Below are 57,671 nucleotides of genomic sequence, written 5' to 3'. Positions count from 1 at the left end.
GTCTCCTCCATTGCCTTGCACCACAGCAAACTTACCCGTAATATTATGGGTGATTTTCGAACCTCCACCAAAGACTTCATTATCAACAGTTGAAAAATAATAGTGATTGTTTATCCACTGGGTTACGACCATAGGCCCTTGCATGATGGCTTCTAGTGCTTTCCCACTTTTATCTGTTTCCCAATTATATGAATGTAAAAAGCATCGCCCGCCTAGATTGTTATTTTTTGTTAATTCTCGAGGCCCAACAATAAACCCTGCATTTTTAGCTAATCCCCACTCAGGTCTGGTTTCTCCCCAGTTATTCGCTTTTTTATTAGCCGAAGCAACACTGTTATTGGCAACAGCCAGCCTTTCTTGAGTTGCCGTTTGTTGCGTTTTTAGCAAATTTAATTTCAATTTTTGCAATTGGTTTTTGTGAGAGTGTGGAATCTCTGAGTCGAAAAGCAGTATCTCATCTGTAGTGGTATTGTGCTCCCCTCCAATAAAAATGGTGCTAGCTGGGATTTCAATATTGTGATTCTCTTTTAAGGCTTGTCGCACCTCAGGAATATTTGCTATTTTAGCTAGCATCCTTGCATTATGCCTGCCAGGACTTGCAGCACATGCTCCACAATCTAAACTGGAGCCAAAAGGGTTGTTTGCAGAGTGACTTCCATGACCTATAAAAAGAACTAATGGGGCAAATTTTTTCCATCCCATTAAATCAAAAGCGCCTTTTACAATCGCTACCTTTTCCGTCAGTGGAATATCAAAATGTGCCTGTTCAGTGGTACACGTATTCATAATCTGCGGTTCAAAAACAGCTTCATAATCAGCTCTATTCTTATTATTAAGTTTATATAAATAACCTGGCATGAGTGTTCTTGCTATTAAAGACATCCCATAAAAGAATCCCGCACCTTCAACATATCCAAAGGCAGAAGGAAGCATGTTCTTCATTCTTTTTAGAAAATATTCCTTAAAGTTTAAAACATCATTTTTTTGCTTGTATGCTTGTGCTTTTTCAGTACGACTCTGTTGCGGAACTTCTGAAACATGGTAGGCAGAGTTTAAAATAGGAGGACATGATTTGCGTATTAAACCATCATTTAAACTTTCATAATCCATCGCAATTCCAAAAAAACCAGCATATCCAAAAGTTTCATAATGCCCTTTATCCTCTACATGCCTTCGTATTAACTCTGATCGGGTATCTATACAAAACACCATTTGAGCATCCGGAACTTGTTCTTCTTTTTTGGCAGTTGAAGTACTTATCTGTTTATTGTCTAATACTTTTACAAGTTCTTTTTGCCAGCTTTTTTCCCATGCTTTTAACCAAATGTATTGCAAACTAGATATGGATGAAGTTGTTAAAGTATCATTGTCTTCCGGATAAATTTCAGCATCTATTTTTTTGGCAACCCATAGCCTAACTGCTAGATAATCTTCTAAAGTAATAGGATATTCTTGTTGCCATTCTGAATGATACGTAGTTCGATGATTTATGTATCCTGTCCAGCCTGGCAATGCCGCTAAGTGCCATGTAAATATTTTAGTAAAATCGGTTGAGGAATAACCATCCATCATTGCAGCTAGTGCCTCAGTTTTTGTTTTTGGGATTTCGCCAATAGTCATTTTCGGCATATCAGTATCATATACCGCCAGTTTGCGCCAAGCGCTATAAAACCCTTCACTTTTATTAGGCATTTCCCATTCTGCCAAACCTTCATCCATAAAGGCGGCGAGCCATTTAGCCATGATTCTATCTAAATCATGATGGCCATTTTTAGCATCGCTTTTTTTGTGAGATGCCATTTGATGTAAGTAATACTCAGGAGATTCTAGCAGTTTGTTTTCTTCAAGCAATTCTAAAAGCAGCTCTTCATCAATTTCACCTTTTTCCCATGCTTGACGGAATAGCGAGGTTTCTGGAAATACATTAGCATTAAGAAATTTTCGCGCCTGATTTACTGCTTTTTCAAAAGGCATTCCCTCATACCCTGATAACGGGTTCGAAGTTACAAAAGAATACAAAGGCCAAGTCTTTCCTACGACTTGAGATGCTTCTTCTATACTTTTTTGAATGATTGGATTGATCATAATGATTTCGATTTATACATTAAAACAGTTTTTTTATAGGGTTGAGATATATTTAACAATTTCGCATAGAGCCATGGATAGTTGCGGTAGATGCCTAACTTCATTATAAAAAAGCCCACTAGGAAAAGGATACCAAACACTATTTCGATTACGGATAACGATAATGGCACAACCACCATTGGCATATCGTTCATTAATACCGTTACACCCTTATATATTAAGGCGTAGGTTACCATACCACAGACAAACAAAAGAGGTGATGCAACTGATTTTTGGAGGAAATTTAGACTTTGTTCTTTAACAATATTATAAGTAGCCTGACCAACAGTAATAGCAACAATAAGTGTTAGAAAAATACTGCTATTTAACTCCGTGCCTTTTCCTGTTAAATAGGCAAATAGAAAAGCGCCTAGAATACCAAAACAAAGCACAATTATAGCTTGCAGTGGTTTGATTTTGATTGGTGTTGGTTTTTGCGGTTTCGAATGCCCTATTTCCTCTCCTGCAGATAGAAATAAGTAGGCTTTATAGAATCCATGAAGTAGTAAATGAACAACGGCCGCATTGAAAAACCCCAAACCGCACTGCATAATCATAAAACCCATTTGGGCAATGGTGGAACAAGCTAATTTTTGCTTCACATTAACCTGAAGAAGTTTAGTGAATTGGGCAATAACTGCGGTCAAACCTCCAATAATAAAGAGTATAATTAAAGTATTCGAAGCAAATAATACAGTTGAAAATAAGGCCAATAAAATTCCAGAACCGTTTACAAAACCTGCATGCATCAATGCCGAGGCCGGAGTTGGTGCTGTCATAGCGGAAAGTAACCAACGATGGAAAGGATATATTGCCGATTGAATTATAGCAGCAGTAATGATGCACAAACCCGATACGAGAGTAATATATTGCGGCAAACTACCTAAATTGGAAATAATCCCACTAAGGGTAAAAGCCTCCGTTTGAAAAGCCAATAATAACACTCCAGCACTTAAAAACACACTCCCAGCTACAAAATATTTAAGGGCAAATTTTGATGCTTCTCTTGCTTCAGCCCATCGAGAATCTACTCCTATTAGCTGAGACATAAAAACCCCCATTAATAGCCACATCGTTAATAAAAGTGACACATGATTAGACATTACAAAAACCATGATGGAAAACGTAAACCCTAAGCACAACAGTGAAAATTTAGAGTGATATTCAAATCCTTTTAAATAATTTTTTCCATAGCTGCTAATAATCGCACTAAAGAAAGTTACAAGTGTCCAAATAAGTATAGTAAAGCCATTAATTTTTAAAACATTCCCATAGTACCATTCTGGAATAGTTGGAAAGTTGTATATTAAATAAGTCAGATTACCTATAAACAATAACCATAATAAATAGTTGGTTGTCTTGTTAACAAATAGGGATGGATGATCTTTTAATATCATTTTTTTTTAGTTTTTATTATTGATTATCGACGATTGTGATTTCAAGAATCCCATTTATATTTAAATTGCTTTTTAAATTTCTGGCGCTAGCAATAAACTCTTTAACAGCTTGCTTTTCTTTTTCGAGCTCGTTGATCCGGTCATCTATATCATCTGAATTAGATTTGTGATTTTGCTCCCATTTTTGAAGCCTTTGTTTTTGATGAAAATTAATTTTTTCATCAATCAAAGACATCATTACATCTGAAGCCTCAGAAGGAGTAAAATCTCCTTTTACCAATTGAAATTTTTGCTTAATTTTTTCCGGTTTTGTTAATCCATTTGTTTCCATAGTCGCTGTGTTAATGATTAGACTTTTAATTCTGGGGCAAATATTATACATTAAATTCATAAATTTTTATTTATATTTATTATACAATACATAAATAAAATTTATGTATTAGATTTTGAATTAGCCCTTATTTTGAACAAAAACATTAAACTTAAAAAGCTTGAATTTATCAAGAACAATGATCCGTAAACAGAAATCATTCCATCCAATAAGTTCCAGCATAAAAAAATTGAACCTACTCCTACCGAAGCTTTAAAAAAGGTGATCTCGAGGTTTGGAAGTTCTCTTATGCTCTAAATTGACGTAAAGAATGAAGTAAAAAACACTAATTATCAATTCATACATATCTAGGAGCTTCCTACTGCCACAACCTAGAATTTGACATACCTCAAATCTAAAAAACTGTCTCTTTTTAATTATTTGGATGTCGTAATATTTTACCAAAATTAAAGCTTATGAATGCAGTAAAAAGAAGAGCTTTTATTCGGTAAAAAAGGAATCTAAAAACGCAACTCTCATAATGAAAAAGAAACAATCACTTCGAAATACTCACTTAAAATCATTTTTTTGTAAATTATTTTCAACAATACTTGTTGCTTATGGTTAAAACATGACATATCCACAATTTACCAAAACAACAGCTTCTTACATCAAAACCAAATCCTTACAAACTTAAAATAAAATTAAAACCCGTTTCCAAAATGACATCTCGACAAAAAGCAACTCTAAGACTCAATAAAACAAGTTTGGGTATCGTATATAGTGAGTAATCCAAATTGACGCCCTTAATTCTTTTTTTAAATTTGCTCTCATTATTACAATTATGGAGCATTAAACGATCCATAAATGAAAAAATACACTTAAAAAATATTTAAAATGAGTACTACATTATTTGACAAAGTATGGGATTCGCACGTGGTGCGTAAAATTGAGGATGGACCAGACGTGTTTTTTATTGACCGCCATTTCATTCATGAAGTGACTAGTCCTGTTGCTTTTTTAGGTTTGAAAGAAAGAGGAATTACAGTTTTATATCCAGAGCGTACTTTTGCTACTGCAGATCACAATACACCTACAATTAATCAACATTTACCAGTTGAAGATGCTTTATCAGCAAATCAATTGAAAGCCTTAGAAGACAATGCTGCTGAATACGGTATTTCGCACTGGGGATTAGGACACGCAAAAAACGGAATCGTTCACGTAGTAGGTCCTGAAAACGGAATCACTTTACCTGGCGCTACTATTGTTTGTGGAGATTCACACACATCAACTCATGGTGCTTTTGGAGCGATTGCTTTTGGTATCGGAACTTCTGAGGTAGAGATGGTACTTTCTACGCAATGTATCATGCAACCAAAACCAAAGAAAATGCGTATTAACGTAAACGGAACTTTGAGTAAAGGTGTGGGACCAAAAGATGTTGCGCTTTATATCATTGCTCAATTGACAACTTCTGGTGGAACGGGTTATTTTGCTGAATATGCAGGAAACGTTTTCGAAGAAATGTCTATGGAAGGTCGAATGACGGTTTGTAACCTTTCTATCGAAATGGGTGCCCGTGGTGGTATGATTGCTCCAGACCAAAAAACATTCGATTTCCTTGAAGGAAGATTGTATGCTCCAAAAGGAGAAGCTTGGACAAAAGCAGTTGAATACTGGAAAACATTAAAAACAGATACTGACGCAATATTTGATACCGAATTAAATATCAAAGCAGAAGACATCGAGCCTATGATTACTTATGGAACCAATCCTGGAATGGGAATTGGTATTTCTAAAAGTATTCCAACGGCCAACCAAGTTCAAGGTGGAGCCGAAACTTACAAAAAATCTTTAGCCTATATGGGTTTTGAAGAAGATGATGTAATGATAGGAAAACCGATTGATTTTGTTTTCTTAGGAAGTTGTACCAATGGTAGAATTGAAGACTTTAGAGCCTTTACAGAAATTGTGAAAGGACGTAAGAAAGCTGATAATGTAACCGCTTGGCTAGTACCTGGTTCACATGTAGTAGAAGCACAAATTAAAGAAGAAGGATTGTTAGACATTCTTACCGAAGCTGGTTTTGTATTACGCCAACCAGGATGTTCTGCTTGTTTAGCAATGAATGATGATAAAGTACCTGCTGGAAAATATTCAGTTAGTACCTCAAACAGAAACTTTGAAGGACGTCAAGGCCCTGGTTCAAGAACACTGTTAGCTTCCCCTATTATGGCAGCAGCAGCAGCAGTTACTGGAAAATTGACTGATCCAAGAGATTTATTCTAGTCGAAAGTCAATTGTAACTGCAACAACAATATCAAAAATTAATAAAATGTTTTAGTTTTAATATTCTGTTTTCTTCATGAGAAACTTGAAACTTAAAACTTGAAACTCGAAACCTAAAAAACATGGCATACGATAAATTTAATGTCCTTACCAGTAGCGCAGTGCCGTTACCAATAGAAAACGTAGATACAGATCAAATCATCCCTGCTCGTTTCCTAAAAGCAACAGAACGTGTTGGTTTTGGAGACAACCTTTTCCGTGACTGGAGATACAACGGAGATGATACTCCTAAGGCTGATTTCGTTTTGAACAACCCAACTTACTCAGGGAAAATCCTAGTGGGAGGGAAAAACTTCGGTTCAGGTTCTTCTCGTGAGCATGCTGCTTGGGCAGTATACGATTACGGATTTCGTGCTGTTGTTTCGTCTTTCTTTGCTGACATCTTCAAAGGAAATTGCTTAAACATTGGTGTTTTACCAGTGCAAGTAAGCCCAGAATTTGCAGCTGCTATTTTCAAAGCTATAGAAGCTGATCCAAAAACAGAATTAGAAATTAACCTAGAAGCTCAAACAATTACGTTGTTAGCTACAGGCGAAAAAGAATCTTTTGATATCAACGGATACAAAAAGAACAATATGTTGAATGGTTTTGATGATATCGATTATTTGCAAAACATCAAAGAAGACATTGTAACTTTTGCAGACAAACTTCCTTACTAAGTACAATCAACTTTATGCAGTTACGGAAGCATCCTTTTGAGGATAAGCTGAAGTAACTGCTTTTATTATTTTATAAAATATAATTGTACGATTGGTAATCCTTAAACTCAAAATCGTATTAGCATCAAATTTAGAAATGGAAAAAAGAAAAATTGAAATAATGGACACGACGCTCCGTGATGGTGAACAAACCTCAGGAGTATCCTTTTCTGCCGCAGAAAAGCTAACCATTGCACAATTGTTGTTGGAAGAATTAAATATTGATCGAATCGAAATCGCTTCGGCACGAGTAAGTGAAGGAGAGTTTCAAGGAGTAAAAGGAATTATGACTTGGGCTTCGGACAAAGGATATGATGACAAAATCGAAGTTTTAACTTTTGTAGACGGAGGTCTTTCTATCGAATGGATGAAAAAAGCAGGTGCTAAAGTTCAAAACCTACTGACAAAAGGGTCACTGAATCATTTAACGCATCAATTAAAAAAAACTCCTGAACAACATTTCTCCGAAATTGCTCATACTATTGCATTAGCAAAAGAAAGCGGTATTGAAACCAATGTATATCTGGAAGACTGGAGCAATGGAATGCGCAATTCTCCTGATTATGTTTTCCAATATTTGGACTTTCTAACAAAACAACCAGTTAAAAGAGTCTTATTACCAGACACTTTAGGAGTTTTGATTCCTTCTGAGACGTTTGAGTTTATTTCGAAAATTATAAAGAGATATCCAAATACTCATTTTGACTTTCACGCACACAATGACTATGATTTGAGTGTTGCTAATGTTATGGAAGCTATAAAAGCAGGTATCCAAGGATTGCATGTTACCGTTAATGGAATGGGAGAGCGTGCTGGAAACGCACCTCTTGAAAGTACGGTCGCCGTAATCAATGATTTCATGCCTGAAATAGCAATCAATGTAAAAGAGTCTTCATTATACACTGTAAGTAAATTAGTAGAGACCTTTACTGGTTATAGAATCCCTGCAAATAAACCTATCGTAGGAGACAATGTTTTTACTCAAACTGCTGGTATTCACGCTGACGGAGATAATAAAAACAACTTGTATTTCAACGATTTACTTCCCGAACGATTTGGCAGAAAACGTCAATACGCTTTAGGAAAAACTTCTGGCAAGGCTAATATTGAGAAAAATCTTCAAGAACTAGGATTAAAGCTAAATGCGGAAGATTTAAAATTAGTTACCCAAAGAATCATTGAATTGGGAGACAAAAAAGAGACAGTTACTAGAGAAGACCTGCCTTATATTATCTCTGATGTTTTGGACAGTCAAACGTACCAAGAAAAAATAGTAGTGGAGTCTTATGTATTATCACACGCTAAAGGTTTGCGTCCTTCCACAACTCTTTGTTTGAAAATTGATGGGGAAGTTATTGAAGAACACGCTCAAGGCGACGGACAATTTGATGCATTTATGAATGCATTGGCAAAAATATATAAAAGCAAAGAACTGCAATTACCTAAACTGATCGATTACGCTGTAAGAATACCACCAGGAAGTAGCTCTGATGCATTATGTGAAACTATTATCACCTGGACTAATAATGGAAAAGAATTTAAAACTCGAGGATTAGACTCTGACCAGACCGTAGCAGCTATCGTAGCAACACAAAAAATGCTGAATGTAGTGACGAGCTAATTCACAATAAAAACTATACAAACACAAAATACTAGTAATGAAATATACTATCGCACTTTTAGCCGGAGACGGAATCGGACCAGAAGTTATAAATGAGGCTGTAAAAGTTTCTGATGCTATTGCAAAAAAATTCAATCACGAAATAAATTGGACACCGGCATTAACAGGTGCTTGTGCTATTGATGCTGTAGGAGTTCCTTATCCTGATGAAACACACGAAATATGTATGGCTGCAGATGCTGTACTATTTGGAGCTATCGGACATCCAAAATACGACAATGACCCATCGGCAAAAGTTAGACCAGAGCAAGGATTATTGCTAATGCGTAAAAAATTAGGATTGTTTGCTAATGTACGTCCTACTTTCACCTTCCCATCTTTGATTGATAATTCACCTTTAAAAAGAGAACGTATCGAAGGAACTGACTTAGTTTTCTTAAGAGAATTGACAGGAGGAATCTATTTTGGAGAAAAAGGAAGACTTGATGGAGGCGAAACAGCCTTTGACACGTGTACGTATACCAGAGCAGAAGTACAACGTTTAGCAAAAAAAGGTTTTGAATTAGCGATGACACGTACAAAAAAATTATGTTGTGTTGACAAAGCTAATGTATTAGAAACTTCTCGTTTGTGGAGAGAAACGGTACAAGCAATGGAAAAAGACTATCCAGAAGTAACTGTAAGTTATGAGTTTGTAGATGCTGTTGCGATGCGATTAGTACAATGGCCCAATTCGTATGATGTATTGATTACTGAAAACTTATTCGGAGATATCTTAACAGATGAAGCGTCAGTAATTTCAGGATCTATGGGCTTAATGCCTTCAGCATCAGTTGGAGAACATACTTCTTTGTACGAACCAATTCACGGTTCATACCCACAAGCAACAGGATTAAATATTGCTAATCCATTGGCAACCATATTATCAGCAGCAATGATGTTTGAAGATGCTTTTGGACTACATGAAGAAGCGGCTACAATTAGAGCAGCAGTAAATAAATCATTAGAAAAAGGGATTGTAACCGAGGACCTAGCTGCCAAAGGAGCAACAGCCTATAAAACAAGTGATGTTGGAGATTGGCTAGTAGCTAATTTGTAATTTTCAAATTATAAACTTCTAAAAGCTGTCTCATGATTCGGGGCAGCTTTTGTGTTTAAGAGCAACTGAGAAAAGCTGTTTCGCAAAAAACACAAAAAAATTGAGGACTCAGTAAAACCATAATTAAAATTATAACTCTGGAAATCTCTGCGAAATAAGATCATCCAAACAAATCTTTCTTAACCGCTTCATAATAACTATCACTCACAGGAATTTGTATTGTACCTAAAAACAAGTCCCTACTTTTAAGTCCGGTAACCTTAGTTTTATTTACAATAAAAGAACGATGCACTCTGATGAAAACGGCTGGATCTAATGTCTTTTCTAATGATTTTAGTGATTGTAAACTCATTATTTTCTTAGCAGCGGTATGAAAAACAGCATATTCACTATCACTTTCGATATGGGTAATCTCGTCGTATTTTAATTTAAATAAATCATATCCAGATTTTACTGTAATGGTATCAACTTTACCTACAGCATCTTTTTTAATTTTCTGAACTGCTTTTAAAAACCGATTAAACCCAATGGGTTTTAACAAATAATCAATCGCACTAAGTTCAAATCCTTCTAAGGCATAGTCAGAATAAGCGGTTGTGAAAATAATATCAACCTGCGGCGGAATCAATTTAGCAAAATCAGTTCCTTTAATTTCAGGCATTTGAATATCTAAAAACACCACATCAATGCGCTCCTTTTTTATAACAGCAATCGCTTCTAAAGGATTTTCAAAACTTCCAGCTAATTCTAGAAAGTCTAATTTTTTAATATAACTTTCAATTAATTTTCGAGCTAGTTCTTCATCATCAATAACAATACATTTAAGCATTAGTATCTATTTTTAGTTCAACTCTAAAGGTATTATTATTTTCGCTTATTTCTAACGAATGTGTATTTTCATACAATAAATTTAATCTCTTTCGAACATTCACAATTCCTATTCCACCAACAGCATCTTGAATCTTAGGTCCTTTTCTAAAACTATTTTCAACAACAAAATGAATGGTTTCTTTTGTAGAGCGCAAATCAATCGTGATGAAAGCTTCTTCTATATTTTCAATATTACTATGTTTAAAAGCATTTTCTACAAATGGAATAAGCAACATTGGCGCAATTTGTAACCCTTCATTCTCAACCGAAAAACTAGTTTTAAGAGGATAGTTTTTACTGCTTTTGAGTAAAAATAATTTAATAAAATCCTGGATATAGGTTATTTCTTTTTCTATAGAGACTAATGGCTTTTCGCAATCATATAAAACATAACGTAGCATATCTGATAAATACAAAATAGATTCTTGGGCTTTATTTGCATCAATAATAGATAGAGAATAAATATTGTTTAAAGAATTAAATAAGAAATGTGGATTAATTTGAGATTTTAAAAATTTCAATTCATTTTCGATATTCGCCGTTTTACTTAAAATTAAGGCTTCTTCATTTTTTTTTGCAAATGAAAAAGTTTCTAAAAAAATCGCCAAAATATAAGAGACACTTAGCAACAACAAATTAATCAAAATAGGCGAAGGTAGGCTTTTACGATCACCTCTTGGTGGTGGCGGTGGACGCATTCCCAGATCTTGCGCATGTTGTATTATACTGCCCGAAACATACGCACAGAACATTAAAAGCACTAATGAAACTAAAGTGAATAGCAAATATTTCTTTCTAAAAAGCAGCTTCGGCGCAAGAACAAAAATAAGTCCTACAATTAATATCGCTTGAGAAATATAAGCAAGGTAATTCTCTCGAAAAAAGCGTACTAAATCACTTTGGTTCAAAGCAAGGATGATCCAAACAGTGGCCCATAAAAAAAGCTGAAAAACGGTTCTATTAGTTCTATTCATAGTACAAATAAATAAAATAAAAATTAACCAATCTCAAAAAAAACACTTTTTAATCCCCTGAAAACGAATACTCATACACCTAAGCAGAGCCTTTCACTGAAAACTAAATGACATTCACTGAAAATAAAAAATGTGCGCTGAATATTAGCTCACCTTTGTAGTCAATAAAAAACATGAAATCATGAAAAATAAAATAATTAGCAAAATAGTATACAGTATCTTTATGTTACTAGTAGGAACAGTTTTTACCTATGCACAACCACCTCAAGGGCAAGAAGGAAAAAAACCACCAACAGCGGCAGAATTAGTTAAACAAATGGATGCTGATAAAGATGGGAAATTATCTAAGACTGAGGTTAAAGGTCCATTAAAAGATGATTTTACTAAAATAGATACTGATAAAGATGGTTTTTTAAGTCTTGAAGAGTTGAAAAAAGCCCCTAAACCAGAAAGAAAAGGACCTCAAGATAAACGATAAAATTTAGAAAAAATAATGAAAAAAGGAAATGTACTAATAACAGCAATAAGTATTATCACCCTAGCGGTACTTACTTATTCTTGCAGTAGTAGTGATGACTCTTCTGCCACAGATACAACTACAGGATCAAATACAGTACCTACGGTATTTAGTACTAATTATAAGTCAGCCGTAACATTGTCTAGTACTGGAACTACAGTAACAATGAAATCTAATGGAACTCCAGACCACGTAACGCCTTATTGGGGTGAAGGAAATTCACTTTATGAAACACAAACCACAGGTCAAACGGTGAATCCAGGTAGTCTTCAATCACAAGTTTTCGTGATGACCATCCCTATCAATCCAGTTGCTGCAACTACAAAAGAAGAAACTTCTTTAGGTCCAATCGGAATGGCTTTGAATGGTGTAGCTATTTATAATGATAGAGAAGGTGGAAATGTACCTGTCGATGCAGGAACACTAAAATCTTTTGACAGAGCGGGAGCTCACAGTGGACCAGGAGGCCTGTATCATTACCACTTTAATGGCGCTTTCACCTCAGACGATGATGCCAAATTAATTGGTTGGCTTAGAGATGGATTCCCTATTTATGGTAGAAAAGACAAAGATGGAACTTATCCTTCTACTCTAGATTCCAATGGAGGACATACTGGAGCCACAACTGAGTATCCAAATGGATTTTATCATTACCACTGTTCGAACGTCAATTATATGGACTCTGGATTTTATGTATTAAAAGCAGGAAGTTATTATGGTACAAAAGGCACATTCACTTTTTAAGATAGTTATTTTGATGGTTATTGCAGTTCTTACTACAAATTGTAATAAAAAAGAAGAAGACGAAGGCGGTTTGCCTTCGTCTTTACTCGTTACAGTTACTGCAATTCCAAAAGACACTATTTTAATCACCAATGCAAATCTAAAATTGAATAACGGAATCTATTTCTTCAACAGCAAACCTTATTCTGGGTATATCAAAGAAATGCATGCCCCAGATCAAGTTAAATGCATTTTTAGTTTTTTGAATGGGCAACAACAGGGTTTGAGTTTAGTCTATTTTGTAGATGGAAAATTAAAAGAATCTCGAAGTTATAAAGACGGAAAGTCCTATGGAAGACATTTTGGATATTGGGATAACGGAAATCCAAGATTTGATTTTACCTATGTCGATGACCGAAGAGAAGGGTTACAAAAACAATGGTATGAAAGTGGCGGAAAATATTCCTTTTTAACTTTCAAAAATGATAGAGAGAACGGTATGCAAAATGCATGGCGCGAAAATGGAAAATCGTACATTAATTATGAAGCTAGGGATGGTCGTAGATACGGTTTGCAAAAATCCAACTTGTGTTACACACTCAAAGATCAAAAACTAAAAGATAAATCCAAATGAAATTAAAATATTGCATCGTTTTAATGCTCGGAGTTTTGTTGATTTCTTGTCAAGAGAAAGGTAGAAAACTACCCTACTACAATTCTTCTGATTACACCCCCGTTTGGGATGTTCCAGAAGCGACCTCTTTTCATAAAATCCGTCCATTTAATTTAGTAGATCAAGAAGGAAAACCATTCTCTGAAAAAGATTTGGACGGAAAAATTGCTGTGGTTGATTTCTTTTTTACCAGTTGTCCAGGAATTTGTCCAAAGATGACTAATAGCATGTCTAAAATTCAAGCGGAGTTTAAGAATGATGATCAGATACAATTGGTCTCACATTCCGTTACGCCTGATAAAGACAGTGTTTCTGTTATGGCAACTTATGGAAAAAAGAATAATATTCAGTATAGTAAATGGAAGCTTCTTACTGGAGATAAAGAGGAAATCTACAATCTAGGACGTAAATTTTATTTTGTCGAAGAGGACTTAGGAGAAAACAATGACAGCTCTATTTTTCTACATACAGAAAATTTCGTTTTGATTGATAAAAACCGAATGATTCGTGGTATTTATAATAGTTTAGACCCAAGCAGTATGCAGTCTTTAGTTGAAGATATTAAAGTGTTGGAGAAAGAATAATATTAATATTAAATATATGAACAAAACAATTTTAGGTTTAGTAATATTGTCCCAAATAGCATGTAGTAAATCAGAGGATACTGCAAGCACAAGTACGACAACAACAGGAACAGTCGATATTACAACGGTGGTGCAATCCAAGTTTTTTAATGGAGTAACGGTTGCTTCAAGTGGTACTTCTATCGTTTTAAAAAGTAATGGTTTGCCAGACCACAAAACACCATATTGGGGCGTAGGCAATGCTTTATATGAAGATTTCCCAACGAATTACCATGCCAATGTAAACACGAGTATGACTTCGCATACTTATGCAATGACAATCGTTGCAAAGCCTGTCGTTTCAACATCGCATGAAGAAACAACTCTTGGAGCAATTGGTATGGCATTGAATGGCGTGCCTATTTATAATGATAGAGAAGGCGGAAATGTAGCTCTTGACGCCTTAACCATAACGACATTTGATTATTCTGGGGCACATCCTGGACCTGGTAAAGATTATCACTATCACACAACTGGAAGATACACCACTACAGATGATGCTAATTTAGTAGGGTTTTTAAGAGATGGTTTTCCTATATATGGTCGAAAAGACAAAGATGGTACTTATCCAACTCTTGATACGTACGGTGGACATACTGGAATAACTGCTGATTTTCCAGAAGGAATTTACCATTATCACGCGAGTAACGTGAATTATTTGAATACCGGATATTACGTTTTGAAGGCCGGTTCTTATTATGGAACTAAAGGTACTTTTACAGAGTAACTACTCTATAAGTTGTATTGCTGGAAAACAAAAAAGGTGTCAATAAAATTGACACCTTTTTTTATATTGTAGAAAAAAATATTAATATCCTCCTCTGTTTCCACCACCACGGTTTTCTCCACCACGGCTGTTTCCACCATAACCTCCGCGAGAATCTCCTCCACCACGGTTGTTATTAAAACTTCTTCTTTCACCTTCTGGTTTTGGCTCAGATTTGTTAACCACAATTGCACGTCCTTGAACAGTTGCACCGTTCAATTCATCAATCGCTTTTTGAGCTTCATCATCATTTGTCATTTCAACAAAACCGAATCCTTTACTTCTTCCAGTAAATTTATCAGTAATAATTTTTACAGAATCAACTGCACCATAAGCCTCGAAAGACTCTCTTAAATCTGCTTCCTCAATACTGAATGGAAGGCTTCCAACAAAAATATTCATATGTACTTATTTATAATATGCAACAAATATACTCCTATTTTTTTATAACCCACTATAAATTAGCTTATTTCTGTGTTTATTTTATTTCAAAAACACATAAAAAAACACAAAACCGGCCAATACAGAGATGTAATATCTGCGCTCTTCCTTAATTTGCTGATGCTTGCGCAATTATAGGCACCTTATAAAAAACTCCTTGTTGAAAATTCAAAAGCGGTCCCGCCAATGGATTATTGTAACTATTCTCTGCGTTAAATTTAAAAGTACCGGATACTGTATTGTTAATAATATCGTATTCGGTTATTACTATCTGACCGTCTCCTTTTCCTAAACCAGTAGCAAAAGTTAGCGTGCCATTTGCATCTGTTAACACGTATACAGCTGTTTTACTATCGCTGGTTCCCAACAAATAAGTCCCCTTAGCGGTCGAAGTTGTTTTCAATGTAATTATTTCATTTCCTGAATAGCCTTTAATGATTAGAGATCCATTAGCACCTAAAGTAGCTGTAGACACTATAGCTCTCCAAAATACATTGTCTTTTATTCCTTGAAACGAAGGATTATTAAACCTGACATCTTCCTGACAGGAGACTAAAGTAAAAAGCACGATAATAAAAAGAAAAGATTTTTTCATAAAATAAGTCTTTAAACAAACAAAAGTATACAATTGACAGATAAATATACCAAATTATTACAAATAAAATGCAGCAAAAAACAGCATAACATATTCTAATTCATAATAATAACAAGCTATTGGCATATTAAAATAAATAGTATATCTTTGCACCCTTAATTAACAGAGGTCGAGTACCTCAAAATTTAATCATTTAGATTATGTCAGTAAAAATTAGATTACAAAGACACGGTAAAAAAGGAAAACCTTTTTACTGGGTTGTAGCAGCAGATGCTCGCTCAAAAAGAGACGGTAAATACTTAGAGAAAATCGGTACTTACAATCCAAACACAAACCCAGCAACTATCGACTTAAACCTTGATAGTGCAGTTAGATGGTTGCACAATGGTGCTCAACCAACAGAAACTGCTAAAGCAATTCTTTCTTACAAAGGAGCTTTATTGAAACATCACCTTGATGGTGGTATTCGTAAAGGTGCCTTAACTCAAGAACAAGCTGATGCAAAATTAGCTACTTGGTTAGAAGCTAAAACTGGAACAGTTGACGCTAAGAAAGATGGTTTAACTAAAGCGCAAGCTGATGTTAAAGCTAAAGCTTTCAAAGCAGAACAAGATGTAAACGCAAAACGTTTAGCTGCTGCAGCTAAAGCTGAAGCGGATGCTATCGCAGCTGCTGCTCCTGCTGTTGAAGAAGAAGTTGCTGAAGTTGAAGCTTCAACTGAAGAAACTCCTGCTGCAGAAGAAAACAACGAAGAAACTCAAGCATAAATTTATAAGCGAAGATGCGTAAAGAAGAATGTTTCTACTTAGGTAAAATCGCCAAAAAATTTAGTTTTAAAGGGGAAGTCCTTGCCTATTTAGACACGGATGAACCAGAGTTATACGAAAACTTGGAATCAGTGTTTGTTGAATGCAACAAACACTTGGTTCCTTTTTTTATTGAAAATAGCTCTTTGCACAAAAACGATTTCCTAAGAATTCGTTTTGAAGACATGAATACTGAAGAAGACGCCGATGCCATTATGGGTAACGACATTTATCTTCCTCTAAATATGTTACCAAAACTTAGCGGTAACAAATTCTACTATCATGAAGTTATTGGCTTTGAAGTTGAAGACAAACGTCTTGGGGTTGTTGGAAAAATTGAATCTATAAATGACTCAACTGCTCAACCTCTTTTTGAAGTACTAAACGGTGACGTGGAAATCCTTATTCCAATGATTGACCATTTCCTTGTCAAAATTGACCGTGAAAACAAAAAAGTGATCATGGACTTGCCAGAAGGGCTTATCGAGATGTACCTTTAAGAAAGCAATCAGTTTTCAGCCTCAGTATTCAGTTAAGAAGAAATCTGAAATCAAAAACCGTTAATCCTCAATCTAAAATCATTTTGTTTCAATTCAAGCAATTTACCATTCAGCAAGACCAATGTGCCATGAAAATTGGAACTGACGGTGTATTATTAGGTTCTTGGACTCCAATTGAAAATAATCCGATTAGCATACTGGACATTGGTACTGGAACCGGTGTCATTGCTTTAATGTTATCCCAGCGGAGTACCGCAGAACAAATTGACGCACTAGAAATTGATTCAGCCGCATACGAACAAGCAGTGGATAATTTTGAAAACTCCCCTTGGAGCGATCGTTTATTCTGCTTCCATGCAGGCTTAGATGAATTTGTAGAAGAACCGGAAGACGAGTATGACTTAATCGTTTCCAATCCCCCATTTTATTCTGAAGACTATAAAACAGAAAGCGAACAAAGAGATTTGGCCCGTTTTCAAGATGCGCTACCATTTGAAGATTTAATAGAAGCGGCCGATTTGTTACTTTCTGAAAACGGAATATTTTCTGTTATTATTCCTTTTAAAGAAGAGGAGAATTTCTTGGCTTTAGCCAAAGAAATGGAGCTTTACCCTCTAAAAATCACTCGCGTAAAAGGAACTCCAACCACCGAAATCAAACGGAGCTTGTTGGCTTTTAGCCGAAATGAAAATTCAAACTTTTCTACGGACGAATTAATTATCGAAACAGCAAGACATATTTACACTCGGGAATATATAGAATTGACTAAGGAGTTTTATTTGAAAATGTAAGCATAATTTAACTTACCAATAATAAAACAATCACTGAAATAGCAAAGTGCAGAAAAAACTTAAAAAAGCCTAATATACTTGTTTCTAAAATAACAAAGCTCACAACTCATCATCAATAATTTTAAAGCAACTTCACCACTTCAGTACAAATAATGATTGTTTTTTTACCTCTCCCTATTTCATATTCAATATCATTTCCAACCGTTGTTTCTATCCAGTTGTGAGCTTTATTCCAACTTAAAAGCAATCCCCATCCTTATGTTATTGAAGTTCAAACGCTAGCCTCCACAAAAAACAACCCATTATATTACTTATTTTTATATTAATTTTAAAAAATATAACATTTAACACTGGTTTTGTTATATTTCTTTATGTAAATTTGTGAAGTAAAAAAGAACAATCAAGCAATTAGCCTTAATTTTATTCTCGCTAAAGAATACAATTCCTTTGCTACTGCAATACCATTATAAAAAAGCTCAATATGAAACCAGACTTATTTCAATCTCCAGATTATTATAACCTAGACGATTTACTAAACGAAGAACACAAATTAGTTCGTGATTCTGCCCGCGCTTGGGTAAAACGTGAAGTATCTCCCATTATAGAAGAATATGCTCAAAGAGCAGAATTCCCAAAACAAATTATTAAAGGTTTAGGTGAAATAGGTGGTTTTGGCCCATACATTCCTGTGGAATATGGCGGAGCTGGACTTGACCAAATCTCATACGGGTTAATTATGCAGGAAATTGAACGTGGTGACTCAGGAGTTCGTTCTACTTCATCCGTACAATCTTCTTTAGTGATGTATCCTATTTGGAAATATGGTAATGAAGAGCAAAGAATGAAATACCTTCCTAAACTTGCTACAGGTGAATTCATTGGTTGTTTTGGTTTGACCGAACCTAGCCATGGTTCTGATCCAGGAAGCATGATTACCAACTTTAAAGACATGGGCGACCATTATTTATTGAATGGTGCCAAAATGTGGATTTCAAATGCACCGTTTGCAGATATCGCTGTTGTTTGGGCAAAAAATGAAGAAGGAAGAATTCACGGACTTATCGTAGAACGCGGCATGGAAGGTTTCACTACACCAGAAACACATAACAAATGGTCACTTCGCGCCTCATCGACAGGTGAATTAATCTTTGATAATGTAAAAGTGCCAAAAGCAAATTTATTGCCTAACAAATCTGGATTAGGAGCGCCACTTGGCTGCTTGGATTCAGCTCGTTATGGTATTGCTTGGGGAGCTATTGGCGCAGCCATGGACTGTTATGATACTGCACTTCGCTACGCTAAAGAAAGAATTCAGTTTGACAAACCAATTGCTGGAACACAATTACAACAAAAGAAATTAGCTGAAATGATCACAGAGATCACTAAAGCACAATTATTGACTTGGAGATTGGGAGTTTTAAGAAATGAAGGAAGAGCAACAACGGCTCAGATTTCAATGGCCAAAAGAAATAATGTCGACATGGCAATTAATATTGCACGTGAAGCAAGACAAATATTAGGCGCAATGGGAATAAGTGGTGAATACTCTATTATGCGTCATATGATGAATTTAGAATCAGTAATCACGTATGAAGGCACGCACGATATCCATTTATTAATTACCGGTATGGATATTACAGGAATTCCTGCTTTTAAATAGCATTAAACGACTATTAAAGTATCTATAAAAATGATAGCAAAAGCTTCTTGGAAACAAGAAGCTTTTTTATATTTACAGCAAAATAACACCTATGAACATTCAAAATATAAACAACGCGATTGAACCACAAAAAAAGATCCTGTTGCAACACCCTTTATACGCAAAAGTAAAAACAATCGAAGATTTGAAGTCTTTCTTAGAAAGCCATGTATTTGCCGTTTGGGATTTTATGTCTTTACTAAAAGCATTACAGTCTAAACTAACCTGCACTACAACTCCTTGGTTTGCCACTAAAAATCCAGAAACAAGGTACTTAATCAACGAAATCGTACTGGCAGAAGAATCCGACCTTACTCTTGATGGTCGCAGACAAAGCCATTATGAAATGTATATCGAAGCCATGCAAGATTGTGGTGCGAGCACGCTTGAAATTGAAAGTTTCCTGGCAGAAATAAATTCGTTACAAAATATCTTTGTAGCTATAAAAACTAGCAATTTACACCCCAACATTAAAGCATTTCTAGATTTCACTTTTAGCGTTATAGAACAAGGTAAACCACATGAAATTGCAGCTGCCTTTACCTTTGGAAGAGAAGATTTAATCCCGAGTATGTTTACGGAAATTCTTAAAAATTTTCAAACTAATTTTCCTGATACTGATTTAAGAAAATTGATTTATTATTTTGAAAGACATATCGAACTAGATGCTGATGAGCATGGACCTATGGCGATGAAGATGATTACTGAACTATGTGGTGAGGATGCTCAAAAATGGACAGAAGTCAAAGAAATTTCGGTTATGGCTTTAGATAAAAGAATAGGTCTTTGGGATGCTATCGAAGAAATCATTGCAATGAAAGTCGAGATGGTTTAATCTTTTTTGCATCTAATGGCGCTAATTTTCTGTATTTATTATTATGATTGAATGCCTTTTATTTACTGTTTTGAAAAAACAAATGGTACAATCCTAATTGCAGTAAAGGACATAACAATAACTAAAAAAAGCGTCACAATTAAATGTGACGCTTTTTTTAATTTTCCGGAGCCAGCTCTAATTCTAGTCCTTCTAAACTTTCGGTGATTGGAATTTGACATCCCAAGCGGCTATTTGCTTTGACATAAAACGCCTCTGAGAGCATCGCTTCTTCATCGTCTCCCATTTCGGGCAGGGGAACATCATTAAGCACATAACATTGACATGAGGCACACATTGCCATTCCTCCACAAGTACCTTCCACAGGAAGCTCATACGCTTTACATAGCTCCATGATATTCATGGCCATATCTGTGGGAGCTTGTAATTCATGCACTACTCCTTCTCTATCCTTAATTTTTATTAATACATCCATAATTAAATTATAGTTATAAGTTTTTACGTTTAGTTAATACCGTTGCGTGAGTGATAAAAGTGGGGAGTTCTCCAATTATACTTTGGAAGAATACAACAAAAAGCACGTCCCCGCTCTTTTAAGCAGGGATACGGCCAAAATATTTTATAGGATGTTCACAACAGTTTCTATTTGTGGAGCAAACTTTTTAATAGTCGTTTCCACTCCGGCTCTCAATGTCATTTGGTTCACGCTACAGCTGGTGCAGGCTCCTTCAAGTCTAACTTTGACATGCTTGCCTTCTTCGATGGAAATTAAAGTAATGTCTCCACCGTCTGAATTCAAAAAGGGTCTGATTTCCTCTAGTGCTTTTTGAACTTCTGTTGTTAATTCTTCTGTTGTCATTTTATTTTATTTAAAGATAATAATAGCGAACTATCTAATCTTATATTATTTTTTAACTGCTGAACAGCCTGCCATTGTTGTAATCTTAACGGCTTCTGAAGCAGGTAAATTTTCATTTCGTTTTACAGTTTCCTGCACAACATTACGAGTCACTTCGTCAAAAATATGCTCCACTGCAGATGCAGTTTGCATTGCCGCTGGACGACCGTAATCTCCAGCTTCACGGATAGATTGTACGATAGGTATTCCGCCTAAAAATGGAACTCCCAAGTCTTCAGCTAAGTTTTTCGCTCCATCTTTCCCAAAAAGATAATACTTGTTGTCAGGTAATTCTTCAGGTGTAAAATAAGCCATGTTCTCGATTATCCCTAAAACAGGAACATTAATTGCCTCAGACATAAACATAGAAACTCCTTTCTTAGCATCAGCCAAAGCTACAGCTTGCGGTGTACTAACTACTACAACTCCCGTTATTGGCAAAGCCTGAACGATCGAAAGGTGAATATCTCCAGTTCCTGGAGGTAGATCGATTAACATGAAATCCAATTCACCCCAATCTGCATCAAAAATCATTTGGTTCAATGCTTTAGAAGCCATTGGTCCTCTCCAGATTACAGCCTGGCTAGGTGCAGTGAAAAAACCAATCGATAGTATTTTCACTTCGTAGCTCTCTACTGGTTTCATTTTAGATTTACCGTCAACAACTACTGAAACTGGTTTTTCATTTTCTACATCAAACATGATTGGCATAGAAGGTCCATAGATATCAGCGTCTAATACACCAACACTAAATCCCATTTTTGCCAATGTTACCGCTAGATTTGCAGTCACTGTAGATTTCCCTACTCCCCCTTTACCAGAGGCAATAGCGATTATATTTTTTATTCCTGGAATAGCTTTTCCTTTTATTTGATTTGGACTTTCAGCTACAGCTGCTTCCACTTTAGTATTTACTTTAACTTTTGCTTCTGGCGAAACTAAGTCGTGGATTATTTTTTTAATATCTTCTTCCGCACGTTTCTTGATGTGCATCGCTGGGGTGTGCAATACTAAATCAACAACAACCTCATCTCCAAAAGTGACTACGTTTGCAACCGCTCCGCTTTCCACCATATTCTTTCCTTCTCCAGCTATAGTAATTGTTTCTAAAGCTTTAAGAATTTCTTTTCTATCTAATTTCATTATAATTGTACTGTTTTCAATTGGTATTTACAGTTGAAACGTTATGTTTATTTAAACTGATTTCAGATTGTAAAGATACTATGAAAAGTTCTTATTTTAAAGGATTTGCATTGCATTTATTGATACAGAAATTAACCCCAGTTATTTATTTAAAAATAGTATCAATTTCTAAAGTAGATATTTAGTTAAAAACCTAAGTCTCAATTTCTGGTTGCCAAAAATATTTCTCAAAATTTACAATTTGATTCTCGACCACTTCAATTCCTTCACTTTCTAATAATTGCTGCATAAGGTTAGTACCATCAAAATGGAATTTCCCAGTAAGCAATCCGTTTCTGTTCACCACACGGTGCGCGGGAACATCATCCATATCGTGTGAGGAATTCATTGCCCAGCCTACCATTCTGGCTGAACGGGCTGTTCCTAACGCTTTTGCAATAGCGCCATAAGAAGTGACTTTCCCGTAAGGAATTTGTCTTGCGACAGCATAAACCCTTTCGAAGAAATTCTCGTTTGACATAGTTTTAAATTATAAAAATGGTAAAAGTCGATTCGCAAGTACGCACCACACTATCTTAAATAATATCTTATGATATTGAATAAAGTAATTATTGAAACTACTCCCGTTATACTACCAATAATAGTATTCATATTCCGCAATAGATAATCCGCTTTGTCTTCTATTTTTTGAAAGAAGGTAATATAAAAGTAAAAAACAAGGGTAGATCCTAATACCGCCCCGATAACAAAAGTAAGAATCGAGCTTGCATTAAAAGAAAAGATATGATAGGAAGAAAGCGTTATACTAACAAAAACGTAATAGGGAATTGGAAAGAAATTAAGCGCCGAGAGTAACATTCCAAGAAAAAAACGTTTCTTTTTACTGCTTTTCTTGATTTTTGCTTTCTTAATTTTTGGTTTTTTGGCTATCCACAAAAAATAAACCGTCAAAGCGCCAAATATCCCAAAGCCTATCTCACGTAATAAAATGACAATATCCGGTCGGATATTTATAACTCGGGCAAATAATATAGCCAAGTAAGCTTGAAAAAAAATAATTATTACTGCCCCAAATACAAACCAGATAGCATTTCTTTTCCCTTCCTTTAAGTTCACTTTAGCTGCTGTCATATTGAGCAATCCTGGCGGAGTAATCCCTATTAAAGCAGTAATAAAACCAGAAAGTAAAGATATAATTAAATTCATAGGCAGGGTGTCAGCATTCACAAAAGGCAACCAATTCAAACTTTAAAAAAATAATTACTCTTTAATTTTGAATCGAATATACGTAATTGCTTTGTTAACTTCCAAATATTGTTTTTCGTAAAAAGTCTGAAAAGCAGTTACTTCCTCCGGACTTCCTTCGTTAACATATACGTTGTGATTCGCATACAAAACTTCGTGCCCTTCACCATGAAGTAAACCCAGTGTATATCCATGCATGAATTCACTGTCTGTTTTAAGATTTACAACACCGTCTTTTTTAAGTACTTTTTTATACAACTGCAGAAACTCAGAATTTGTCATTCTATGTTTGGTACGTTTGTATTTAATTTGAGGATCTGGAAAAGTTATCCAGATTTCATCCACTTCGTTTTCGGCAAAAATATGATTGATTAATTCGATTTGAGTTCGAATAAAAGCTACGTTATGCAATCCTGTCTCTACAGCAGTTTTAGCACCACGCCAAAAACGGGCTCCTTTAATATCTATTCCAATGAAATTTTTATTGGGATATCTTTCGGCAAGACCAACTGAATATTCTCCTTTACCACAACCCAACTCCAAAACTACAGGGTTATCATTTTTAAAGAAATCTGAATTCCATTTCCCTTTTAAAGGAAATAAATCACCTACTACTTCTTCTCTTGTTGGTTGAAAAACATTGGTAAATGTTTCGTTTTCCTTGAACCTTTTTAATTTATTTTTGCTTCCCACGATTTTTCAAATATTTTTGCAAAATTAAGGAAATATATAAGACCGAAGGCCGAACGCAAGAAAAATTAATACCAAGCATATTCAAGCTTGTAAAAAAGCACGATTAATATTAAATTATTTAGCTATTGGTTCGTCTTATTGTAATCCGATATAAGTTTATCTTCTATGGGGGCTTTGATTTTAATAACGGCATTCACATCGTCATTAGGAACAGTCATCGACAAAACATAATGTTTAATTTTCCACTCACCTCCTATTTTCACCAGTACTCCTGAACCTCTGCATATTTTCATTTGTGTATTTAACAATTCGTCAAACCAAGCCATTTCTTTCGTCTTATCGAAATAAATATGGCGTTCCAATGCTGTAAAACTCCAAGCCTTTCCTTTATCAAAATAAGGTTTGGCAAAAACCTGAAAAGCGGACTTTCTCCAATTCTCTGTCGCATCAGTACCGATAAAAATAGCATCATCGGTCATCTTTTCAAAATAGGAATCATACTTTGCGTCTGCTGCTGCTTTATGCCAAGAATCAAGTAAAATATTGATTTTACTCTCATCAGAAACAATAGTATCTTTAGTTGGTTTACAAGACGCTGCAATTAGAATTAGAACGAAAATGATTTTTTTCATGGAGTAAGAATTTAGATAAAAATATAAAATCTACCGCTATTTGAAAGAAAAAATCGAAAAACAGAATTGAATTGGTCGAAAAACCTTCTTTAAACCCTTCTTAATCAATATTAATGAGCTACCAAGGACATAATTATTTACCTTTATATAAATGATTGTACCGTGAAAAATTTAATTTTAACGATTGTAGTTGTTTTATGTGCTTCTTCCTTTGCCGCTTTTTATCATTATAGAAATGAAAACATACCGGCAAATATGATTTCTATTGTCAAAATTTCTCCAAAACAGTCTGATGAAACCTCAATAATTCCTATTGACAAGGCTATTCTTAAAGCATTCTTTATACAATATCCCGATTTAAAAAAATACCAAACCGATGTAAGTGCTTTATATAAAAACAGAGATTACAATTCCATTTGGTATGATAAAAAAGGGCTTATAGAGTTTGCTTATTTACTGTATTCCAAAGTAAACGAACTAGAAGAGGAAGGCCTTAAATCTAGCATAGCGTATGCCTCAGTAATCGGCGGAATATTCAATTCGAACACCCCCAATGAACTTTCACAAACTGAAACAGAGCTACTATTGACTACTATGTATGTGTTTTACGTAAAGAAAGTATTTCAAGGGATTGATGTTACTAAAACAACCGAAATCGGGTGGTTCTTACCCCGGAAAAACATTTCATATGAGAACCTCTTGGATTCTCTTTTAACAGATCCTCAATTATTAAACAAAAATGAAAAACAGCTATTTAGTCAATATTATAGACTTCGTGAAGTCCTGAAAAAATATAGAGCGATAGAACAAAGTGACGACTGGAACCCTATTGACATTGATCCCTCAATAGAATATTACAAAGCGTATGATAGTTCTAAAACTATAGGCCAAATCAGGCATCGCCTTGCTACTATGGGAGATTTAAAACAAGATTCTAAAAGCAATGTTTATGACGAGGAACTAATGGCAGGTGTTATAAATTTCAAAAAAAGAAACGGATACAAAGCCAACAAAATTCTTTCGACCTGGCAAGTTCAACGAATGAATATACCTATAAAGAAATACATCAGTACGATTATGGTAAATATGGAGCGTTGTCGATGGATTGATCCTAAACTCGCAAAGGTCCCCGAATATATAGTTATAAACATTCCGGCTTTTAAACTATTCTATCGGAAAAACGGAAAAAAAGAATTGGAATCTAATTTACTAGTAGGGAAAGCCATGACCGAGACAGTCGTTTTCAGTGGTTCCATCAGTTCCGTTGTCTTTAGTCCGTATTGGATTGTTCCTAGAAGTATCATCGAAAACGAAATAAAACAGGCTATCTTTCAAGACAAAAATTATCTTGAATCTCATGAAATGGAATGGAATAATGGAAACATCATACAGCGACCTGGGGTAAAAAATCCAATGGGATTAGTTAAGTTTATGTTTCCGAATTCTAATGATATTTATTTACACGATACCCCTTATAAAAGTCTATTTGAATTTGATTACCGCGCTTTTAGTCATGGTTGTATCAACATGGACAAAGCCAAAGAACTGGCAATTCTGATACTAAGAGATGATCCAAACTGGACTGCAGAACGCATAAATGAAGCCATGAAAGGAGAAAAACAAACCATCCACATCCTTAAAAATAAAATTCCGGTATATATTGGCTACTTCACTGCCTGGGTTTCTGATGATGGAGCTATTAACTTTTATAACGATCTATACCAAAGAGACGACCGCTTGGCCGATTTACTGTTTTCTGTTGATACAGAATAAGACTGCTTTTACATGTAAAAGATATCGAGACTAATATTTAACATATCGTTAAAAACACTCCGTTTCAATTTAAGTTGCTGTAAACTAAATAAATACCACTTCACTACTTTTATCTAAGTTTCTAAATCACCATACCAAAAGCAACCAACTAAATCGTATTTAATTTTAATGTACTTTAGCATTAGTTTCAAAAGAAAGCATAAGCCCCCTATTATGAGAAAGTTATTTGTATCAATCGCATTTGTTTGCTTCGTGCTTTTACTTACGACAGCATCCTGCAAAAAGAAAGACACTGTCGTGGATGTTACTCCAGACCAAATCGAAACTTCTTTTGACAGTACACTGGTACAAACTTTCTTTACCGATCATCCAAAGCTAAAAAAATATCAACCTGATGTTGAGGAATTGTACCGCAAACATAAATTCCATTATGTATGGTATGACCACAACGGAGTAAATGAATTTGCTAATTTATTACACAACAAACTTAACAACCTGAGGGAAGAAGGAGTCCAAGAGGCCGTCCCTTATAAAGAAAAACTAGATGCAGTTTTCGAAAATTTTGATGGGAATCAGAAACCAAATATTGAAACCGAGCTGCTAAATTCAGCGCTCTATTTTTTTTATGCTGACAATGTATATCATGGCTTAGATGCTAAGAAGTCTGTCGAAATGGAATGGTATCTCCCAAGAAAAAAACAATCTTATGGTAATTATCTCGATTCTCTTTTAATTGACCCATCCTTAATAAACAAAGAGGAGAAAACGGTTTTAAGCCAATATTTTTTACTTAAAAATATCCTAAAAGAATACCGCCAAATAGAACAAAAAGGAGGTTGGAAGACCATAACTATCGATAATGACACCAAGTCCTACGACCTTGGCGACAGCACTACTACAATTGCACAAATAAGACAACGATTATTCATCACAGGAGATTTAACTAAAGATTCTAAAAGCGCCATATATGATAAAGAAATGGCTGCAGGAGTATTAAAATACAAAAGCAGAAGCGGTAGTAAAGCCAATACTAAAATTCTTCCGGCAAATATAAAAGACATGAACATCCCTGTTGGGAAGCGCATAAAAACACTAATTGTCAATATGGAGCGCTGCCGATGGATTTCAAATGACATCACCAAAGCAAAAGAATTGATTGCTATTAATGTTCCTGCTTATCAACTAACGTATTTCAGAAACGGCGTACCCGAATTAAGATCTAATGTTGTAGTGGGTAAAGTGATGAATCAAACCGTCATTTTCAGTGCACCTATGAAATCTATTGTATTTAGCCCTTATTGGAATGTCCCAAAGAGTATCCTTCAAAAAGAAATTCTTCCTGGTATTGAAAAAAACGAAAACTACTTAGAGGAACACGATATGGAGTGGCACGGTGATTACGTGCGACAAAGACCTGGACCTAAAAACTCATTAGGCCTAATAAAGTTTTTGTTTCCTAATTCGAATGCTATTTACTTACACGACACCCCTGCAAAAAGTCTATTCAATAAAGAAGACAGAGCCTTCAGCCACGGTTGTATCCGAGTAGAAAAACCCATCGAATTAGCGACTCTTATCTTGAAAGATGATAAAAAATGGGATAAGCAAAAGATTATAGAAGCCATGAATAGCGGAGAAGAAAAATGGCACACACTTAAAAATAAAATCCCGGTTTACATTGGCTATTTTACCGCTTGGGTAGATGACAAAGGAGAAATTCATTTTTATGAAGACATTTATAATAGGGATGACGAATTAGCGGCATTGTTATTTATAAAATAGTTTTTTTGTGGAGAATGCCCAACTGAAAATACAAAATCTTTATTTTCAGTCATTTAAACCTATGATGATGATTTTTAATTATATTTGATACTGTAAAAAATAACAATTATGAAATTCCAACTCTCCCCGTCTAAAATTGCTTTACTATTACTTCCTATTTTGATTCTTGGCGCATGCAATAAAATTAAATCAGACGAAAAACTAGCGTCCGGCTTATTACTTAAAAACATGGACACTCTTATAAGGCCCGGTGACAATTTTGATGCTTATGTCAACGGAACTTGGCAACGCAATACCGCAATACCAGCAGATAAACCCTCCTATGGTGCTGGATACATGGTCTATGACAAATCTCAGGAAGATGTAAAAGCCATTATAGAAACCGCCGCTAAAAGTAATTCTGCGGCAGGATCCGATGAACAAAAAATCGGCGATTTTTATGGATCGTACATGGATTCTATAGGTAGAAATAAGGTAGGAATCGCTCCACTATTACCCGAATTTAAGAAAATTGATTCTATTTCAAATTATAGTGATTTAGCAGAATACTTTGGCCATGCGAACCAATCCGGAAACAACAGTCCTTTCGTAATCGGGGTTATGGAAGACCTAAAAGACCCTTCTCAATACATGCTGTACGCTTGGCAAGGTGGTCTAGGACTTCCAGACAGAGAGTATTATTTCCTAGAAGACAGTAAATCAAAAGAGATTCGTAAAAAATATGTGACTCATATAGATAAGATGCTTCAGTTGGGTGGTGTTGAAAGCTCGGTTGCACTCGCTCCAAAAATTATGGCTTTAGAAACCTCTTTGGCTGCTAAGCACATGAAAAAAGAGCAAACTCGGGATATGATGAAGCTTTACAACAAATACCCTATTAAAGATTTAAAACAACTCATGCCTGATTTTGACTGGGCTTCCCTGCTAACTACTGCCGGAATCAAAAACCAAAAAAATATTGTCATCCCTCAAGTCGAATATATTAAATCGCTTAATGATATAATAAAAACAACCCCATTAGCCACTTGGAAAGCCTATCTAAAATGGAGTGTAGTTCATGGAGCAGCAACGTCCTTAAATACTGCTTTAGAAAATGAAAATTTCAATTTTTATAGTACAACACTTAGAGGTACGGAAAAACAAAGACCTCTTTGGAGAAGAGGAGTTGAAACAGTAAATAAAAACCTTGGCGAAATAGTTGGTAAGGTGTATGTTGAAAAACACTTCTCCCCAGAAGCTAAAGAAAAAGTAAGTATCTTGGTTAAAAACCTAATCAAAGCTTATGAAGAAAGTATAAAAAAACTAGATTGGATGAGTCCTGAGACGAAAAAACAAGCCTTAGATAAGGTATCTAAATTCACTGTTAAAATTGGCTATCCTGACAAATGGAGGGACTACTCATCTTTAAAAATTATTAAAAATGACTATTTTGGAAATCAACAAAGAGCTACTGCCTTCGAATACAATCGACAACTTAACAAATTAGGCAAAGCCGTTGATCGTACTGAATGGGGTATGACACCACAAACCGTTAATGCCTATTATAATCCTCCATTAAATGAAATTGTATTTCCCGCGGCTATTTTACAGCCCCCTTTTTATGATCCCAATGTAGAAGATGCCGTAAACTATGGTGGGATTGGAGCGGTAATTGGTCATGAGATTGGTCATGGATTTGACGATCAAGGAAGTACTTTCGATGGTGATGGAGTTATGCGCAACTGGTGGACACCGAAAGACCTAGTGGCCTTCAAACAAAAAACCGGAGCATTAGTCGCCCAATATAGTGCATTCAAAGTATTTCCTGATCTAACTGTTAATGGAGAGTTTACACAAGGAGAAAATATTGGTGATCTTGGTGGCTTATCTATTGCCTTGAACGCTTACAAAATGAGTCTTAAAGGAAAAGAATCTCCAGTTTTAGATGGGTTTACAGGAGAACAAAGAATATTTCTTGGCTGGGGACAAGTTTGGCTAGATAAAGCGCGTGAGGACGATTTACGTGGTCAAGTAGCTAACGATCCGCATTCACCTGCAAAATTCAGGATAAACGGTGTTGTCCGCAATATTCCTGAGTTTTATACTGCTTTCAATATAAAACCTACTGATTCCCTATATTTAGCTCCAAATAAAAGAGTTAAAATTTGGTAATTGAATCAAAAAAAATTAGCCGTTAAGACAAATATTCAACCATCATAAAAAACCTCTTGCCTCACGCAGGAGGTTTTTTTTAAACACAAAATCAACAGTGGAAATCAAAAAGATAGAGCTTGTACACTATTGCTCTAATAAATTCGATTTCAGCTATTATTTTGATTTCTACAACTACTGAAATTAGGCATAGCTATTTTATGTTTTCGGCAAAGATTATAACGATTTAACACTTCCATATTCTCCTCGTTTTTTCGTATATTTATAGTTGACACTATAAATTAACTGACATGAAACGCATACTTGTCATTTCGCTTTTTTTAATAAACTGTTTGCTATTAGTAGGACTTCCCACTACAACAAAAGCAAGTAGTCTTTCGACAGTGTCTACTGCTCTCAATTACCAAAAGATCCCTTCCTTTCCCCCGATACCTTTTGACAGTACTTTAGTAGCTCCCTTTTTTGCAAAACACCCAAAGTTCAAATACCTGAAACCAGAAGTTGTCCAGCTCTACAAGAAACACAATTACGAGTTTCTTTGGTATGACAGCAACGGCATGAATGAGTTTGCTGCTTTACTATACAGTAAGGTCAATAACTTAGAGCAAGAAGGAATAAAAACTCGTGTGCCTTATGCGGAGAAATTACAAACCATTTTTCAGGACTTAGAAAATATGGAAAAGTCTGATGTGGAAGTAGAACTTCTTATGTCTTCTCTGTATTTTTTTTATGCTGACCGCGTGTTTAAGGGACTAGATGCGAAACAGACAGTAGAGCTGGGTTGGTATCTTCCTCGAAAAAAACAATCGTATGTCAATCGATTGGACTCTTTACTCCAAGATCCGAGCCTGATTAACAAACAACTTAAAGACCTTCCCGGTCAATATTACCTTTTAAAAGACGCACTTCAAAATTACCGCGACATTGAAAAAAATGGAGGCTGGGATCCAATTGTCTTTCCAAAAACAATAAAATCGCTGAAACCCGGAGATACTTCTGATGTTATCGTACAAGTTAGAAAACGCTTGTTTATCACCCGAGACTTAAAAATTGATTCTCAAAAAAACATATTTGACAATGAGCTATTAGCAGGCATTTTAAAATACAAAGAGCGTAACGCATTCACCACAGATTCTTTATTGTTACCCAAACATATCAGCAGTATGAATATTAACGTTCACGAGCGTATAAAGACTCTTATGGTTAACATGGAGCGCTCGAGATGGATTTCGCTCGGCTTGACAAAAACGGAACAATCGATAGTGGTCAATATCCCTTCTTTTACCCTTACTTATTTTAAAGAAGGCAAGCCTGTACTTGTCTCGAAAGTGGTGGTAGGAAAATCAATGAATAAAACGGCCGTCTTTAGTGGTCAAATGAACCAAATTGTATTTAGTCCGTATTGGAATGTAACTCCAAGTATTTTAAGAAAAGAAATTTTGCCGGCTATTGCCAAAAACAGCAACTATCTGGCCAAACACGATATGGAATGGGTTGGAAACCGTGTGCGACAACGGCCAGGCCCACAAAATGCATTAGGTCAAGTGAAATTTGTTTTTCCAAACTCTCACATTATTTATATGCATGACACCCCATCAAAAACTCTATTTGACAAGGAACAGAGGGCATTTAGCCATGGTTGCATTCGAGTAGCACGTCCAAGAGATTTAGCAATCGAAATTTTAGAGGGTGATACAAATTGGACTGTAGAAAAAATAGATGCAGCCATGAATCGAGAAGTCGAGAAAACTTATAATCTCAAAACTCGAATACCAGTATACATTGGCTATTTCACTGCTTGGGTTGATCGCGAGGGGCAAATCCATTTTTATGAAGATATCTACGGACATGACGAGCGCTTGTCTACAATATTACTTTCCGACTTATAACAAAAATGTATTAAGTTATAGGTAGCGCAAATACAAAACGCCAATCTTCCGATTGGCGTTTTGTTATAAAAAATATCATTGTGTGTCTTAGCCCTAGCCCTGATTGAAGCGGCATCCTCTTGTGGCGGTTTTCGCCATAAGAGATACAGCGGAAAGCGGGAAATAGCTCCTAATCAAACCTTTATTATTTTAATTTTGGCAATGCTTTGAAACCCATATTATAAAGTGTAAATGCCTGGATATCTACATTCTCCTGAATGCTCGCCGCCACTGATTTCCCTGCACCATGACCCGCTTTTACATCAATTCTGATTAATGTTGGGTTAGTTCCTTTTTGCTTTTCCTGTAACTCCGCTGCAAATTTAAAACTGTGCGCAGGAACTACTCTGTCATCGTGATCCCCTGTGGTTACCATAGTTGCCGGATAATGAGTTCCTGCTTTTACGTTGTGTACCGGAGAATATCCTTCGATATATTCAAACATTTCTTTACTGTCTTGTGCTGTTCCATAATCATAAGCCCAACCTGCGCCTGCGGTAAAAGTATGGTAACGCAACATGTCCATCACTCCCACTGCCGGCAAAGCGACTTTCATCAATTCTGGACGCTGTGTCATGGTTGCACCTACTAGCAAACCTCCATTTGACCCACCACGAATGGCAAGAAAATCTGAGGAAGTATATTTTTGAGCAATTAGGTATTCGGCAGCGGCGATGAAATCATCAAATACATTTTGTTTTTGCATTTTAGTTCCTGCATCATGCCATTTTTTTCCATATTCACCACCACCTCTTAAACTTGGTACGGCATAAACGCCTCCGTTTTCCATCCACACCGCATTAGCAATGCTAAAAGCTGGCGTTAGACTCACGTTAAAACCTCCATAACCATAAAGCATCGTTGGGTTTTTACCATCTAATTTTAATCCTTTTTTGTAAGTAATAATCATTGGGATTTTAGTACCGTCTTTGGAAGTATAAAATACTTGTTTGGATTCAAAATCATCGCTTTTAAAGTCCACTTTTGGCTGTGCATAAACCCCTGATTTTCCTGCTTTAGGTTCAAAAGAGTAAATCGTTCCTGGCGTAGTGTAATTAGTAAAAGAATAATACAACACTTTCTCTTTTTTCTTTCCTCCAAAACCACCCGCAGTTCCTACAGCTGGCAATTGAATTTCACGAATTAGTTTCCCATTATAATCATATTGCTTCACCACCGAAACGGCATCTTTCATATAATTAGCAAAGAAAAAGCCTGCTCCTGTCGAAGGTGACAATACATTCTCTGTCTCTGGAATAAAATCAACCCAGTTTGATGGCGACGGATTAGCTGCATTCACGGTTACAATACGTTTATTAGGTGCGTTTAAGTCGGTTTCTATAAACAACTTTGATCCTTCGCTATCAATTATATTATTATCGCTGTTGAAATTGTCAACAATGGTAACAATAGGACTATTTTCTACCGATAAATCCTTAATATACAATTCATTTCCATAGGTAGAATTAGCTGCCGAAATTACTAAATAGCGATCATCTTCTGTAACATATCCTCCTACATACCTGCGCTTTTGATCTGCGCCAAAAATTACCTTATCCTCTTTTTGAGCGGTTCCCAGTTTATGAAAATACAATTTATGTTGGTCTGTTTTAGCAGACAATTCACTTCCTTTTGGTTTCTCGTAACTCGAATAATAAAAACCTTCGTTTCCTCTCCAAGACAATCCACTGAATTTCACATCAATCAATGTGTCTTCTATTATTTTCTTAGATAATGCATCCATAATAATCACTTTTCTCCAGTCGCTTCCGCCTTCTGAAATAGCATAGGCTACAGTTGCTCCATTTTTTGAAAAATCGATTCCTCCTAGCGAGGTGGTTCCATCTTTAGAAAAAGTATTAGGATCTAAGAAAACCTCTTCTTTTCCAGCAGCATCTTTTCTATACATTACGGATTGATTTTGTAATCCGTTATTTTTAGAGTAGTAGGTAAAGTTTCCTTCTTTGGAAGGTGAGCCTATTTTTTCGTAATTCCACAATTTCTCCATGCGGTTTTTAAGCGCATCGCGAAAAGGAATTTGGTTCAAATAACCATAAGTCACTTCGTTTTCAGCCTTAACCCAAGCTGCAGTTTCGGCAGAGCGATCGTCTTCTAACCAACGATACGGGTCAGCTACTTTGGCATCAAAATATTGATCTACCGTTTCTCCTTTTTTGGTTTCTGGATAGTGAATTGTTTTTTGGTTCTGCCCAAAAGAAGCTATTGTGGGTAATACGGCCATTATTAGAATTAGTTTTTTCATTAATATCTTTTTATTGGTTAACAAAAATAAGGAAAATCTCTGGCTCCCCTATGGTAAGAAAAGCGTTAGTAGGATTGGTCGCTCAAAGTCGTTTATTGTTACGCATTTTAAAACATATAAATCATATAAGCTTTTTTAATTTATTATGGATAAAATTTATTCCACAAAGATTCGCAGAGGTTCCACAGAGAGTCACGAAGAAAATTAACCCAACAACTAATAAATAGCAATAGATTTGAAACCTAATCTCTTATAGCTCCTAAACTTATATGTCTTATGAGGTAAAAAAAACTTAGTGAATCTCTGCGTCAACTTTGTGACTCTTTGCGGAACAAAAAACTATTGCAACCACAAATCCCGGAATACCCTATCTTTATCATAATCATTAGCTTGTTTTTCAATGTTGAAATAACGGTGCTTTCTTGGGTCGTTTCCTACTCCTGCCAAATACGCCCAATTTCCCCAGTTACTGCACACATCATAATCTATTAACTGCGACTCAAAATAAGCTGCACCAATACGCCAATCCATATTGAGTTCGTTACAAAAATAACTCGCCACATTTTGTCGTCCTCTATTGCTCATAAAACCCGTTTGTTTCAATTCAATCATATTGGCATTGATGAAATCAGAAGGAGTTGTACCTTTTACCCATTGTGAAACCAGTTTTTTATTAAGCGCTTTTGAATTTACTTTGTCGCTTTGTATACCGGAGTATAAGAAAAATTTAGTTTGGTATTTTTTAAACATAAATCGAAAAAAATCACGCCATAGCAACTCAAAAACCAACCAATACGTAGATTCGTTGGCCTCATTTTCGTTTTCGTATTTCTTTATTTCATGATAAATTGCTCTGGGCGAAATACAACCCATTGCTAACCACGCCGAAAATTTTGAAGAATAATCTGCCCCTACCATTCCATTTCTAGTTTCCTTATATACCGATAAGCTTTTTGATTCAAAAAAATAATGATTCATCCGCTTCATCGCTTCTGTTTCTCCGCCTTTAAATTGAATGGCTGCACGAGAGTCTATTGAAGAAAATCGCAAGCCTAACTCTTTTAAAGTAGGCAAAATGATTTCAGGAATCTCCGGAGAGGCTATTCTAATTGGGGCTTTAAAAACAGCCCTAACGGTTGCATCTAGTTCCGTTTTTTTTCTAAATGTGGTAAAAACATCAGGAATGTCTTTTATAGCAAACGGTAAATCTTCTGCATGATACAAGGTACTAGTGCTAAAAGTTTCTAGTTCACAACGCAATTTAAAAAGTGCTGTTTGAACCAACTTCTCAGTTTGTTTTTCTTCAAATGCCACTTCACGTTTGGCAAAAACCTTTAGAGCTCTATATTCTTCGGCAATTTTAGGAATTTCCACTTCTGGTTTTCCTTTTAAAATAACAAGACCAGAACCCATTTTACGTAAATTATTATCTAAATCTTGTAATGATTCTAATAAAAATTGAGCACGATAATTTCCTGTTTTTTTAAAACCATATTTCGTCGATTCAAAATGGGCATCATCAAAACAATACACAGGTATAATTTCTTCACTTTGAGCAATAGCTTTTATAAGTGCTTCATTATCATATAATCGTAAATCCGTTTTAAACCAAACTATTGCCGTTTTCATAATTCATTTATTTTTTTTAGATAATAATCCGCTTGTTCTAATAAGGCAACCTTGGCCTCTGGCTTCATTTTTCTCCAAACATTATACATCATTCCAATTCTTGGATTTATAGCTAATTCATCCCGATTTTTATCATAGAAATTCCAATACAGGCTATTAAAAGGACATGCTTTCTCCCCTGTTTTAACTTCTTTTTTATAAAAACAACTGCCGCAATAATTACTCATTTTATCAATATAAGACGCCGAACTCACATACGGTTTTGTCCCTACAATTCCACCATCAGCAAATTGACTCATGCCACGAGTGTTGGTAATTTCAACCCATTCAATGGCGTCAATATATATTCCGAGATACCAAGCGTCAATCTCGTCAGGATGAATTCCTGCCAAAAGCGCAAAATTCCCAGTTATCATTAACCGCTGAATATGATGCGCATACGCAAAACTCAACGATTGATTTATAGCATCTTTTAAACAATTCATTTTAGTCTTGCCTGTCCAGAACCAATCTGGCAACTTTTCTTGATTGTTAAAAAAATTCATACTGGCATATTCGGGCATCTTCAGCCAGTAAATCCCTCGCATGTATTCGCGCCAACCTATTATTTGTCGTACGAACCCTTCTAGTTGATTGTATTCAATTTTATTTGGTCTTTTATTCCATTCTTGTATCGCCTTATCAATAACTTCTTGTGGCGAAATCATCTTTAAATTCATAGAAAAGGAAAGTCGAGAATGATATAAAGACCACTCATTTGGCGTCATAGCATCTTGAAAACTACCAAATAACTGCAAGCATTCTGCAAGAAAAAAATCTAATAATTGTAAAGACTGCTCTCTATTTATGGGCCAAACAAAATTAACAGCATCAATATTTCCGATGGTTTTAATATCTGTTTTATCTATTTCCTCAAGAACTTCTAAAACATTATTATTAAAAACTAATGGAGGTGTAGGTTTGTGATTTTTGGGTAACTTTTTTCTATTTTCACTGTCATAATTCCACTTGCCAGTTAATGGTTGATTGCCTTCCATTAAAACATCATGCTTTTTTCTAAGCATGCGATAAAAGTTTTCCATCACAAAGGTTTTCTTACCTTCAAAAAAATATTCCAATTCGTTTCGAGAAGTAAAAAAGTGTTCCGAATCAATTACTGAACTTGAAATCTCGATTGATTTACAAAGTTCTTTTAAAACTACATCAACACGAAACTCATCTGGCAACTGGTATTCAAAATGAGTAAAATTATCTTTTGCAATCAGGCTTTGAATATTTTTTTCAAAGGATTGCAAATTGTCTTCATCATTCAAATGCATATAGATCACCTGATGCTTATTCAGCTCTAACGTCTTGCTGAAATTTCTCATTGCAGAAAAAATCCCGACTACTTTTTGAATATGATGCGATGCATAATCGGTCTCCGTTCGAACTTCCATCATAACATAAGTCACCGAATCATCAGCCGCTTTAAACCAGGAATGATTGCTGTTTAGTTGATCGCCGAGAACTAATCGTAACGTTTTATTTGACATCTTATCTGTTGCTTCTACATTTATCACTACAATATTTTACCTCATCCCAAACCTTTTCCCATTTTTTACGCCAAGAAAAAGGTCTTTGACAAACCAAACAGGTTTTAGTAGGTAAGTTTTGTTTTTTAATGCCTTTCATTGTCAAGATTTAGTCGGTTTCTTTTCCATTCTATCCCTACTGAAGAACCTTCGGCTATAAAAACTGCTTCGGGTTTTGTAGTATCTAAAACCGAAAACGCATCACCATACATCGCTGTGAAATCGCAATCCATTTTATAATCTAACACTTTATTTACCCGCCAACTTGGATGTTGCAATTTGTATTCTTCCGTATTATTTTGGTCAATTTTAGTGTAGCCGTAATAATGTTCGAATATGAATTTCTCCAAGGATTGGCTTTCCATCACCTTAGCTTCTGTTGTCGCTTCTACATAAATGCTATTCCATTTTTTGTTTAAAAGCCATTCAAACTGCACTTTTTTACTTTTGCTTTCTGTCGTGATTTCGTGTTTCGTAGGAACCACGGTGTAATGCTCTTTATATAATTTATTCGCCATCCAAGCCACAATAGGATATGGAATGGTTTCATTGATAAAGACCACACCGCGTTTTACGGTGTCTCCTTCTTTTCGAACCACATAAAAGCGCAAATTGATTTCTTCAAAAGTTCCAAAATGCGGAATCGGAACATTGAAAAGTTTGGTTTTCTTAAACATGAAACCCACCAAACTTACATAAGCTTTGCCTTCATATAAATCAAGCTCGACACCTTTGGGCAAGGACGGAATAAGTATTGCGGGATCAATTTCATAATTTGCCATTATAATGTTTTCCCAGTTTGCTTTTAAAAAAAGTGTCATTATGATTTTGTTTTTTTAGTTCGTCGGTTCGGATTGGAAACGTGTTTTTTCAAAATTCTTTTCCCCTCCTCTTTCACTTCGTCTTTCTTACGGAAACTCCAAACAATGTCACTGGCATACTTTCTAGTTTCTTCAATATTAACAATTGGTTCAGGATAGTCTTTCCCTATTTCACAACTATAGAATTGTTGTTCTATGGGATTTAATTTCCATGGTTCATGGATTAAGCTGACTGGAATTTCCGCTAATTCAGGTAACCACTGTTTAATGAAAATGCCGTCAGGGTCATGATCTTCAGAGTTTTTTATGGGACTATAAATCCGAATGGTATTAATTCCAGTTGTTCCTGATTGCATTTGGATTTGCGGATAATGAATTCCGGGTTCGTAATCTAAAAATTGTCTTGCTAGAAAATGCAATTCACGCCAATCTTGCCAAAGATTAAATGTGAAGAAAGAAACCACCATCGCGCGCATCCTGAAATTGATATAGCCCGTTGCAACCAAACATCGCATGCAAGCATCAACAATAGGTACGCCTGTTTTTCCTTCTTGCCAGACTTTGATATACGCTTCATTTTTTGGCTTGACCAAAGTATCATAGGCTCTATTTACGTTTTCGAATTCCATGCGGCATTCATCTTCAAATTTTTGGATGAAATGGCAATGCCAATGAAGTCTTGAAACAAAATTAAGAATCGCTCGTTTGTTTTTAGAATTCTCATAATGCTGATTCGTATATTGATAAATCATTCGCATACTAATATTACCGTAAGCGAGATAAGGTGACAAGCGGCTACAGCCTTTTCTACTTAAAGCCGGTTTCGAAATATGCTTACTGTAATTGACATACCGCTCTTTTACGAAACTGTCTAAATAGCGCCAAGCGAGATTTTCACCTCCTTTTTGGAAATTTTTATTCGGATTTGTAATGTCATCAGAAAGTGAATTTCCCTTTATGGAACTATAAAAAACATCCTCTAGTTGTACTAAATTGAAATCTTGAACCGCACTCATTTTAGGCTCTGCACGCATTACCGCTTCCCAGTGTTTATCCCAATGTTGCCTTGATTTTAACCGTCTAATTACACCATGCATTTGTGACTCTTTCCAACTGATATTGTTTTTCTGGAAAAAAACCTGCATCGCAAGATCTCTATCAAAAGTGATTTTGTTACCAATTTCTTGATGCGAAAACACGGTTTTTATATCGTAGTTTTTTACTAATTCTGAGAAAACAGTTTGAACTTCATTATGAAAATAATAGAAGGTTCTATTTATAGGATTGAGTTTGGATTGTAAATCCAGAATCGACTCATAAATAAACCGCCAATGACGCACATCTGCATCATCGTAATCCATAACACTTGGTTCAAAACAATAAACGAATAGTAAGGGCAGTCCTGAATTTTGCGCAGCAAACAAGGCTTCGTTATCTACAAATCGTAAATCACGCTTGAACCAAACAATATTTATTGGGACTTTAATCACTTCAGGCATTCGGTTTAAATATATTGTTTAACGTTTTTTAATTAAACTTAAACAAATATACGAAACTTAGTTTAAATAGAGAATGTTATTATCAATATATGCACTTGATGTAAAGTTATTTCGCAGAGACGCGCGAAGGTAATGCAGATAATTACAAAGAAATTAAGCCAATAATAATGCCCCATAATTTCTTAATGGTTTAAAAATATAAGCTAAAGACTAATATGACTTATATGGTGAAGAATTATTTACAGAGTTTTTTGCAATTCGCACTAATAAAAAAAACGCTACCCTTTTGGATAGCGTTTCATTATTTATACTTTTTCTACAAATTGAAATTGACACCCAGAACTATGTTTCGTCCTATATTCGGGATTCCGTCATTTTTCAATCTTGATAAATGGGCAATATATCTTTTATCAAATAAATTATTCCCGTTAAGGTTTACGTCAAATGCTGTTTTACCTAATTTCACTGTTCCGCCAAGGCCTAAATTAACTAAGGTGTAGCCATGAGATTGCGTTTCAAAACCACTTACATTTTGCTGATTAAAAGTAGTAGCAAAATTCAAGGTAGCAAATCCAGTTTCAAACCAGTTCTTAATTTTGAATTCAGTTCTAATCGTATTATTCCAATTATTCGCAGGAATTAGGGGTAAAAAGCCCCCGTTCTGCTTCTTACCCGTCACGGTTTCAAAACTAGTTTCATAATGCAACCAGTCTAAAGGATGGGGGTGAAAATGCAACCCAATTTCTCCTCCGTACAGCATAGCATTGTCTTGAATATAGTTAAATACGTCATTACTATCCAATACCGCTCCTGTAGGCGAAGTATAAATATAGTTGTTGATATGATTGTAAAAACCATTTACAAAAAACTCAAAATGACTGTTGTTGTACTCTAAATTAATATCAGACTGTACATTTTGTTCCGTCTTCAAATCACTATTTCCTACTTCGTAGCGATTAGTTCCTTCGTGAACGCCATTAGATGTTAATTCAGCTAGATTAGGGGCTCTAAATCCTGAAGCCAGGTTCAGCCTTAAAGTCAAATCATCAGCAACATTGGTTTTGTACCCTAAGGAAGCATTAAAACTGTCAAATGATTTGTCGACTGCTTTAAAATAGCCTTCTTCTCCTAAAGTTCCATGTTCCTCTGTCGTGATTTTTCTATTGTCAAAACGCAAACCTGCCTGAAGCGCGCTGTTGTTATCCCATTCATAATTAACAGTCCCAAAAACACCAAAATCATTAGTAGTAGCATCTGGAATCAAGTATTCTTCACCTGAATTAACATTGGTTTGGTGCATTCCTTGAACTCCTAAAATTGATTCCAGTTTGCCCATTTTAGGTAAATGATACTTGGCATCATAATTAAAGGTTTTCAACTTCATTTTTAAACCTGCTATGTCGCTATCTTCAAACTCAGAGCGATCATTAGCAACATACCCTAAATCAACATCTAGTTTTGAATCTTTTAAATAGATTATAGAGTTTAAACTCAACAGATGATTGAACACCCCTTGTCTAGGAAATGCTGTGTTTTTACTTGACGATTGCGCTGCAATACCATCCTCTGGAATACCTAAATCCAGTTTATTGTAATTGTATCGAAGAACGGAAGAAAAACTAGAATTACTATATCCAATTCCAGTTTTAAAATCCGTTTCATTGTAGCGAGTATTTGTCACGCGATCTCCTCCTGAAACTCTATAATCAGAATGCGTATTGTAACTTCCTCTAGCCATAAATTTCCAGTTCTCAGTGGACGTTTTTAATCCAAGAGAAGAATTGCTTCCTAAAGTATTAGAAAACAGCTTCTGACTAAAATTAGCTTTAAACGTATTTGCATCTGCAAATTTCTCTGGGTTAAAATACAAAACCCCACCCAGTGCATCTGAGCCATACAATAAAGAAGCAGGCCCTTTGATCACCTCAACACTTTCTACTCCGGCATCATTTAACCCTAAACCATGTTCGTCTCCAAACTGCTGGTTTTCCATTCGCACTCCTTGTGAATAGACTAAAACACGGTTTCCACTCAAGCCACGAATTACTGGCTTCCCTATCGAAGTTCCCGTTGAAACTTGAGAAACACCAGGAATCGTTGCCAACCCTTCTATTAAGGTTGCTGTTCCTTTTTGTTGTAATTCCTTGATGGTTGCATGTTCTACCTTCATCACATTTTGTGACTGTATTTTATTGAAAGCGGTAGAAACGATTACCTCATCCATTTGAAAAATAGTTTCTTCCAATATAACATCAAGAGTATTTTCTTGTTGAAGGCCTTTAATTGTTTTATTTACAGTTGTAAACCCGACGAAAGTAAAACTCAATTTTACATTTCCATTAGGAAGATTTGACAAACTGTATTTTCCGTTTTCATCTGTTGTTGTGCCTTTATGCAATTCTGGAGCATAAACGGACACGCCTTTTATTGGTTGGCTTGTCATATTCGTTACTGTACCAGATACTGTACTTTGCGCATGAAGTAGCGCTGAAAACCCTAATAGTAGGGTAATTATAATTTTTTTCATCAGAAATTATTGTAGTATACTCAAACAGAAATCTTAAAAAGATAGCTGAAATGAAATTATTTAAAAAGTGAAACATCCCAACAAAACATAATAAGGATTGGTTGGAAATAACTGTAATTTAAATAATAACTGAAGGCGGACCCCGAAGAGAATACAAACTGCCAGGAAACGAAATAAAGGTTTTTCCCTTCTCAAAGAAATAGGGCGTTTGTTTGTAATTGGTCTGCAGTGAATAAGCAAATACTTCGGGAGAAACATAAGACCCAAAAGTAAAATGACACACTTTACATTCATCAAATTTATGATGCTGATGTGTTATTTCAGCATCACCATGACTGTATTTATGATGACACTCTGTTGAAGAAAATTGCTTTATAAAATGCTCATACGTATGAAGTGACTGGAACAGTATTGAAAATAACACTGTCAGTGCCAAAGAGAGACTAATTATAAGTTGCTTCTTTTTCATAGGCGCCAAAGGTAGGAAATCTAAAAAAAGAAAACCATCTGTTTTAACAAAACTTATAGAATGTTAAAACAGATGGTTTAAAATAAAATTATAAATTGGTTACACTAATTTAGCAGCAACTAGATATTCAGCAATTTGAATTGTATTTGTCGCAGCTCCCTTTCTTAAATTGTCAGCTACAATCCACATATTCAATGTGTTTGCCTGACTTTCATCACGACGAATTCTACCCACAAAAACATCATCTTTTCCTTGCGCATACATTGGCATCGGATAGGTATAAGTGTCATTGTTATCTTGAACTACTACTCCATCAGTGTGATGTAAAATATTTTGAATATCTGAAACAACAAAATCATTCGAAAACTCCACATTTACTGCTTCACTATGTCCACCAACGATTGGCACACGCACCGCAGTTGCAGTAACTGCAATCGTTCTGTCATCTAATATTTTTTGAGTCTCACGAACCAATTTCATTTCTTCCTTAGTGTATCCGTTTTCTTCGAATGAATCACATTGTGGAATTGCATTTCTATGAATTGGGTATTTGTATGCCATTTCACCTTGAACTCCTGCATATTCATTTTCTAACTGTTGTACGGCCTTAACTCCTGTTCCAGTAATAGATTGATAAGTAGAAACGATCACACGCTTGATATTGTATTTTTTATGCAAAGGGGCTAAAACCAACACCATCTGAATTGTAGAACAGTTTGGATTAGCTATAATTTTATCTTCTTTAGTTAATGAAGAAGCATTGATTTCAGGAACAATCAATTTTTTAGTTGGATCCATTCTCCATGCTGAAGAGTTGTCGATAACGGTTGTTCCAGCAGCAGCAAACTTTGGAGCCCACTCTAAAGAAGTTTCTCCTCCGGCAGAAAACAAAGCAATGTCTGCTTTCATATCTACTGCGGTTTGCAGCCCTACAACACTATAGTTTTTACCGTTAAAGGCAATTTCTTTACCCACTGATCTTTCTGAAGCAACAAGAATTAATTCATCAGCAGCCGATAAAAAATTTCTTTCTGCTAATACTTGTAACATAACCTCTCCAACCATACCGGTTGCACCAACAACTGCTATTTTCATTTCTATATTTTTATAATTGAATATTAAATTTGAGTTACAAAAGTAAGTAATATTAAAACCAAAACAAGACGCTTCACAAAAAATAACAAAATGTTACAATTGCAACAATAGAGAAAAACCATCCGTTTTGCGGATGGTTAAGTTGAACATATGGTATAGCGGTCTTCTTATTTTTTCAATAGATCCCTAATTTGTGTAAGCAACTCTTCTTGCGTTGGTCCGGCCGGAGCAGCTATTGCAGCAACAACTTCCTCTTTTTTCTTTGCTTTTTCAGCAGCTCTTAATATTACAAATACAAAGAAAGCAATAATAATAAAATTAATTGTAGCTTGTACTAGGTTACCGTAAGTGATTACAGCAGCTCCAGCTTCTTTCGCTGCATCGAGATCAGCATAACTATTTCCGTCAAGAGTGATGAATTTTTGTGTGAAATCAACACCACCAGTTATCAAACCAACAACTGGCATAATTACATCATCCACTACTGAACTAATAATTTTACCAAATGCCCCAGCAATAACAACTGCAGTTGCTAAACTTAATACATCGCCCTTCATTAAAGAGGCTTTAAAGTCACTTAAAAATCCCATATTTTTTTTAATTAAAATTTATATAAATCTAAATTAAAAAAATATTTAACATAATTTAACATTTTATCGATAAACAACACAAAACTATCGATAAAAAACTCTTTTTACACGTTGCGAAATACTCGTTAGCACTTCATAAGGTATTGTATTAAGCTTTTTTGCAATATGATTAACGGTAGGGCTTTCGCCAAAAATTATTACCGAATCTCCTTCGGTGCAATTAATTTCAGTAACATCTACCATCAACATATCCATACAAATACTCCCTAAAATCTTTGCTTTTTTATCTTTTATAGTTACAAATCCAACGCCATTCCCCCAGCCTCTAGAAATCCCGTCTGCATAACCAATGGGGATTGTTGCAACCTTTGTAGGCTTCTCTGCCATAAACTTTCGGCCATAGCCAACGCTCTCACCAGCAGAAATAGTTCTAATTTGGGAAATAACAGATTTCAAAGTACCCACATTTTCCAAATATTTTTGTTCTGCAGGATCATTAGACACTCCATAAAGTCCTATTCCTAAACGAACCATATTAAATTGAGAGTCCGGATAATTACTTATCCCAGAGGTATTCAAAATATGACGAATCGGGTTTATTCCTAATTCGCCCACGATTCTGGAGGACATTCTATCAAATAAATTGATTTGGGAAAGTGTAAAATCACGGTGCTTCAAATCATCGCTTGTGGCAAGATGCGACAGAATACTTCGTATTTGAACGTTATCATTCCCTTTTAAAGTAGAAATTAACTCCTCTATTGAATCTTCCTCAAAACCAAGTCGGTGCATCCCTGTATCCAACTTGATATGAATAGGAAAGTGATGCAAGTTCTTTTCTTTTGCAATTTTTAAAAAGGCATAAAGTCCTTTTAGGCAATATATTTCAGGCTCTAATTGATATTGTATAATTGCCGAAAAACTCGTGTTCTCCGGGTTAAGAACCATAATTGGCAATTGAATACCGCCGTTCTTTAGTGAAATACCTTCATCGGCGAAAGCCACTCCCAGGTAATCCACTTTGTGGTGTTCAAGTAATTTAGCAATCTCCAGCCCTCCATTCCCATAACCAAATGCCTTTACCATAACCATGATTTTTACATTTGGCTTCAGTTTAGATTTAAAGAAATTTAAGTTATAACTGATTGCATTCAAGTTAATTTCAAGAACGGTCTCATGCGTTTTTTCTTCGAGTAGATACACTATTTCTTCAAACTGAAATGACCTTGCCCCTTTTATCAAAATGGTTTCATTCGCAAAATCAATACTTTCAAAATTAGAGATGAATTCAGCCGTATTGCTGAATGTAATGCAATTGACGAACTTCTCTTTGAATGCCGAGATGGTTTCTCCAATGCCTATAACCCTACTTATGTTGTTAGAAACAATCAATTGCGAAACCTTAGAATACAACTCCTCATTCGATAATCCGCTTTGAAAAATATCCGACAGAATAACCGTTTTCTTTTGGAATTGCGTTTGACTTTCGAGAAAATCCAATGCAATCTTCAATGACTGAAAATCAGAACTATAACTGTCATCGATAAGACTACAATTATTGATTCCGGTTTTTACTTTTAATCGCATTTCCACAGGAAACAGCAATAGCATCCTAGACTGAATAGTCTCAATATCATAATCGAAATATAACAATGCCATTAAACAAGAAATCGCATTTTCTATAGATGCCGTATCTTGAAATGGAATTTTCAGCTTATAGGAACTTCCTTTGTATTTGTAATACAATATCGTGTTTTGATCTTCTACCTCTTTTTTATACACAAAGACATCGGCTTCTCCTCTTCTAAAACTCCAGCTAAATGTTTTTATTTCGGGAAAAATATATTTATCTACAAGATCTCTTTTCTGATAGATTATAATTTCAGCATCTCTAAAAAGAACTAATTTTTCTTTAATTTTTTGATCTAAATCAAGAAAACCCTCATCATGCGAAGAACCTATATTTGTTAGAATCCCTATTGTAGGCTTAATTACTTTTTCTAATTTTTCCATTTCATCAATGGTAGAAATTCCTGCTTCAAAAACACCTAGATTGTGCTTTTCATTAATCGCAAATATTGATAAAGGGACACCCACCTGAGAATTGTAACTCTTTGGACTGCGAATAACATTAAAATCTGGACTTAGCAGGAAGTTGAGCCATTCCTTTACTATCGTTTTACCATTACTTCCGGTTAAACCAATAACGGGAAAATGAAAACGACTGCGATAATACGCCGCAAATTGCTGCAATGCGTCCAAAGTATTTTCGACAATGAGAAAATTAGCCTTATCTGCACATCCTTCTGGAATATGCAACACAACAAAGTTCTGCACTCCCGTTGCTATCAAATCTTTAATATAGGTATGTGCATCATTATTGGGACCAACTAGTGCAAAGAATAAAGTATTTGCGCTGTTTTGCAACGATCGACTGTCTATAGACACCGTGTCAACGACTACTCCTTCAGTATTGCCAACGGTTCTTGCTTTCAGAATAGGAACTATGTTTTTAATAAGTATGCTCATTTTTATGGATTGCGGTTAACACAGATTTTATTTATAGTTGGGTAACAAACAATATATTTCTATAAGACCAAACGAGCCCAAAAATATAGTTGCCATTTAGAATCTCCTCAAAAATAACACTTCTTTTCAAAGTTACGGCAACACTACATAATTAAAAAGGCAGAAATCATTTTGACTTTCGTAGAAATCACAACTGATTTAAAGAGACTTTTTTACTATATTCCTTATATTTGTTTTGATAATTAATTGCAGTACTCTTGAAAAAAATCCTTCCGTTATTTTCTTATATTTTCCATCCGGTGTTTATTCCGGTATACGCAACGCTATTTTACCTTTTTTCAAATAATTCCTTTTTTATAAACCAAGAAAAATATTTTGTACTACTTCAGGTACTAATTATCACGGTTTTGGTTCCGCTATTATTTTTCCTTCTTTTGAGAGCAACTGGTAAAATTAGTTCTATGATGGCCCCGTTATTATCAGAACGGAAAATACCACTTGTGATTCAATCCTTTTTGCTCATCCTTTTGGTTCGAAAAAGCATTACCATTGAACGTTATCCAGAATTGCACTTTTTCCTTTTAGGAGCTCTATTGAGCACCTTAATTGCGATGATGTTATTGTTTGTCAGAACAAAATCGAGTCTTCACATGATGGGTATAAGCGCTTTGACTGTATTTGTTTTTGGGCTAAGCCTACATTTTCAAACACAAAATATTTTTGCCATCACCTTCCTCACTCTTATGAACGGATTTGTGGCTTCATCTCGTTTAGTAATGAAAGCCCATACTTTTAAAGAACTAATTATCGGCCTTTTTTTAGGTACTATTCCGCAAATACTGTTGTTGTACTTGTGGCTATAAGATATAAAAAATAACCCCAATATTAAGCGACTTCATATTTATCTTTTCTCCATCGATTTTTGCCGTCTTAAAAATAGAATTTAATCCATAATAGCCATATACATTAATTGTATTATAACCGGCTGAAAGATACAGACCGTATAACAATTTATTAAGGTCCTTGTTGTTAGTGATTACCACTCTACTCAGGTCATCAGTGAATATAGATTTATCGTAAAGTACATAGCTGAATTTCACCCCGCCATAAATTCTCCAAAATTTATAACTCTCATAAGTAGATGTTCTCCACCTAAATTCAATGGGTAAATCAACTAATAATTGTGTGAATTTATTTTTATTGTATACTGTATTCCCATCAATCACAGAATAAACAGGCATTTCGCCAGTTCCCTTAATAGCAAGGTTTTGAATGTAATTGTTATATGTGAAACCTAAACCCGCTGCTATTGCATATGTACGGTCTTTATTTATTGGCATATCTCTAAGAAAACCGGCCGACAAACCTGTTGAGAACTTACTTTGCGATACCCCTGCAGGTTTCTGTTGTAATGTATTGTACGTAAACCCAAAATAAAATTGATCTTCTCTATATAAGGAATCCACCTTTGTTTCCGCACTATCCTTAATCGGCTCTATTTCTTGAGAAAAAATAGCAGAAACCGACAGTACAAGAAAGAAACTAAAAATGATTCGCATAGTATAATTTTGGTTGAATGATTGTTTCATAGCAGTCTTAAGTAGAATTTTCGAATGGGTCCTTTTCTATTATTATACAAATATAGGATTTTGAAGGGTTCTTGATGCGTATTGTTTTCAAAAAACAACTTGAGGCATTTCTTCCAAATAATAAAAATAACCATAGTAAAAAGCTGCACTAAAAAAAGTAGCAGGACAGTCTCTTGTTGCAAAAAGAAAAGAATTTCCTCTGGCGTTCCTTAAATAGAGCTTCTTATAAATAAATGCATACTTGGCATTTTAAGTCTAAGAGTTTTTTTTTACCGCTGAGCCAAACAAAAAAGTTTGTCACGCTATTAAACAAAAAATGCTTCCCTTTCAGGAAGCATTAATTTTTTGCAGAGAGGATGGGATTCGAACCCACGATGCAGTTACCCACATACTAGCTTTCCAGGCTAGCTCCTTCAACCACTCGGACACCTCTCTATTTATTTAAGGTCTGCAAAGAACACTAAAAAAAGTGACTTACAAAAGTAAAATCAGAATATTATAGGACTTCCCCTCTCAAAGAGGACTCAAAAATAGTTTTAAAGTCTTCTTGCGCATCATTTCGGCTTAATAAATACATCAGTTTCGTAATGGCAGCCTCTGTTGTGATGTCTTTTCCAGAAATCACCCCTATCGCTTTCATACCTGTACCTGTTTCGTATTTACCCATATTTACACTACCTCCAGAGCATTGGGTTACATTAATAATATGCAGCCCATTGTTTATCGCTTTAGCCAATAAACCAATAAACCAATCTTCGCTAGGCGCATTCCCTGAACCATAAGTTTCCAATACAATTCCTTTTAAACCCGGTATATTAAAAATAGCTGCTAAAACAGTTTCGCTCATTCCCGGAAACATTTTAACAATGACAACATTATTGTCTAGTTTTTTATGTACCAACAATTTCTCACCAGCGTTTTTAGCTAAAAACAATTCCGGTCTCAAATTTAAATGGACCCCAGATTCTACTAAAGCAGGATAATTGGGTGACGTAAATGCGTTGAAATGCTCTGCACTTATCTTAGTTGTTCTGTTTCCTCTGTATAATTTATATTCAAAATATAGACACACTTCGGTAACAACAGGCATTCCGTTTTCTTGCAACGAAGCTATTTGAATAGCCGTAATTAGATTTTCTTTAGCATCCGTACGCAAATCCCCTATCGGTAATTGAGAACCAGTAAAAATGACTGGTTTGGCTAGATTTTCAAGCATAAAGCTCAATGCTGAAGCAGAATAAGACATTGTATCAGATCCATGAAGAACAACGAAGCCATCAAAATCTAAATAATTTGACTCTATTATAGTTGCAATTCTAGCCCATTCTTCTGGATTCATGTTTGAGGAATCAATTGGCTCTTCAAATGAAATAGTTTCAATTTCACAATCCAATTGTTTCAACTCAGGGATTCTTTGTAATAACTTACTGAAATTAAACGCTTTTAGTGCGCCAGTATTGAAATCCTTGCGCATTCCAATGGTTCCTCCAGTATATAATAAAAGAATTTTAGCCTTTGAGTTCATCCGTGTATTTTAATTTATTAGCAACCGGATTAGCATACATATCCAGTAATCCTTGCAGTGCAACTGGGTTTTCAGCATCTATTCGCATCTCTAATCTACGTTCAAACAGTGATTTTTCATCCGCTGTATACATGTTAGAATAGCCACTAGTTTTATTTAAAATATCATAGGCTATATAATTAGTAGGCCATAATTTATAATTCTCTATTATAGAATCATCAATTAACTGAGCAAGCGCTTGAATTTGCTTATTTGAGTTAGTAAATTCGTCTTTGATCGCATCAATTTCAGTATCCAGAACATCACCTATATGAATGTGAATTCCCTTCTTTTGTCCCATCACTCCGCTTAATAGCGTCATGAAATCTTCATTCTTTTCCTTGATGTACACTTCGTTATTGGCCTCAGCCAATAATTGTGGAATTTTAAGTACATCAGTTGGGTCATATTCATACGAAATTGAAACTGGAACAACTTTTATTTTCTTAAAATAGTCCATCAGGTTATCTTCATCAGATCCCATTCCAACCATTTTTAATACTCCTGGATTAGTCGCATCATTACCATCTTTAGTCCTTCCTTCACGTTGTGCAATCCAAACAGATCTACTTTCATGTTGCAATAAATGACTAATATATTCAGATAATGTTTTTGAGCTTCCTAACATCTCACGTGGGGTCAAGCCTCTTTGAACCAAAAAATTACGGTTCAGCTTTGCCAAGATGTTAAGAAAATCTTTCTTAACCAAGTTATCACCTATCGCTGACGCAGTCATTACTAAGCCATGTTCGAACAAAGCGACGTTTAGCAATGTTGTGTCTAGTAATATATCTCTATGGTTTGATATAAATAAATAGGATTCTCCTTTTTCTAACTTTTCAAAACCAGAGGTCGTCAAACCATCAGAACTTTTTTCAAGCACTTTTAAAAGTGTATGATAGATAAAGTTACATTGAAAGTCACGTATAGAGTGTGTTTTTTTTAATTGGTCTTTCCAGTCTTCATCAGGCGTTTCAGGAAATGTAAAGTTCATCAATGACTTCATCATCGGGTGATGAACCACATTTAGTATAGCCTCGTTAATTTCGGAATCATAAAATGGCCGAATAGCGTCAAATTTTTGCATTTTGGTTATTTTAGGTGCGCAAATGAACAAAAAAAATATTAATTTTTAATGAATTCTATTTTAAATCCCAAAAATCATTCGAGAATTTTCGGTCGTAACATTCGCAATATCTTTTGCTGAAAGATTATAGATGGCAGCCAGTTTATCAATTACATTTAATAAATAACTACTTTCATTTCTTTTCCCTCGAAAAGGAATCGGAGCAAGATAAGGAGAGTCTGTTTCTAAAACAATATGTTTTAAATCAATTTGATTCAAAAACTGATCTATTTTTCCGTTTTTAAAAGTAACGACTCCACCAATTCCCAATTTCATATTATAAGAAATCGCTTGTAACGCCTGCTCATAACTTCCCGTAAAACAGTGAAATATTCCAAATAAATCAGCTGACTTCTCTTCCTCTAATATTTCAAATATTTCATCAAAAGCCTCTCTACAATGAATTACAATGGGCAATTTATATTGTTTTGCCAATTGAATTTGTTTCCTGAAAGCAATTTGTTGTTCGTGTAAATGTGTTTTATCCCAGTATAAATCTATTCCAATTTCCCCAACGGCATAGAATTTCCTTTTCGCCAATTCTTCTTCCACATGCTGCAATTCTTCTAAATAGTTCTCCTTTACATAAGTAGGATGTAGTCCCATCATTAGAAAAACATGTTCCGGATAGTTCTTTTCTAAATCATACATTGCCGCAGTACACGAAGAGTCGATTGCAGGAATAAAGAATCGGGAAACTCCTTTTTCTATTGCTCTTTGAATCATTTCGTCGCGGTCTTGATCGAACTCTTCGGAATATAAATGGGTGTGCGTATCTGTAATTATCATTATTTTCATTTAGAGAAGCAAAGTTACCATTTTGAATTGTTGTTTTTTAGATTCTTAGTAATTTAGATTACTTTTGATTATCAGCTTTGAACTATGAAAAACCTCCACGATATCCTCAAAAAGGAAAAATACAAAAAAATAAAATTTAAAATCACCAAGACGCAACACCTTTTGATAAAAGCAAAAATCAATGGTGTAGTTGGTAACTTTATCCTAGACACAGGAGCATCAAATAGTTGTGTAGGATTTGAAAGCGTTGCCTTATTTCAACTTCAAGCAGAAGATTCCAAAACAAAAGCATCTGGAGCAGGAGCTACAGGAATGCAAACACAAATAGCCTCTAATAATGAGCTACAACTTGGATTTTGGAAACATTTAGAATTTGATGTCGTGATTTTTGATTTATCTCATGTAAATGAGGCTTTAATTCAACACAAGTCTAAACCAGTTCACGGAATCATTGGTGCCGATGTATTGATGAAAGGAAAGGCGATTGTAGATTATTATAATCATTATTTATACCTTCAAAAATAGAATTTTCGTTTTTTTTTAAATTCTAGTGAGTGAATTGAACATTCCACTTCATTATTAAAAATGGAAATAAAAAAGCCGTTTGAAAATAATTTCAAACGGCTTTTTAAACAAAACTCAATCAATTATTCACTACAAAAAACAAATTAGAATTTAAATTGTAACATAATTTCATTCGTGTTTTTAGCACTTGCCAATTCAGCTCTTGAACTCACTTCATAAGCAAAACCTATTACTAGTTTTTTACTTAAAATAACACTTGCCATTGCTGCAACCGCTTTATCAGTTCTATACATTCCTCCAATTTCAAAATTATTATTGATCATCAACATAGCATTAAAATCCACAGAAACTGGTGCGGCAGTCGTATATCTTGCCATAAAAGAGGGTTTTAAAACTAATGTCTCCATTGGGTTTAAACTAAAATCATAGCCTCCACTTGCATAAACCACTGGTCTATTTGTACTAACCATTGCGTAGCCGTCATCGTTTTTAACATCTTTAAATGACACTAATTTTGGTACAGAAAGCGACAAAAAGTATTTGTCATTTTTTATAAAAGCCCCTACTCCCACATTAGGACTAAAGCTACTTATTGAAGCAAAAGCTGGATCTACATCTACATTATAGAATTCTAAACCCGAAGTATTAATATTAAAGGAATTACCCCCAGCTTTAATACCAAAATACAAATCAGTTGCTTCACTTAGTTGTACTAAATAAGACAAGTCGATCCCAACAGATGTTTGTTTTTCAATGAAAGTTTGATCATTTAAAACAGAGATACCAAAACCTAAATTTTTCCCAAGAGAAGTTCCAAAAGAAACTGCTTGCGTTTGTGGAGAATCTTTAACGCCTGTCCATTGCGAACGTATCGAACCCGAAATTTGAGTTTGATTATCAACCCCGGCATATGCGGGATTGATAACATTCATTTGATTTTTATAGAAGGCAAAATTGTTGGCTTGCTGTGCTATAATAGAACTACTAAACAGAAGTGCTCCTGCAGTTAGTAGATAAAGTATATTTTTCATGATCTGATTTTTTAAAAATTAATTAGCGATATAAATCCACCCTTGTAAGTCAATTGAACCGTCTCCACCTAAATCTACTTGATAAAAATAAGAGCCAGCAGCTACAATTTCCCCAGTGTTTTTGTACGTTCCGTCCCAAAGATTTTTGTAATCTCTAGAGAAAAACACTTCAGCGGCTGTTTTATTAAAAACTCTAACCTGAGTATTTGGATAATTTTCAATATTCTTAATAAACCATGTGTCATTTATACCATCCCCGTTTGGAGAAAAACCTTGAGCTACCTTAACTTGTTCTTCCTCAATACAGATATCACCAATACCATCGTTGTTTTTATCTTCTTGATTTGGATTATAAAATTCTGGACAATTGTCAACATCATCATTTATACCATCAAAATCATGATCGTTATTAAATATCTCGATTGTAAACGTTAGCTTTTGAGATCCTACTGAATTCGTTGCAGTAACTGTATAACTAACTGGCCCAGTTTCTACAGTTGGTTTCCCAGCAATTGAACCTGAAGGAGCATCAAAGCTCAGTCCTTTTGGCAATATTGGACTGATACTATATGTTGGTAACGGATCTGCTGTTACGGTAGGTGTTACTGATTTTATATCTTTATTTATTTCGAATCGTAAATTGCCTCCATAATTCAAATTCGTTGGTGCCATTGTAATTGGTCCTGTTATTGGTGCCGCTCCAAAAGCTAAATCATCAAAGTAATATGTCTTCTCTCCTGCTGTTGCACCTGTTACTCCAAAATTGAAGAAAATAGATGCTTTATCATATACAAAAGCTAGATTCAATGCAGCAGTTCCTGCTACTTGATTGGCAAAATTAAATTCTAATGTTTGCCATCCTGATGCTGTAGTTACTGTTGCTTCTGTTTCTACTGTATGCGTGTTGTCATTGTGATCCTCTACTTTCAAGCGAACTTTGATTCCCGCAGTTGGTGACCAAACTCTAACATTCATCTTGGTTGCTGATGCTGTAAATGGTATCGCACTACTAAATCCTAATCCTGCAGCAGCTGAAATCGTTGTCCCCGCCCAAAGCTCAGCCGCAGCTGATTTTACTACTTTAGCTACTTTATTTGTTGATAAAGTTGGATCAACTACTACTGTTGAAGCTTCTGCTCCTCCAAATCCGATTAATCCATAGTCTACAGTAGCACTATCAAATGTAACTGGCAAACTCATTTGTGTCAATGAAGTTCCTCCTCCAGAAACTGCTGATTGGATTACATCATCAAATAAATAAGTTGATGTAGCACTTCCGTCTCCTGCTGTTCCTAAATCAAATATGAAAACTATATTGTCATTTAAATTGTTTACTCCAGCTACTCCAGTAAAATCAAAACTCAATTCTTGCCAAGCATTTGCTGCTGTAACTCCTACTGATTCTTTTTCGAATGCTGCTCCAGCTCCTTCAAATTTTAATAAAAGTTTTTTACCCGCAACTGGAGACCAAACTTTTATCTTAATTAGTTTCTTTGTTGAAAAATCAACTGCTGATGCCATTACTATTTTAGCACCTGCCCACGGTTGACCTGCGCCTTTTACCATTTGAGCCACAGTAGCACTTGTGTTTATTCCTGTGCTATGAGGATTAGCAATTTTTGTTACTGCTCCTCCGTCAAAACCTACAAACGAATAAGCAATCGTTGAAGATTCAAAATCCATTGGTAATGTAGGGGCAGTACTTGTTCCTGTTGTTGGTGCCGCTCCAAAAGCTACATCATCAAAGTAATATGTCTTCTCTCCTGCTGTTGCTCCTGTTACTCCAAAATTGAAGAAAATAGATGCTTTATCATATACAAAAGCTAAATTCAATGCAGCAGTTCCTGTCGCTTGATTGGCAAAATTAAATTCTAATGTTTGCCATCCTGATGCTGTAGTTACTGTTGCTTCTGTTTCTACTGTATGCGTGTTGTCATTGTGATCCTCTACTTTCAAGCGAACTTTGATTCCCGCAGTTGGTGACCAAACTCTAACATTCATCTTGGTTGCTGATGCTGTAAATGGTATCGCACTACTAAATCCTAATCCTGCAGCAGCTGAAATCGTTGTCCCCGCCCAAAGCTCAGCCGCAGCTGATTTTACTACTTTAGCTACTTTATTTGTTGATAAAGTTGGATCAACTACTACTGTTGAAGCTTCTGCTCCTCCAAATCCGATTAATCCATAGTCTACAGTAGCACTATCAAATGTAACTGGCAAACTCATTTGTGTCAATGAAGTTCCTCCTCCAGAAACTGCTGATTGGATTACATCATCAAATAAATAAGTTGATGTAGCACTTCCGTCTCCTGCTGTTCCTAAATCAAATATGAAAACTATATTGTCATTTAAATTGTTTACTCCAGCTACTCCAGTAAAATCAAAACTCAATTCTTGCCAAGCATTTGCTGCTGTAACTCCTACTGATTCTTTTTCGAATGCTGCTCCAGCTCCTTCAAATTTTAATAAAAGTTTTTTACCCGCAACTGGAGACCAAACTTTTATCTTAATTAGTTTCTTTGTTGAAAAATCAACTGCTGATGCCATTACTATTTTAGCACCTGCCCACGGTTGACCTGCGCCTTTTACCATTTGAGCCACAGTAGCACTTGTGTTTATTCCTGTGCTATGAGGATTAGCAATTTTTGTTACTGCTCCTCCGTCAAAACCTACAAACGAATAAGCAATCGTTGAAGATTCAAAATCCATTGGTAATGTAGGAGCAGTACTTGTTGTACTACCACCTGTTGTACCCGATTTTGCAGAAAAAGTTATATTGTCAAAATAACAAACGTTCTCTGTAGTTCTTGCCTGAAAGTCAGGAAAAACTATTATTTGATCAATAATCCCTGTCGCACCTTTACCAATACTTCCTGACATGTCGAATGTTAACTCTTCCCACTCATTAATTTTGGTGTTTTTCACTTTAACTTCTGGTTGTGCTTCACCATTCGATTCCGCAAACTTTATTCCCACATCACTAATTATGGGTTTGTATACCATTACTTTAACAATACAGTTACTTAAACTAAAAGTAAAAGAGCCAATGCCATTTACACCCGATGCATGCGCAGATTCACATCCCGCCCATGGTGCTGCACCAGCAGCTGTAGTTAGAGCAGTAAATTTACCTACTGTCCCAGAAGTATTAATTCCTGTTTTAAATGGATTTACTACTTTCTCATATCCTACTCCACCACCGTTTTCAAAACTAGCTAAAGACCACGTAGACCCATATTCTCCAGACTCAAATGTCACAGGAGCATAAGGTGCGGCTGTTGTTGGCGTAGGTGTTGTACCGCCACCAGAAACTGCTGATTGGATTACGTCATCAAATAAATAAGTTGATGTAGCACTTCCGTCTCCTGCTGTTCCTAAATCAA

51 protein-coding genes and 1 tRNA gene (1 of these 52 running past the window's edge) are annotated in these 57,671 nt (G+C 35.3%); 20 read left to right on the top strand and 32 right to left on the bottom strand.

All coding sequences use genetic code 11. The annotated features are described in order from the left end of the window. The 3 genes in view from AAC069_RS15940 to AAC069_RS15930 are tightly spaced (at most 16 nt apart) and all read right to left on the bottom strand, a layout consistent with a single transcriptional unit that may run on beyond the window. Positions 1 to 2,085, bottom strand: the 5' portion of a protein-coding gene (locus AAC069_RS15940) for a DUF2309 domain-containing protein (protein WP_339921431.1). Its footprint begins 285 nt before the window's first position; the window shows 2,085 of its 2,370 coding nt (coding positions 1-2,085); the start codon lies at positions 2,083 to 2,085; the stop codon falls past the left edge of the window. Continuing rightward, positions 2,082 to 3,521 carry a proton-conducting transporter membrane subunit gene (locus tag AAC069_RS15935; protein WP_339921430.1) on the bottom strand — a complete coding sequence of 480 codons (1,440 nt, stop codon included), beginning with the start codon at positions 3,519 to 3,521 and terminating at the stop codon, positions 2,082 to 2,084. The genes AAC069_RS15940 and AAC069_RS15935 overlap by 4 nt, the downstream gene beginning before the upstream one ends. Positions 3,522 to 3,537: 16 nt before the next feature. Next, the gene (locus AAC069_RS15930) at positions 3,538 to 3,852 is read right to left on the bottom strand and encodes a hypothetical protein (protein ID WP_339921429.1); all 315 of its coding nucleotides are present in this window, start codon (positions 3,850 to 3,852) and stop codon (positions 3,538 to 3,540) included. 876 nt (positions 3,853 to 4,728) lie between these two features. Here AAC069_RS15930 and leuC point away from each other — a divergent pair. From leuC to leuB, 4 genes are all read left to right on the top strand, one after another. Continuing rightward, positions 4,729 to 6,123: a 3-isopropylmalate dehydratase large subunit gene (gene leuC / locus AAC069_RS15925; protein ID WP_339921428.1), complete on the top strand. Its 1,395-nt coding sequence runs from the start codon at positions 4,729 to 4,731 to the stop codon at positions 6,121 to 6,123. A gap of 122 nt (positions 6,124 to 6,245) precedes the next feature. Beyond that, on the top strand, positions 6,246 to 6,842 hold the full coding sequence (gene leuD / locus AAC069_RS15920; protein WP_339921427.1) for a 3-isopropylmalate dehydratase small subunit: 597 nt from the start codon (positions 6,246 to 6,248) through the stop codon (positions 6,840 to 6,842). 136 nt (positions 6,843 to 6,978) lie between these two features. Next, entirely contained in the window at positions 6,979 to 8,502 is a 1,524-nt protein-coding gene (locus AAC069_RS15915; protein ID WP_339921426.1) for an alpha-isopropylmalate synthase regulatory domain-containing protein, read from the top strand. 37 nt (positions 8,503 to 8,539) lie between these two features. Beyond that, entirely contained in the window at positions 8,540 to 9,601 is a 1,062-nt protein-coding gene (leuB, locus tag AAC069_RS15910) for a 3-isopropylmalate dehydrogenase (RefSeq protein ID WP_339921425.1), read from the top strand. 160 nt (positions 9,602 to 9,761) lie between these two features. Here the strand turns inward: leuB and AAC069_RS15905 are convergent, their stop codons facing one another. Both AAC069_RS15905 and AAC069_RS15900 read right to left on the bottom strand, forming a co-directional pair. Then, complete coding sequence (locus AAC069_RS15905) at positions 9,762 to 10,430, bottom strand: LytTR family DNA-binding domain-containing protein (RefSeq protein WP_339921424.1); 669 nt, start codon at positions 10,428 to 10,430, stop codon at positions 9,762 to 9,764. Then, complete coding sequence (locus AAC069_RS15900; RefSeq protein WP_339921423.1) at positions 10,423 to 11,379, bottom strand: sensor histidine kinase; 957 nt, start codon at positions 11,377 to 11,379, stop codon at positions 10,423 to 10,425. The genes AAC069_RS15905 and AAC069_RS15900 overlap by 8 nt, the downstream gene beginning before the upstream one ends. Before the next feature lie 247 nt (positions 11,380 to 11,626). Here AAC069_RS15900 and AAC069_RS15895 point away from each other — a divergent pair, with 247 nt between their 5' ends. The 5 genes from AAC069_RS15895 to AAC069_RS15875 are packed head-to-tail and all read left to right on the top strand — an operon-like array spanning position 11,627 to position 14,708. Continuing rightward, positions 11,627 to 11,923 carry an EF-hand domain-containing protein gene (locus tag AAC069_RS15895; protein ID WP_339921422.1) on the top strand — a complete coding sequence of 99 codons (297 nt, stop codon included), beginning with the start codon at positions 11,627 to 11,629 and terminating at the stop codon, positions 11,921 to 11,923. A 15-nt stretch (positions 11,924 to 11,938) separates the two neighbouring features. Continuing rightward, entirely contained in the window at positions 11,939 to 12,706 is a 768-nt protein-coding gene (locus AAC069_RS15890; RefSeq protein ID WP_339921421.1) for a YHYH protein, read from the top strand. Then, a complete protein-coding gene (locus AAC069_RS15885) occupies positions 12,678 to 13,319 on the top strand; it encodes a hypothetical protein (protein ID WP_339921420.1) in 642 nt (213 codons plus the stop codon). The genes AAC069_RS15890 and AAC069_RS15885 overlap by 29 nt, the downstream gene beginning before the upstream one ends. Beyond that, positions 13,316 to 13,942, top strand: coding sequence for an SCO family protein (locus AAC069_RS15880; protein WP_339921419.1), 627 nt, complete (start codon positions 13,316 to 13,318; stop codon positions 13,940 to 13,942). Before AAC069_RS15885 ends, AAC069_RS15880 begins: the two co-directional genes overlap by 4 nt. A gap of 16 nt (positions 13,943 to 13,958) precedes the next feature. Continuing rightward, entirely contained in the window at positions 13,959 to 14,708 is a 750-nt protein-coding gene (locus tag AAC069_RS15875; RefSeq protein WP_339921418.1) for a YHYH protein, read from the top strand. An 81-nt stretch (positions 14,709 to 14,789) separates the two neighbouring features. Here AAC069_RS15875 and AAC069_RS15870 read toward each other — a convergent pair whose 3' ends face one another. Next, positions 14,790 to 15,149 (bottom strand): RNA-binding protein, encoded by a 360-nt coding sequence (locus tag AAC069_RS15870; protein ID WP_339921417.1) that lies wholly within the window; start codon positions 15,147 to 15,149, stop codon positions 14,790 to 14,792. A 148-nt stretch (positions 15,150 to 15,297) separates the two neighbouring features. Further along, positions 15,298 to 15,783 carry a DUF6252 family protein gene (locus tag AAC069_RS15865; RefSeq protein ID WP_339921416.1) on the bottom strand — a complete coding sequence of 162 codons (486 nt, stop codon included), beginning with the start codon at positions 15,781 to 15,783 and terminating at the stop codon, positions 15,298 to 15,300. 200 nt (positions 15,784 to 15,983) lie between these two features. Between AAC069_RS15865 and AAC069_RS15860 the strand changes: the two genes are divergently transcribed. The 5 genes from AAC069_RS15860 (at position 15,984) to AAC069_RS15840 (ending at position 20,414) form a co-directional block, all read left to right on the top strand. Beyond that, positions 15,984 to 16,550 (top strand): 30S ribosomal protein S16, encoded by a 567-nt coding sequence (locus AAC069_RS15860; protein WP_339921415.1) that lies wholly within the window; start codon positions 15,984 to 15,986, stop codon positions 16,548 to 16,550. Between the two features lie 14 nt (positions 16,551 to 16,564). After that, on the top strand, positions 16,565 to 17,089 hold the full coding sequence (gene rimM, locus AAC069_RS15855) for a ribosome maturation factor RimM (RefSeq protein WP_339921414.1): 525 nt from the start codon (positions 16,565 to 16,567) through the stop codon (positions 17,087 to 17,089). Positions 17,090 to 17,172: 83 nt separating this feature from the next. Continuing rightward, a complete protein-coding gene (locus tag AAC069_RS15850; RefSeq protein ID WP_339921413.1) occupies positions 17,173 to 17,880 on the top strand; it encodes a methyltransferase in 708 nt (235 codons plus the stop codon). Positions 17,881 to 18,361: 481 nt separating this feature from the next. Then, complete coding sequence (locus AAC069_RS15845) at positions 18,362 to 19,540, top strand: acyl-CoA dehydrogenase family protein (protein WP_339921412.1); 1,179 nt, start codon at positions 18,362 to 18,364, stop codon at positions 19,538 to 19,540. Between the two features lie 91 nt (positions 19,541 to 19,631). Next, complete coding sequence (locus AAC069_RS15840) at positions 19,632 to 20,414, top strand: DUF3050 domain-containing protein (protein WP_339921411.1); 783 nt, start codon at positions 19,632 to 19,634, stop codon at positions 20,412 to 20,414. A gap of 157 nt (positions 20,415 to 20,571) precedes the next feature. Here the strand turns inward: AAC069_RS15840 and AAC069_RS15835 are convergent, their stop codons facing one another. The 7 genes from AAC069_RS15835 to AAC069_RS15805 form a co-directional block, all read right to left on the bottom strand. Then, the gene (locus tag AAC069_RS15835; protein WP_339921410.1) at positions 20,572 to 20,889 is read right to left on the bottom strand and encodes a ferredoxin; all 318 of its coding nucleotides are present in this window, start codon (positions 20,887 to 20,889) and stop codon (positions 20,572 to 20,574) included. A 144-nt stretch (positions 20,890 to 21,033) separates the two neighbouring features. Continuing rightward, the gene (locus AAC069_RS15830) at positions 21,034 to 21,273 is read right to left on the bottom strand and encodes a NifU family protein (RefSeq protein ID WP_091084945.1); all 240 of its coding nucleotides are present in this window, start codon (positions 21,271 to 21,273) and stop codon (positions 21,034 to 21,036) included. 45 nt (positions 21,274 to 21,318) lie between these two features. Then, entirely contained in the window at positions 21,319 to 22,455 is a 1,137-nt protein-coding gene (locus AAC069_RS15825) for an Mrp/NBP35 family ATP-binding protein (protein WP_339921409.1), read from the bottom strand. Positions 22,456 to 22,648: 193 nt separating this feature from the next. Further along, positions 22,649 to 22,975 carry an MGMT family protein gene (locus AAC069_RS15820; RefSeq protein WP_339921408.1) on the bottom strand — a complete coding sequence of 109 codons (327 nt, stop codon included), beginning with the start codon at positions 22,973 to 22,975 and terminating at the stop codon, positions 22,649 to 22,651. A gap of 50 nt (positions 22,976 to 23,025) precedes the next feature. Next, positions 23,026 to 23,661: a LysE family transporter gene (locus AAC069_RS15815; protein ID WP_339921407.1), complete on the bottom strand. Its 636-nt coding sequence runs from the start codon at positions 23,659 to 23,661 to the stop codon at positions 23,026 to 23,028. A 54-nt stretch (positions 23,662 to 23,715) separates the two neighbouring features. Then, entirely contained in the window at positions 23,716 to 24,393 is a 678-nt protein-coding gene (gene trmB / locus AAC069_RS15810) for a tRNA (guanosine(46)-N7)-methyltransferase TrmB (RefSeq protein ID WP_339921406.1), read from the bottom strand. A 122-nt stretch (positions 24,394 to 24,515) separates the two neighbouring features. After that, positions 24,516 to 25,025: a nuclear transport factor 2 family protein gene (locus AAC069_RS15805; protein WP_339921405.1), complete on the bottom strand. Its 510-nt coding sequence runs from the start codon at positions 25,023 to 25,025 to the stop codon at positions 24,516 to 24,518. A gap of 162 nt (positions 25,026 to 25,187) precedes the next feature. Here AAC069_RS15805 and AAC069_RS15800 point away from each other — a divergent pair, with 162 nt between their 5' ends. The 4 genes from AAC069_RS15800 (at position 25,188) to AAC069_RS15785 (ending at position 32,620) form a co-directional block, all read left to right on the top strand. Then, positions 25,188 to 26,798 carry a L,D-transpeptidase family protein gene (locus AAC069_RS15800; RefSeq protein ID WP_339921404.1) on the top strand — a complete coding sequence of 537 codons (1,611 nt, stop codon included), beginning with the start codon at positions 25,188 to 25,190 and terminating at the stop codon, positions 26,796 to 26,798. A 213-nt stretch (positions 26,799 to 27,011) separates the two neighbouring features. Then, entirely contained in the window at positions 27,012 to 28,580 is a 1,569-nt protein-coding gene (locus tag AAC069_RS15795; RefSeq protein WP_339921403.1) for a L,D-transpeptidase family protein, read from the top strand. Between the two features lie 108 nt (positions 28,581 to 28,688). Beyond that, positions 28,689 to 30,731, top strand: a complete 2,043-nt coding sequence (locus AAC069_RS15790) for a M13 family metallopeptidase (RefSeq protein WP_339921402.1) — start codon at positions 28,689 to 28,691, stop codon at positions 30,729 to 30,731. A gap of 290 nt (positions 30,732 to 31,021) precedes the next feature. After that, positions 31,022 to 32,620: a L,D-transpeptidase family protein gene (locus AAC069_RS15785; RefSeq protein ID WP_339921401.1), complete on the top strand. Its 1,599-nt coding sequence runs from the start codon at positions 31,022 to 31,024 to the stop codon at positions 32,618 to 32,620. A 184-nt stretch (positions 32,621 to 32,804) separates the two neighbouring features. Here the strand turns inward: AAC069_RS15785 and AAC069_RS15780 are convergent, their stop codons facing one another. The 11 genes from AAC069_RS15780 to AAC069_RS15730 form a co-directional block, all read right to left on the bottom strand. After that, complete coding sequence (locus AAC069_RS15780) at positions 32,805 to 34,901, bottom strand: prolyl oligopeptidase family serine peptidase (protein ID WP_339921436.1); 2,097 nt, start codon at positions 34,899 to 34,901, stop codon at positions 32,805 to 32,807. Positions 34,902 to 35,261: 360 nt separating this feature from the next. Further along, positions 35,262 to 36,551, bottom strand: coding sequence for a DASH family cryptochrome (locus AAC069_RS15775; protein ID WP_339921400.1), 1,290 nt, complete (start codon positions 36,549 to 36,551; stop codon positions 35,262 to 35,264). Further along, positions 36,548 to 38,113: a cryptochrome/photolyase family protein gene (locus tag AAC069_RS15770; protein WP_339921398.1), complete on the bottom strand. Its 1,566-nt coding sequence runs from the start codon at positions 38,111 to 38,113 to the stop codon at positions 36,548 to 36,550. Before AAC069_RS15770 ends, AAC069_RS15775 begins: the two co-directional genes overlap by 4 nt. Continuing rightward, entirely contained in the window at positions 38,088 to 38,216 is a 129-nt protein-coding gene (locus AAC069_RS15765) for a DUF2256 domain-containing protein (RefSeq protein WP_339921435.1), read from the bottom strand. Before AAC069_RS15765 ends, AAC069_RS15770 begins: the two co-directional genes overlap by 26 nt. Then, entirely contained in the window at positions 38,212 to 38,946 is a 735-nt protein-coding gene (locus tag AAC069_RS15760; RefSeq protein ID WP_339921396.1) for a DUF2071 domain-containing protein, read from the bottom strand. The genes AAC069_RS15765 and AAC069_RS15760 overlap by 5 nt, the downstream gene beginning before the upstream one ends. Next, a complete protein-coding gene (locus AAC069_RS15755; protein ID WP_339921395.1) occupies positions 38,946 to 40,445 on the bottom strand; it encodes a deoxyribodipyrimidine photo-lyase in 1,500 nt (499 codons plus the stop codon). Before AAC069_RS15755 ends, AAC069_RS15760 begins: the two co-directional genes overlap by 1 nt. Before the next feature lie 316 nt (positions 40,446 to 40,761). Next, positions 40,762 to 42,972, bottom strand: a complete 2,211-nt coding sequence (locus tag AAC069_RS15750; protein WP_339921394.1) for a TonB-dependent receptor — start codon at positions 42,970 to 42,972, stop codon at positions 40,762 to 40,764. Between the two features lie 118 nt (positions 42,973 to 43,090). Continuing rightward, the gene (locus AAC069_RS15745; RefSeq protein ID WP_339921393.1) at positions 43,091 to 43,441 is read right to left on the bottom strand and encodes a hypothetical protein; all 351 of its coding nucleotides are present in this window, start codon (positions 43,439 to 43,441) and stop codon (positions 43,091 to 43,093) included. Between the two features lie 99 nt (positions 43,442 to 43,540). Then, positions 43,541 to 44,536, bottom strand: a complete 996-nt coding sequence (locus tag AAC069_RS15740; protein WP_339921392.1) for an aspartate-semialdehyde dehydrogenase — start codon at positions 44,534 to 44,536, stop codon at positions 43,541 to 43,543. Between the two features lie 167 nt (positions 44,537 to 44,703). Then, on the bottom strand, positions 44,704 to 45,126 hold the full coding sequence (gene mscL, locus AAC069_RS15735) for a large conductance mechanosensitive channel protein MscL (protein WP_339921390.1): 423 nt from the start codon (positions 45,124 to 45,126) through the stop codon (positions 44,704 to 44,706). A gap of 84 nt (positions 45,127 to 45,210) precedes the next feature. Beyond that, entirely contained in the window at positions 45,211 to 47,655 is a 2,445-nt protein-coding gene (locus tag AAC069_RS15730) for a bifunctional UDP-N-acetylmuramoyl-tripeptide:D-alanyl-D-alanine ligase/alanine racemase (RefSeq protein WP_339921389.1), read from the bottom strand. A 257-nt stretch (positions 47,656 to 47,912) separates the two neighbouring features. Between AAC069_RS15730 and AAC069_RS15725 the strand changes: the two genes are divergently transcribed. Then, on the top strand, positions 47,913 to 48,518 hold the full coding sequence (locus AAC069_RS15725) for a hypothetical protein (RefSeq protein WP_339921388.1): 606 nt from the start codon (positions 47,913 to 47,915) through the stop codon (positions 48,516 to 48,518). On the opposite strand, the gene AAC069_RS15720 is transcribed toward AAC069_RS15725, so the two are convergent. The 5 genes from AAC069_RS15720 to AAC069_RS15700 all read right to left on the bottom strand — a co-directional run bounded on the left by AAC069_RS15720 (position 48,513) and on the right by AAC069_RS15700 (position 52,723). Then, positions 48,513 to 49,244: a porin family protein gene (locus AAC069_RS15720; protein ID WP_339921387.1), complete on the bottom strand. Its 732-nt coding sequence runs from the start codon at positions 49,242 to 49,244 to the stop codon at positions 48,513 to 48,515. The genes AAC069_RS15725 and AAC069_RS15720 overlap by 6 nt on opposite strands. A gap of 348 nt (positions 49,245 to 49,592) precedes the next feature. Beyond that, positions 49,593 to 49,679, bottom strand: a tRNA-Ser gene (locus AAC069_RS15715). A gap of 61 nt (positions 49,680 to 49,740) precedes the next feature. Further along, positions 49,741 to 50,769: an asparaginase gene (locus AAC069_RS15710; RefSeq protein ID WP_339921386.1), complete on the bottom strand. Its 1,029-nt coding sequence runs from the start codon at positions 50,767 to 50,769 to the stop codon at positions 49,741 to 49,743. Further along, complete coding sequence (locus AAC069_RS15705) at positions 50,753 to 51,895, bottom strand: 1-acyl-sn-glycerol-3-phosphate acyltransferase (protein WP_339921385.1); 1,143 nt, start codon at positions 51,893 to 51,895, stop codon at positions 50,753 to 50,755. Before AAC069_RS15705 ends, AAC069_RS15710 begins: the two co-directional genes overlap by 17 nt. Before the next feature lie 60 nt (positions 51,896 to 51,955). Beyond that, a complete protein-coding gene (locus tag AAC069_RS15700) occupies positions 51,956 to 52,723 on the bottom strand; it encodes a TatD family hydrolase (RefSeq protein WP_339921384.1) in 768 nt (255 codons plus the stop codon). A 93-nt stretch (positions 52,724 to 52,816) separates the two neighbouring features. Between AAC069_RS15700 and AAC069_RS15695 the strand changes: the two genes are divergently transcribed. Next, positions 52,817 to 53,257: a retropepsin-like aspartic protease gene (locus AAC069_RS15695; RefSeq protein ID WP_339921383.1), complete on the top strand. Its 441-nt coding sequence runs from the start codon at positions 52,817 to 52,819 to the stop codon at positions 53,255 to 53,257. Between the two features lie 143 nt (positions 53,258 to 53,400). Here the strand turns inward: AAC069_RS15695 and AAC069_RS15690 are convergent, their stop codons facing one another. Both AAC069_RS15690 and AAC069_RS15685 read right to left on the bottom strand, forming a co-directional pair. Beyond that, positions 53,401 to 54,288: a type IX secretion system membrane protein PorP/SprF gene (locus AAC069_RS15690; RefSeq protein WP_339921382.1), complete on the bottom strand. Its 888-nt coding sequence runs from the start codon at positions 54,286 to 54,288 to the stop codon at positions 53,401 to 53,403. 18 nt (positions 54,289 to 54,306) lie between these two features. Further along, the coding region (locus AAC069_RS15685) for a gliding motility-associated C-terminal domain-containing protein (protein WP_339921381.1) at positions 54,307 to 57,671 on the bottom strand (3,365 nt) is incomplete at its 5' end.

The organism is uncultured Flavobacterium sp., assembly GCF_963974175.1.
Lineage (GTDB): Bacteria > Bacteroidota > Bacteroidia > Flavobacteriales > Flavobacteriaceae > Flavobacterium.
This window is presented reverse-complemented; position numbering and strand designations above follow the sequence as displayed.

Bases quoted from the DNA above. Each gene is read 5' to 3' on its own strand.
- AAC069_RS15790 (WP_339921402.1), top strand. From the start codon at position 28,689: ATGAAATTCCAACTCTCCCCGTCTAAAATTGCTTTACTATTACTTCCT.
- AAC069_RS15740 (WP_339921392.1), bottom strand. From the start codon at position 44,536: ATGAAAATAGCAGTTGTTGGTGCAACCGGTATGGTTGGAGAGGTTATG.
- AAC069_RS15785 (WP_339921401.1), top strand. From the start codon at position 31,022: ATGAAACGCATACTTGTCATTTCGCTTTTTTTAATAAACTGTTTGCTA.
- AAC069_RS15825 (WP_339921409.1), bottom strand. From the start codon at position 22,455: ATGAAATTAGATAGAAAAGAAATTCTTAAAGCTTTAGAAACAATTACT.
- AAC069_RS15895 (WP_339921422.1), top strand. From the start codon at position 11,627: ATGAAAAATAAAATAATTAGCAAAATAGTATACAGTATCTTTATGTTA.
- AAC069_RS15695 (WP_339921383.1), top strand. From the start codon at position 52,817: ATGAAAAACCTCCACGATATCCTCAAAAAGGAAAAATACAAAAAAATA.
- AAC069_RS15750 (WP_339921394.1), bottom strand. From the start codon at position 42,972: ATGAAAAAAATTATAATTACCCTACTATTAGGGTTTTCAGCGCTACTT.
- AAC069_RS15845 (WP_339921412.1), top strand. From the start codon at position 18,362: ATGAAACCAGACTTATTTCAATCTCCAGATTATTATAACCTAGACGAT.
- AAC069_RS15805 (WP_339921405.1), bottom strand. From the start codon at position 25,025: ATGAAAAAAATCATTTTCGTTCTAATTCTAATTGCAGCGTCTTGTAAA.
- AAC069_RS15745 (WP_339921393.1), bottom strand. From the start codon at position 43,441: ATGAAAAAGAAGCAACTTATAATTAGTCTCTCTTTGGCACTGACAGTG.
- AAC069_RS15690 (WP_339921382.1), bottom strand. From the start codon at position 54,288: ATGAAAAATATACTTTATCTACTAACTGCAGGAGCACTTCTGTTTAGT.
- AAC069_RS15905 (WP_339921424.1), bottom strand. From the start codon at position 10,430: ATGCTTAAATGTATTGTTATTGATGATGAAGAACTAGCTCGAAAATTA.
- AAC069_RS15830 (WP_091084945.1), bottom strand. From the start codon at position 21,273: ATGACAACAGAAGAATTAACAACAGAAGTTCAAAAAGCACTAGAGGAA.
- leuC (WP_339921428.1), top strand. From the start codon at position 4,729: ATGAGTACTACATTATTTGACAAAGTATGGGATTCGCACGTGGTGCGT.
- AAC069_RS15720 (WP_339921387.1), bottom strand. From the start codon at position 49,244: ATGAAACAATCATTCAACCAAAATTATACTATGCGAATCATTTTTAGT.
- AAC069_RS15835 (WP_339921410.1), bottom strand. From the start codon at position 20,889: ATGGATGTATTAATAAAAATTAAGGATAGAGAAGGAGTAGTGCATGAA.
- AAC069_RS15880 (WP_339921419.1), top strand. From the start codon at position 13,316: ATGAAATTAAAATATTGCATCGTTTTAATGCTCGGAGTTTTGTTGATT.
- AAC069_RS15930 (WP_339921429.1), bottom strand. From the start codon at position 3,852: ATGGAAACAAATGGATTAACAAAACCGGAAAAAATTAAGCAAAAATTT.
- mscL (WP_339921390.1), bottom strand. From the start codon at position 45,126: ATGGGATTTTTAAGTGACTTTAAAGCCTCTTTAATGAAGGGCGATGTA.
- AAC069_RS15870 (WP_339921417.1), bottom strand. From the start codon at position 15,149: ATGAATATTTTTGTTGGAAGCCTTCCATTCAGTATTGAGGAAGCAGAT.
- AAC069_RS15775 (WP_339921400.1), bottom strand. From the start codon at position 36,551: ATGAAAACGGCAATAGTTTGGTTTAAAACGGATTTACGATTATATGAT.
- AAC069_RS15730 (WP_339921389.1), bottom strand. From the start codon at position 47,655: ATGAGCATACTTATTAAAAACATAGTTCCTATTCTGAAAGCAAGAACC.
- AAC069_RS15700 (WP_339921384.1), bottom strand. From the start codon at position 52,723: ATGATAATTACAGATACGCACACCCATTTATATTCCGAAGAGTTCGAT.
- AAC069_RS15865 (WP_339921416.1), bottom strand. From the start codon at position 15,783: ATGAAAAAATCTTTTCTTTTTATTATCGTGCTTTTTACTTTAGTCTCC.
- AAC069_RS15875 (WP_339921418.1), top strand. From the start codon at position 13,959: ATGAACAAAACAATTTTAGGTTTAGTAATATTGTCCCAAATAGCATGT.
- AAC069_RS15890 (WP_339921421.1), top strand. From the start codon at position 11,939: ATGAAAAAAGGAAATGTACTAATAACAGCAATAAGTATTATCACCCTA.
- AAC069_RS15710 (WP_339921386.1), bottom strand. From the start codon at position 50,769: ATGAACTCAAAGGCTAAAATTCTTTTATTATATACTGGAGGAACCATT.
- AAC069_RS15705 (WP_339921385.1), bottom strand. From the start codon at position 51,895: ATGCAAAAATTTGACGCTATTCGGCCATTTTATGATTCCGAAATTAAC.
- AAC069_RS15840 (WP_339921411.1), top strand. From the start codon at position 19,632: ATGAACATTCAAAATATAAACAACGCGATTGAACCACAAAAAAAGATC.
- rimM (WP_339921414.1), top strand. From the start codon at position 16,565: ATGCGTAAAGAAGAATGTTTCTACTTAGGTAAAATCGCCAAAAAATTT.
- AAC069_RS15795 (WP_339921403.1), top strand. From the start codon at position 27,012: ATGAGAAAGTTATTTGTATCAATCGCATTTGTTTGCTTCGTGCTTTTA.
- AAC069_RS15815 (WP_339921407.1), bottom strand. From the start codon at position 23,661: ATGAATTTAATTATATCTTTACTTTCTGGTTTTATTACTGCTTTAATA.
- AAC069_RS15755 (WP_339921395.1), bottom strand. From the start codon at position 40,445: ATGCCTGAAGTGATTAAAGTCCCAATAAATATTGTTTGGTTCAAGCGT.
- AAC069_RS15885 (WP_339921420.1), top strand. From the start codon at position 12,678: ATGGTACAAAAGGCACATTCACTTTTTAAGATAGTTATTTTGATGGTT.
- leuD (WP_339921427.1), top strand. From the start codon at position 6,246: ATGGCATACGATAAATTTAATGTCCTTACCAGTAGCGCAGTGCCGTTA.
- AAC069_RS15780 (WP_339921436.1), bottom strand. From the start codon at position 34,901: ATGGCCGTATTACCCACAATAGCTTCTTTTGGGCAGAACCAAAAAACA.
- AAC069_RS15935 (WP_339921430.1), bottom strand. From the start codon at position 3,521: ATGATATTAAAAGATCATCCATCCCTATTTGTTAACAAGACAACCAAC.
- AAC069_RS15820 (WP_339921408.1), bottom strand. From the start codon at position 22,975: ATGTCAAACGAGAATTTCTTCGAAAGGGTTTATGCTGTCGCAAGACAA.
- leuB (WP_339921425.1), top strand. From the start codon at position 8,540: ATGAAATATACTATCGCACTTTTAGCCGGAGACGGAATCGGACCAGAA.
- AAC069_RS15760 (WP_339921396.1), bottom strand. From the start codon at position 38,946: ATGACACTTTTTTTAAAAGCAAACTGGGAAAACATTATAATGGCAAAT.
- AAC069_RS15915 (WP_339921426.1), top strand. From the start codon at position 6,979: ATGGAAAAAAGAAAAATTGAAATAATGGACACGACGCTCCGTGATGGT.
- AAC069_RS15860 (WP_339921415.1), top strand. From the start codon at position 15,984: ATGTCAGTAAAAATTAGATTACAAAGACACGGTAAAAAAGGAAAACCT.